Raw genomic sequence first — 55639 nt, forward strand, 5'->3', positions numbered from 1 at the left:
CGGCGCGCGCGCGCGGGGGCGCGCCCCCCCCCCCCCCGCCCCCCGCCGCGGGCGCCCGGCCGCGCGGGCGCGGGGGGCGCGCCCCGCGCCCCCGGGGGGGCGGGGCGGCGGGCGGCGTGCAGGGGACGTCAGGAACCGGCCAGCAGGTCGCGGAGCAGGGCGACGGTGTCGGCGTCGAGGTCACGGCCGGTGCGGCGGCTGAGCGCGTCGAGACGGTTGACGGCGCGCAGGAGTTGGTCGCGGGCGCCGGCCGAGGCGTAGGCGTAGAAGAGGTCCCGGTGCAGGAGTTCGACGTCCGGGGCGACGGCGAGGCCGCGGAAGACGGCGGCCTCGGCGCTGCGGTGGTCGCCGTACTGCAGGCGGCGGGCGGCCAGTTCGTGGGCGGTGTCGACGATCGCCGCGATCATGTCCTGGCGTTCGGCCTCGGCCCAGCCGTAGGAGGCGGGCGGGGCCTCGGCGAACGGGGCGCCGCGCACCAGGGCCAGGGCGTGGGCGAGGGCGGCGTCGGCGGTGGCGCTGGTGCTGCGCATGCCGCGCCGGTAGAGGCTGCGGAACTCGTCCCAGTCGCAGGTGACGACCGGGGTGAAGGAGTAGCCGTCGGTGGTGTCGGTGGGCAGGAAGGCGCGGCCCTCGGGCGAGGTGCCGAACCAGGCGGCCAGGTCGGCGAGTTTGCCGGGGAGCGGGCTCTTGGCGTCGGCCGCGGTGGGGTGCGGGTCGAGGTGGGCGGCGCCGGGGTGGAGGTCGTGGTCGAGGGCGTGGTGGTCGGCACCGGGCCGCAGCGCGAGGTAGACGGCGAGTTCGGTGAGCCGGGACAGCGCGCCGGGTTCGGCGGTACCGAGGGCTCCGGCGACGTCGACCGGGCCGAGCAGGCGGATCCGGGGGGCGTTGCGGGCGGCGTGCGCCTCCGGGGAGCGCAGGATGGCGAGCAGGTCGTCGCTGTCGCTGCGCCCGGGGGTGGTCTGGGCGACCGGAGCGACGGCGGCGGGGCCGGGCTCGGCTCCGGGTTCGACTCCGGACTCGGTGTGGGAATCAGCGTGGGAATCAGCGTGGGAATCGGCTTCGGCCGGGGCCTCGGCTTCGGTGCCGGGCAGGAGGTCGGGCACGAGGTCGGGCGAGGGCTCCGGCCGGGACGGGACGCGCGGGTCGACGCCGGAGGGCGCGGGCGCGGGCTGGTGGACCGGGGCCGGCTCGACGGGCGACTGCGGCACGACCGGCTGGACGGACTGGACGGCAGGCACGGACGGCACGGGCTGGACGGCGAGGACGGCCGCGGGGGCTTGCTGCGGTGCCTCCGCCGCGTCCCCCGCCACCGCATCCGGGCGGCGCAGGTCCCGGGTGGCCTCGTCCGCTGCCTCGTCCGTGGCCTCGTCAACGACCTGCCCGACCGCAAGCTCTTCCTCGGTACCGGTACCGGTACCGGTACCGGTCTCGGCGGAGGCGGCCTGCCGCCCCTGCCCGTTGACCGCGTACCGCCCAGGCCCGGCCGGAGGGGCCGGTACCGGCGTCGCCGGGTCGGTGCCCGCGAACGGGCTGGCGCCGGTGCCGATGACCCGGGCGAGCAGCCGGGGCCCGGCGGCCGTGTCCGTACCGCCCTGCGCGCCGGTCGCGGCGGCGCCGACGGCGGCCAGCACGGGTACGGCGGCGGGCAGTTCGGCCGTGTCGGTGTCGTCGTCGTCCGCGTCGGGGTCGAGGCCGGGACCGTCCAGGGTCCAGGCGGGGGCCGGGTGCTGGGTGAGGTCGTCGGCGGCGCGGAGCAGTTCGGTGACCTGGTCGTACTGCTGGTCGCTGAGCCGCTGGAGTTCGACGGTGAGGTGCAGGCCGGGGATGGCCGCCTGGCCGGTGGCCGGGAGGGTCCAGCGGGCGACGGGGCCGGTGCCGCGTTCGGGGGCGCGGGTGATGACGGCGACGCAGGTGCGCGGCCGGGCGTCGAGCAGGCGGCCGAGTTCGGCGGGGACCTCGCCGCCGGGCTGCTGGGCGCAGAGCACGATCTCGGGGGTCCAGGACTCGTCGGCCTGGCCCCGGCTGCGGGCGTCGCGCGGGCTGGCGGCCTCGGCGGCGACCAGGGTGGCGCGGGCCTTGGCGGTACGCGGGCCGAGGGCGGCGAGCGCGGCCTCCAGGGTGGGGTGGCGGTGGATGCGTTCGGCGGCCGGGCCGCTGATCGGCACCTCCTCGGCGAGGTCGACCAGGTGCAGGTGGAGCCGGTCGGCGAGCGGGCTGTGCGCGAGTTCGACGGCGAGGGTGCGCAGGATGTCGCGGGCGTCGTCGGGGTGGCCGGAGAGGTGGAGCAGCCGGACGGCCTCCAGGTCGGCGAGGACGACCGAGCCGTCGGGCGAGGTGCCGAGGGTGACCAGGGCGGGGTAGGGCGCGGCGGTCTTGCGGGCCTGGGCGGCGCTGAGCAGGTCGCCGGAGTCGAGGCTGCACCACCAGACGTTGGCGGCGTGCGCGGCGCGGAACGGCGCGATCGGGGTGGCCGGGCCGGAGAGGTGCAGTTCGATGGTGTGGCCGGGGGTGATCCGGGCGGCGACGATGGCGGGCAGGCGCTTGCCGCCGCGCACGGTGTTGCGGGCCATGGTGCGCAGGGCGCGGTCGAGCAGGTCGAGGCCGGCGTCGTCCTGACGGGCCCTGAGCTCGTTCTCGAAGGCGGCGGCCTCGGCGTCGGGCATGGTGATGCGGTGCCGGGGGCGGCGGGCGCGCAGTTGGGTGCCGCGCTTGTGGGCGACGGTGCCGACCATGACGGCGGCGAGCAGGACACCGACGGTGGAGGCGGTGAGGGCGATGGAGTAGTCGTCACCGGCGGCCGGTTCGGCGTGCGCGGCGGGGGCGGGCGCATGGGCGGGCGCGTGGGTGGGCGCCGGGGTGACGGGCTGGGACGCGGCCGGGGTCGGCGCGGGGGCGGGAGTGGCGGGCGCCTGGTCGGCCGGCGGCTGGCCGGTCGACGGAGCCGGCTGCGGCGCCGGAGCGGGCGCGGGCTCGGACGGAGGAGCAGGCGAAGGAGCGGGCGCGGGAGCGGCCGTCCCCGGCACCGTGAGCACCATCCCGGGCACCAGCACGTCCGGATCGGTCAGCCGTTCTCCGTCCGGCGCCTGGGCGCCCTTGTTCGCCTCGAAGAGCTTCGGCCACGCCTCGGCGTCCCCCAACTCCCTCTGGGCGATGACGGACAGGCTGTCCCCGCCCTGGACGGTCACCGTCGCATGCCCACCCGCACCCGGCTCCGTCCCGGCCTGCGGCACCTGGGCCGACCCGGCACCGGAAGCAGGGGCGGGCGCGGGCTCGGACGGAGGAGCAGGCGTCGGAGCAGGCGAAGGCGCCGACCCGTCCGCCTTCGCGTCCCCCGGCATCAGCAGCGCCCACCCCGGCTGGATCGGCCGGTCGGCGTCGAAGCGGATGCCGGAATCGTCCATCACCCGGCCGTCGTTGAGCTTGGCGATCTCCACCCACCGTTCACCGGAGCCCAGTTGGCGTTCGGCGATGGACCACAGGCTGTCAGCGGGCCGGCTGTCCCGCACGGTGTACGTGGGGTTCTGCTCGGCGGCGGGCGCCAGCGCGGGCGCGGCCTGGGCGGCGGGCAGGGCGGCGCGCTGCACTCCGGCCGCCAACTCCGCCGGGGCGGTGGCGGTGTGGGCCGGGGTGGCGGCGAAGGCCGAGCCGGCGACCGGCATCAGCGCGAACACCGAGCCGACCAGGCCGGCCGCCATCCGCTGGCTCCAGCCGAAGGCGGGGATGCGGCGGGCGATCCGGCCGCGCAGCTGCGCGGGGATCTCCAGCAGGACGGAGAACGCGAAGCAGCCCCAGGCGAGCCAGCCGACCACGACCAGCAGCCAGAGGAACAGCCGTCCGTCGTCCGGGCCGGTGAGCGCCTGGCCGACGCCGTCCGGCGCGACGTCGCCCATCGCGGCGACCGCACGGGTGCCGTAGAGCAGCAGCGCGGGGACGCCGAGCAGCAGGGCGAGCAGGGTGACCAGCGCGGCGAGCGCGGTGATCAGGGCTGCGCCGCGGCCGCGCCCGCGCGGTGGGCGGGGCGCCGGGGCGGCGGGGCGGCCGGCGGCCCGGTGTCCGGTGTGGGCCCGGCCGTTGGCGCTCCGGGCCTGGTCCTTGGCGCCCGGGCTCCGGCCCTTGGCGGTTCGAGCCCGGCCCGGGGCGGTTCGGGCCTGGTCCTTGGCACGTGGCGCGGCCATCAGTCGGTCTCCGCTTTCTCGACTCCGTGGACGAGGGTCGCACTGCCCTTGCCCGTTACCTTCCGCTCCCCGAGCGCGCCCAGCAGGACGGGCCGGTAGTCGGCCCGCACGGTGACGGTGACGACCTTGCCGTCGCCGGAGAACTCGACCTCGCCCGCCTGGAGGCCGTACAGGGCCAGGTAGGCGTCGGCGGCCTGCCGGACGTAGTCCTGCTGGATTTTGAAGCCCTTCCCCTGGAGGACGGCGGCCTGGTCGAGCTGCTGTCCGCCGACCCGCGCGGCCTCCTGGGCGTAGGCGTCGGTGCGTTCGGCGACCCGCAACCGGCCGCCGGCGTCGATCACCAGGGCGATGACGAGCACGACGTAGGCCGCGCAGATCGCCACGAAGAGGGCGACCGCGCCCCGGTCGGAGCGGCGTCGGCGCCGCGCCCTGACAGGCACTCCCATCCCCCCTGCCCCTCCCGCACCTCGTCCGCCCCACCGGCCCCCACCGGGCGCCGGCCGGTCCCGTCGCGTCATCCCCCGTGCGCTCTCCGCTTGCGTCTCCCCCGCGCGGGCCGTCCCCAATCCCCCGTCGTGGCCCGTGTCCCGCCGGGTGCCGCCCCGGGCCGTCATGTGCCCCGGTAGCGGTCCACCACGGAGGTGAACTCGCCGACGAGGTGCTTCGTCACGGGTACGCCGGACGGTCCGCCGAGCAGGTCCGCCAGTTCGACGTCGCACACCACGGTGACCTTGACGGTCGTGACGGCGCCGCCGGGCAGGTCCAGTCGGCCGGGCACGACCTGGACGTCCCCGTTGCGGCAGGAGACTCCCTGCTGGCGCAGCGTCGCGAGGGCCGAGTCCCGGCCCGGCTGCGTCATCCCGTCGACGCTGCGCTGCAGCGAGGCGGTGCGGGCGCCGGCCCGGGCGGCGGCCTCGACCGTACCGGCCGTGGTCTGCACCCGCCCGGCGGCGATGGCCACCAGGACCAGCCCGACCACCGGGGGCACGACGATCGCCGCCTCGATGGCGACGGCGCCGCCGTCGCTCCGCCGGACCGGCCACCACCGGGGCCGGCGTGCGGAACGGCGCTCGGCCCGGGGCGCGCAACGGCGCTCGGAACCACGCTCGGCGCGCGGCGCCGGCCACCAGTCGGCCCGGGTCCGCTGTCTCACGGCGCCACCGCCACCGGCGGGACGAAGTGCTCGCGCGGCGCCTCGGCGAACTGCGTGAGGGCGGGCGCCGACAGCCCGGGTATCAGCAGCGGCGGGCGCACCGCCACCGTGACCCGGACCACTTCGGGCGTGCTGCCGTCGGTCGTCACCGTGTACGAGTGCACGCCCTGCCGGTCGAGGAAGTCCCTGGCCTGTCGGCGCGCCGCCTCGTTCTTCACCTCGTCCGTCGCGTTGCCCTGGATCCGGCCGGCGTCCACGCCCTCGCGGGCGGCGGTGAGCGCGAGCTGGCGGTCGTACCACAGCAGCGCGGCCTGGACGACGAGCATCAGGAGCACCAGGACGACCGGGAAGACGATGGCGAGGCTCACGCTCATCGACCCCCGGTCGCCGCGGCGGCGAGGTCGGTACGTCACTTGGTGGCGCCTCCCGCGGCCGCGCCCGCACCCGGCATGTTCGGGTCCTGCTGCACCTTCTGCACGACCTTGTCCTTCAGCAGGTACAACGCGGTCGCGACGGCGCCCGCGACGAAGACCAACGCGATGATGGCGAGGGCGAGTTCGATGCTGATCGCGCCGCGGTCGCCGCGCGCGCGGGCGGCCCGCAGCCGGCCGAGCCGCAGGGTGAACAGCAGCAGGGCGAACTGCACGGGCAGCAGGACGGGCCGGATCAGCCGGCCTGCCAGGTGGACGAGTCGGACGGTCATTCGGGTCTCCCGGGGTGGAGTGCGGTGTGGTGCCAGATGCCCTGTGAGGAGGGTCAGTTGAGCATCTGGTGGAGTGCGGGGAAGACGATCAGGACGGTCATCAGCAAGGTGAGGGCGGCTCCGGGTGCGACCATCCGCTCGCTGTCGGCGTTGGCGCGGGCGAGGTCCTCGGCGAGCAGCTCGCCGCGCAGGCCCTTGGCGCGCGCCCGCAGGGTGTCGTACACGGCGGCGCCGTCGGTGCCGGACAGCCGCATGATGTCCGCCACGTCCTGCAGCGGGCTGAGCCCCAACTCCTCGGCCAGCGCGTCGAGTCCGGCCCAGGGCGGGAGCCGGTCGGTGGCGGCGCGGTCGAGGGCGTCGCGGATGCGCCGGAACACGGTGCCGCGCCCGACCGCGGCGGCGCGGCGCAGCGCCTCGGCGGGCCCGCAGTCGGCGGCCCGTTCCAGGGCGACGAGTTCGAGGTAGGCGGCGATGCCGTGCAGGTACTCGCTGCGCGCCTCCTTGGCCTCGCCGCGCACGATGCCGTCGGGGACGAACCAGAGCAGGCCGGCCAGCAGCGGCCCGGCCAGCAGCGGCAGGGCGAAGGGCAGGCCGATGTCCATCAGCGCGGCCATCGCGCCCAGGTAGGCGGGCAGCAGCAGGCCGATCGCGGCGAACAGCAGCTTGTGCACCATGAACCGGGCCGGGGATCGGCCGATCAGGGCGAGTTCGCGGTGCGGCAGGGACACTCCGCGCAGGCCGATCGAGCGCTCGCCGATCCGGTCGTACCAGCGCGGCCGCTCGTCCGGGTCCGCGGCCCGTTCGGCGGGGGTGCGGTGCAGCCGGTCCAGGGCCTGGCGCAGGTCGGGCGGCGCGGGCCGCAGTTCGGCGATCAGCAGGGCGACGCCGCCGGCGGCGACGGCCCCGGCCAGCACGGACCAGGGGGAGATCACCGGACCTCCCCGAGCTGCTGGAGCGCCTCGTCCTCGCGCGCCGGGGCGCGGCGCCCGGCCTTGCCGCGCCGGTCGGGCGCCAGCAGCCGGGGCACCGGCGGGTGCGAGGCGAGGGCGCGCATCCAGGCGATGATCGCGACGAACAGGGCGGCGACGACGGCGAGCACGATCTGGCCGAGCAGCGTGCCGTACGGCCGGGTGTACTCGGTGTTGAAGGAGCCGACCGTGACGACCAGCACGATGATGCCGACCAGCCAGCGGATGGTGGTGCGGTGCTTGGCCCGGTCGGCCTCGATGGCGCGGCGCTGGCGGACCTCCTCGCGCACCGAGTCGGCCATGTCGGCCAGTGCCCGGGCCAGGCCGGGGCCACTGTCACCGGAGCGCAGCACGAGCGCGGCGAGCACCTTGTCGGCGGTGGCGTCGGCGACGCTGTCGGCGAAGGCCTGGAGCGCCTCCTCGGGCCGCCAGCGGGCCTGGAGCCGGGCGGCCAGTTCGCCGATCTCCTCCTCCAGGGCGGCGGGGGCGGTGCGGCGGCTGGTGACGATGGCCTGGTTGAGGCCGACGCCGAGCAGCAGCACGTCGGCGATGCGCTGGGTCCACTCGGACAGCGCCTCCAGGCGTTCGATCCGGCGGTTGTCCGGGCGGGTGGTGTCGAACAGCCAGGGCAGGCCGAACACGGCCAGTGGCACCAGCAGGGCGGCCAGCGGGATGCCGGTGAACAGCCAGGCGAGCGGGGCGCCGGCGAGCGCGAGCGGCAGCTGGATCCGGCGCAGCCGGGCGACCCGGGCCGAGGCGGCGCCGGGGGCGCCGTACCAGAAGACGTGGGCGCGGCCGGCCAGCGGGGTGCTCCGCTCCGGGGTCTCGTCCTCGTCCGCCGGGTCGCTGCCGCGGGCCCAGGCCACCAGGGCGACCAGGCCGCCCGCGACGGCCAGCCCGCACAGGGCGAACAGCAGCATCATCGCGCGCCACCGCCGATCCGCAGTTGCAGCGGGGCGGCCCAGCCGCCGTAGCGGGAGCCGAGCAGGGCGGCGTCGAAGCCGGCCCGGCGCAGGTCGTCCAGGCACTGCGGCGGGGTGTGCGGGACGGCCCGCGGCTCGCCGAGGTCGACCCGGGGGCCGAACACGGTGTTCAGCGCGGGCCGGCCGCTCTCGCCGAGGCCGGCGACCTCCAGGACGTGGGAGACGAAGCGGTGCCGGCGGCCGCCGACGGCGGTCTCGTCGACCATGGCGACATGCACGATGAGGTCCAGGGCGTTGGCGGTGAGCCGGTAGGCGAGCGAGTCGGTCATGTGCGAGCCGTACTCCAGGCAGAGTTCGGCGATGCGGTCGACGACCATGTGCGGGCCGCGGGCGTGCAGGGTGCACATCGAGCCGCCCTCGCCGTTGGTCATGACCCGCAGCATCGGGACGACCTCGCCGGATCGGACCTCGCCGACGATGATCCGGGACAGCGTCATCCGCAGCGCCGCCGGGATGAGGTCGCCGATCGTCAACTCGCCTGCCAGGCGGCCCTCGACGCGTTCGCCGTTGCCCTCGCGGGCCTCCATCGGGACGACCTGGCGCAGGTGGCCGAGGGTGTGCAGCCACAGCTCGAACTCCGACTCCAGGGTGCCGATCCGCTCGTCCGGCGGGATCTCGGCGGCCATCGCGCGCAGCAGGCTGGTCTTGCCGACGCCCTGGGTGCCGGTGATCATCACGTTCTTCCGGGCCCGGATCGCGGCGGCCAGGAACGCGGCCAAGGTGCTGTCCAGGGTGCCGAGTTCGACCATCTCGGGCAGCGTCGCCGAGGCCACCCGGTGGCGCCGGATCGCCACGTACGGGCGGGGCGTCACCTCGGTGAGCGCCTGGAGGCGCATGCCGCCCTCCAGGCGCAGCGCGAGGGTCGGGCTGGCGGTGGACAGGCTGCGCTCGCCGCCGCCGTGCTGGCGGGCCAGGTCCTGGAGCAGTTCGACGAGTTCGGCGTCGCTCTCGGCCACCGGCGGTACCTGGCGCAGGGGTTGGTGCACCCGGGAGACCCAGACGTCGTCGCAGCCGTTGATCAGGATGTTCTCGATCTCCGGGTCGTCCAGGTAGGGCTGGAGCCGCCCGGCCCGGAACAGCAGGTCGAAGACGGCCTCGGCGAGCGCGCGGTCCTGCTCCCGGGTGGGCGGGATGCCGTGGGTCTGCGCGTAGGCGTCGGACCAGCGGGCGACCGCCTCCTCGATCAGCGCGCGGCCGCGCTGGCGGCGGGTGGCGCGGTCCGGTTCGGCGCCCGAGGTGGCGGTCAACCGGGTGATCTGCTGGTGCAGTTCGGCCGCGACCTGGCGCTTCAGCTCGCGGGCGACCTGCGGGTCGACGGCCGGCCGGGTGGCGGCGCCGCGCAGGTCGAGCGAGGGCAGCTGGGAGGGCACGGCGGTGGGCGTGGCCGCGCCGCCCGGCTGGACGTACGGCGGCGGCGCGGGCTGCGGGGCGACGGGGCCCGGCCGGTAGGCCTGGGGCGGGGCGGCCGCCTGCGTCTGGGCCTGTGTCGGGGCCTGGGCCTGGGCCGGGGTGGCCCAGGGCAGCGCGGCCGGGTCGGCCGCGGGGTGCTGGTGCAGGGGGCTACCGCGCACGGAGCACCTCCCCGGGGTTGTACGGCTGCGGACCGTTCGGGTGTGTCTGATCGGGTGTCACGGCGGGCTGCTGGAGCGGGTAGCGGCCGTCGTCCTCGGGCTCCGGGCGGACGTACGCGCCCTGCTGGTCGTACGGGCCGAACCCGGCCTGCTGGTCGTACGCGACGTAGCCGCCCTGCGGCCCGTACGGCGACTGCGGCTGCGACTGCTGCGGTTGCTGGACGTGCCCCGGGAACGGGGCCGGAGCGGCCGGCTGGGGGGCCAGCCCGGCCAGCGGCGCCACCGGGCCGGTGGTGATCACCGGCCCGACCGGCTGCGGCGGGGAGTACGAGGGCTGCTCCCCCTCCACCGGCCGGTACGCCGTCGGCGCGGCCGCCTGCGGGGTCGGCACCGGGGGCTGGACGTGCACCGCGGTCGGGGGCTGGGGCTGGGGCTCGGTCCGGGCCGCGGCGGTGAGCTGGGCCGGGACGGGCGCGGCGGTCGGCGCGAGCCGCTGGCGACGGCGGCGGACCAGCAGCTGCACCTCATCCGCCGCCGAACGCGCCGTCCGCATCAGCTCCGAGCGGATGAACCGCCGGTCGGTGATGTCACCGCCGTCGGAGAGCACCCGGGCCGTGCGGGTGGCGTGCGGCAGCAGCCCCAGCACCGGCAGGCCGAACTCGCGCGACACCTCCGGTCCCGAGTACGGCCCCTCGGCGACCAGCAGCAGTCCGAGCGCGTCCACCCCGGTGCCGGCCGTGGCGAGGTCCTCGGCGAGCGCGGACAGCCGGGGCCGGGCCGAGCTCAGGCCGCGCAGCGTGGTGCGGACGGTCACCGCGACCACGTCCGCCCGGCGGGCCAGCACGGCGCTCACGCCGGTGGCGCCGGAGCGGCCGAGGTCCACGATGACGTCGTAGCCCTGCGGTTCGAGGCCGTGCAGCAGGTCGACGAGCGGCTCCCAGGTGTAGGCGAGACCCGGGGCCTGGGTGGGGTCGGTCAGCCCGGGCAGCAGCAGCCGCTCGGCGGTGCCCTCGGGCGAGAGGTCGATCAGCTGCTCCCAGATGGTCGCGGCGAGCAGTCCGCGCCGGTCGGCGACGGCCAGGTTGCGCAGCCCGTACACCGCGTCGACCCGGCCCTCCAGGGCGCCCGCGAGCACCGCGCCGCCGTCCGGGTCGGCCTCCACCAGCAGGACCCGCCGTCCGGGTTCCAGCGGCCAGGCCAGCAGCAGGGCCAGGGCAGCCGTGGTCGCGCCGGGCGCGCCCGGGCCGCCGGCCACCGCGATCACCGCCATCAGGCGCCACCCGCCCCGGTCGGGGGCACGGGGGCCGTGGCAGCGCCGGAGGCGGTTCCGGTCGCCGGGGCCGTCGGCGCGGCGCTGCCGCCGGTACCCGCACCGGCGGTCCCGGTCGCGCCGCCCGCCGCGGCGGCGCGCGGGGCCAGCAGGACCTGGATCCGGCCGCCGGCCACCCACTGCGCCAGCCGGGGGCCGTCCGCCGCGCCGACGGCCACGTCGATCACCTGGCTGCCGTCGGTGTCCACCCGGCCGACCGTGATGACCGTCGCGGGCATCGAGTCGGCCTTGGTGTTGTCCGGGGTGTAGACCACGACGATCTGCAGCCCCGGCTGGAGCCGGGTGGCGGGCAGTTGGCTGTGCTTGGCCGAGACGCCGACCACGATCTGGCCGGGCTGCACCGCCAGGGTCTGCGCGACGTCGCCCCTGGTGAGCATCGCGCCGCGCTTGAGGTCGGTGGCGGCCCGCATGCCGACCGCCTTGTCCCGTTCGGTGGCCGCCAGCGGCCGCAGCGCCGGATCGCCGGCGATCCGGGCCACCACCAGGTCGTCGTCGGTGATCACCTGCCCCCACGGGATGTCCCGGGCCAGCGCCAGCACGGCGACCCGCTGGCCGGTGCTGTTGTAGAGCACCGCGCCGCCCAGGCCGCCGGCGGCGATCAGCGCGACGGCCATCGCCAGCACCGCCGGGCGCCGCCGCCGGGCCCGCAGCGTCCGGCCGGGGACGTGCGGGGCGGCGCGCCCCTTGCCCTTGCCCGCACCGCTGCCCGGGGCCTCGCCCGGCCCCTGCCCCTGGTCCGGGACCGCCACGGACACCGCGGCCCCTGCGGGTGTGCCGGATCCCGGCGTCGCGAACGTACGGTTCTCCACCGGGTTCCGCCCTTCCCTCGTGCTCGTTCCGGATCGTCGGTACTGGGTTCTCGGTGCTCGGGTCGTCACCGCTCGGGCCGCCGGTGCCCGGGCTTCAGTGCCCGGGCTTCGGTGCCGTGGTCGCGTGCGGCCGGCCGCCGGCGCCCCGCGGCCGGGCCGCGGGGCATCGGACGTCCGCCGCCGCCGGGTCAGTTGAGGACCTGCACCTCGGCGACCTTGAGCGTGAAGTTCGAGGACTGCGGCATCTTGACGTCGAAGGTCTTCGCGTTCGGCCCCGTGACCACGACCTCGCCCACCCAGTTCGCCGTCACCGTGCCGTCGAAGACGCCGCTCTTCCTGGTGCCCGAGCCCACGGCGAACTCGTAGCCGCAGTCCGGGGACTTGGCGGCGCCGTACTTGGGGTCGTACGGCGTCCCGGCCTTGTCGCAGGTCACGGAGACGCCGCTGTCGAAGACCCAGGTCACGCCCCTCAGCACCGGTGTGACGGTGACCGAGGCGCCCGGGACGGACAGCGTCTTGGGCGCGGGCGCCGCCACGCCGTCCAGCCAGAGCCAGACCGGCGCCTTCACCACCGCCGTGCCCTTGGGCGCGACGCCCGCCGTCGGCTTCGGGAAGCGCATCTCGTGGGCGAAGCCGAAGCCGACGTCCACCAGGTTCAGCGCCGGCGGCCCGGCCGGCGAGGTGGCCTCGAACACGATCTCGGCGCCGTCCTGGCCGCCGCCCGTCTGCGGGCAGACCTTCGAGTAGAGCGCGCCCTCGGACGGCTTGTGGCCCTGCCACGCCGGGTCGCCCTCGGGGAGCGGGTTGTCCAGCGGGCGGAAGTAGCACCCGACGCCGCTGTTGAACCAGCCGCGCTCCGGGTCGTGGCAGGGCCACTGCTGGTCGTGGTAGCTGCACAGCAGCGGCCCGTCGCTCGTACCGCCCCCGCCGCCACCGCCGGGCTGCGACGGTCCGGGTTTCGGTTTCGTGCCACCGGTGTTGACCCCGGAGCAGATCACATCCGGGTAACACTGTTCGGCACCTCCGCCCGGCGGTTCGTCCGCCGCCGCCGACACCGCCGAGGCCAACAGCAACCCGGCGGACAACGGCGCGAGGATCGCGAATCGCCGGGCCGGTTTACGCGTGTTCAGCATGCCCGGTCCACCTCCCGCTTGAAGTCGTAGATCAGCCAACGTGCTTGGAACCAGCGCAGGGACGCGGTCGCGACGTAGCGGTTCAGTCGGTCACCCGGATCCTTTGCCACCTGGGTGACGGCGTCGACGCGGTGCCATCCCGACACGTCGACGCAGTCCTCGATCACGGCGGTCTGCGGATCGGCTTTCAGGTCAATGGCCTTGACCACCGCCGAATTGCGCGGCGTTCCGGTCATCACCAGTTTGGCGTCGCGAAGTTGGCGGAGACTGACCAGGGTGTCGGTAAGGGCCCGCCCGGAAGAGTACGTCTCCAGAGCGAATCCGTCCGAATCCGACCGCCCGAATGCCTCGGCCTGGGCCTGCCACCAGTCCTGATACGTCTTCAGGGCCAGCCGCCCCATGGCACCTTCCGGCCCGTCCGTCGGCGCGATCGAGGTGTTTACCGAACCACCCGAAGGAGGTACCGGATCCACTCCCGCGACACTGGGCGCAGCCGTTCCGAGCCGATCGACGGAACCACCGGCACCGCCGCTCGCACAGGCTCCGAGGAGCAACACCAGAACCACCCCACCGACCCCAACCGCCCCAGGGCGCAACACATTTCCGCGCTGCCGCATCGCCCCACCTCGTCGCGACCGACCGATTCGTGATCCGTGGCCGCCGGAAGAATTCTGTCGTCCCGCAGGTGTTTCCGCTGGGGATCGATTCTTCGCCAACCCACCCCATCACGGCAACACCTCAGGCCACCTGACCTTACGCGGAAGGCGGTTCCGTCGGGGCACTTTCCCGCCACAGAACGGCCAACAGTTCTTCGGAAAGCGACAATCCGGCCAATGCGCCCCGAACCGCGGCCCGATTGCGCATCAACAGGCGCCCGCCCTGCGGCGGAACGAGCAGGCGCGCGCCCGGCGCACCCGAACCACCCGGCGCTTCGCCCCCGTCGAGCAGCGCGGCGACGGACGGCTGGAGATCCAGCGGGGCGACGGCGGCCGGGGCACCCGGGACACCCTGCCGCAGCACGGTGGTCAGGGCATGGCTGAACGAGCCCTCACCACCCGGCAGTACGGCGTCCCGGCCGCGTCTGCCCGGGGTGTACCGGCCGACCCGGCCCCACAGCGGGACACGCGGGTAGGCCAGCAGTTCGCCCGCGCCGTCCTCGCCGCCGCCGCGCTCCAACGCCGCCCAGGTGTCCCGGTCGGCCACCGCGTCGACCAGCAGCAGGGCCTCCTCGTGGCCACCGTGCACCATCGCGCTGACCACCCAGTCCCAGGCCAGGCCGCGCCGGTAGGCGTTGTCGGCGGTGCTGCCGCCGGTCACCAGGGCGAGCCGCCGCCCGCGCGGATCGACCGCCAACTGGCCGACCAGGCAGACCACCAGCCACCGGCCCGGGTGCTGGGCGGCCTCCCGGACGGCGGTGAGCATCGCGTTGGCGTCCGCGTCCGGCGCCACCTCGGTGACCCGGCAGCCGGCCGCGCCGACGTCGAAGCACATCCCGGGCAGCACCCGCGCGAGCAGCCGGGCGCCGTCCGGCGCCAGTGCCGAGCCCCCGAAGCCCCGATCGGGCCCGCCGTTCGCCCCGATCACCACCAGGTCGACCCCGCCCGCCATCCGCACGCCCCCTCCCATGCCGGCCCCGGCGCACCCGGGGCCGCCCGCCGCGCCCGCCGCTGCCGTGGTGCGCAGGGGCGCGTACCGTACCGCCGCCGGGCAGGCTACCGCCCCGGGCGGCCGCCGACGGGGCTCCCGGCCCGTCCGCTCAGGGACCATGGGCCCTATCGGCGCGCGCGCCGACCGGAGGACGATCGGACGCATGGAGCGTGAGGACCGTGTGGAGACCCTGAGCGAGGCCGAGTGCCTGCGGCTGCTCAGCACCGTGCCCGTCGGGCGCGTGGTGTACACCGAGCACGCGCTGCCGGCCGTGCTACCGGTCTCCTTCGAGGTCCTGGACGGGCGGTTGGTGCTCGCCGTGCGCCGGGGAAGTGCCACCGCGCGCGGGCTTGACGGCACCGTGGTGGCCTTCCAGGCGGACCTGCTGGACCCGGTCACCCGGACGGGCTGGAGCGTGCTGGTCCACGGCCGGGCGGACGTGGTGCGCGAGCCCGAGCAGGTGCGGCGGGTGCTGCGGTCCGGCCTGCGGCCGTGGGTGGGGGACCCGGAGCCGCTGTTCGTCGCGCTGGTGCCGGAACTGGTCAGCGGCCGGCGGCTGTTCCCGACCGGGCAGGACGCGCTGGGGCGCGGGGCGCTGCGGTCCTGAAACACCCACAGGGCCGCCGCGCCCTCGGGTTCCCGGGTTCCTGTGTTCCCGGGTTCCGGTGTTCCCGGGTTCCCGCGTTCCCGGTTCCGCACCGCTGACAGATACCGGCGGGTACGCATACGCTTCCGGCGTCCTGACCCCTCCCCCAGGAGCGCACCGTGACGAGCTTCGCCTCCCTCGCCGATCTGACCGCCGCCGTCGGCACCGAACTGGGCACCAGCGAGTGGCACACCATCGGGCAGCGGCAGATCGACCTGTTCGCCGAGGCGACCGGCGACCACCAGTGGATCCACGTGGACCCGGAGCGGGCCAAGGAGAGCCAGTTCGGCTCGACCATCGCGCACGGCTACCTGACCCAGTCGATGATCCCGGTGCTGGCGAAGGAGTGCTACGGCGTCGAGGGCGTGCGCATGGCGCTGAACTACGGCTCGGAGAAGGTGCGCTTCCCGGCGCCGGTGCCGGTGGGCACCGCGATCCGGGCCACCGCCGAACTGGTCTCGGCCACCGAGGTGCCGGGCGGGGTCCAGGCGGTGGTGCGGTTCACGATCACCAGCGCGGAGAGCGCCAAGCCGCACTGCGTCGCGGAGACGATCACCCGCTTCTACGCGTAGCGGCACCGGGCGGCTCCACGCGGAGCGGCACCGGGCGGTGGCCCCGGGCGCGCGACCGGGGCGGGGTACGCCGATTGGCCCGCGCGGGGCCGCTCACCAGGTCCGGACGGCCCATGACGAGTAGTCTCCGACGAGATGGTTGTCGTATCGCAGCGGCCCCACCAGTCGCCCGGATACCCGCCCCGGCATGCCCGGTAGCCGTGACCGTCCTTGGAGGAGCCTTGCCCCGCCCCGCCCCCTGGTTCTCCCGCCTCGCCGGTCTGTCCTCGCAGTTCATCACCCCGCCGACCAACAGCCCGACCACCAGCCCGGCCCTCGGCCCGACCGCGAACCGCACCGGGTCGGGCCTGGCCCGACTGCCCCGCGCGGCCTGGCACCTGGTCCGGGCCGAGGCCTTCGGTGCCGAACCCCGGGGCGAACGGCTGGCCCGGATCCACCGCTCCCCGCAGTTCGCCGACGGCGCCTTCCGCAACCCGCTGCCCACCCGCCGCCTGGTCTACGAGCGCAGCCCGCTGGAGATCACCCGCGCCCAACTGACCGGGGACAAGACCCGCCGGGCACCGACCGCCGCCGTACCCGTGCACCGGCTGCTCCCGGTCGACCTCGCCCTGCCGCCGGACTCCGGACTGCGACTCACCTGGCTCGGCCACGCCACCGTGCTCGCCGAGATCGGCGGGCGGCGGGTCCTGATCGACCCGGTGTGGGGCGAGCGCTGCTCGCCGTTCGCCTGGACGGGGCCCAAACGGCTGCACCCGATGCCGCTGCCGCTGTCCGAACTCGGGCCGGTGGACGTGGTGGTGATCTCCCACGACCACTACGACCACCTCGACATGGCCACCATCCGCGCGCTGATCGGGACGGACGCGGTGTTCGCCGTCCCGCTCGGCGTCGGCGCGCACCTGGAGCGCTGGGGAGTACCGACCCGGCGGATCGCCGAACTCGACTGGTGGGAGTCGGCCGAGATCGCCGGGCTCACCCTCACCGCCACCCCGGCCCGGCATTACTGCAGCCGCGGCCCGCGCACCAGCGCGCTGTTCCTCTGGGCGTCCTGGGTGGTGGCCGGCGGCGGGCACCGGATCTTCCACAGCGGGGACACCGGCTACTTCCCGGGCTTCGCCGAGATCGGCCGCCGGCTCGGGCCGTTCGACGCGACGCTGATGCAGGTCGGCGCGTACAGCGACTTCTGGCCCGAGGTGCACATGACGCCCGAGGAGGGCGTCCGGGCCCACCTGGACCTCGGCGGCGATCTGCTGCTGCCGATCCACTGGTGCACCTTCAACCTGGCGACGCACCCCTGGGAGGAGCCCGCCGAACGGGTGGTCGCGGCTGCCCAGGCGCTGGGCGCCCGGCTGGCGGTGCCCCGGCCCGGCAAGCCCTTCGAACCGGTCGACCCGCCCGCGCTGCGGCTGTGGTGGCGCGCGGTCGCGGCCACGCCTCGCGGCATCGAGCCGCTGGTCCGGGACCGCAGCGCGGTGCCGGTCCGGGAGCGGGCGACGGATTTCAGCGAACAGATTTCAAAATCTGTTCGCTGAAATCTGTTATCTGTTATCTGTCTGCTGTTATCTGTTTGCTGTTATCTGTTCGCCCACTTGCCCGCAGCCACACCGCCTGGGCCCAGGACCAACCGCGGCGTCACCCCGCCAGGACGTCCCGCAGTGCGCGGGCCTCCTTGACCAGCCGGCTCGATCCGCCCTGCTCCGCCACCGCCGTCACCTCGGCCACCGGCCCCCGGGCGCTGGTGCGCCGGGCGCAGTCCGCCGCGAGGGCGAGCAGGTCGCCGAGGCCCCGGGCGGGCGTGCCCTCGCCGCCCAGCAGGGCCGGCAGCGCGGGCCCGAGCACCGACCAGACCGTGCCGTAGGCGCCCGTCCCGGCGGCCAGGGTGAGCGCCGCCGCGAGCCGGTTGGGCTTCACCGCGCCGCAGTCGACCAGCGCGCCGAGTTCGCGGCCGAGCTGCGCGCCGTCCAGCTCGCCGCGGGCAGCGAGCACCAGCAGGGCGTCGACGGCCGCCGTCCGGTCCTCGGTGCGCCGGGCGCCCAGGCCGTAGGCCAGCGCCAGGTGCAGGGCGAGCCCGGCCGGGCCGCCGGCCTCGGCGAGAGCGGGCAGCAGCCGGCCCGCGCCGCGCTCGTCCCGGTCGGCGCCGGCGGCGAAGTGGTCGAGCCACCGGGCCGCCAGTTCCTCCCGGTGCCAGGGGAGCATCGCGGCCCAGTGCGCCGTGGGCCGCCACGTCCAGTCGCCCACCTTGCGGGCCCGGGCCACGCTCGGCTCGGTGCCCTCCAGCAGCGCCCGGAACTCGGGGGCGAGCCGCTCGCCGTCCGGGCCCTTCGGGCCGGCTCCGATGCCGGGTTGGGCGACGGCCACCCGCCGGACGTCCTCCCACCAGCGGTCCGCGTACTGGTGGCCGTGCTTCGAGCCCCGGCCGGGGGCGAACAGCACCCGCTCGGACGGCTGGTCGGGCAGGCCGCCGGTGCGCAGCCACTGGGCGGCCCACCGCCCGGACGGCGAGGTGAGCGCCTCGGCGGCGCGCAGCACCCCGGCGTCGGCGCGGGGGCCGACCCGCAGCAGGGCCGCACACAGGTCGGCCCGACCGGGGGTGACGCCCGCCGCCTGGTACCCGGCGAGGCGTTCGACCAGCGTGCCGGGGTCGATCGCGCCGGTGGTGTCGGTCGGGATGGCCAGCAGGTAGGGCGGCCGGTTCGCGGTCACCTGCCAGGCGGCCTCCTCCAGCCGGGCGGCGAGGGCGGTGCCCTGCGCGGTGTTGTTCTGGCCGCGCAGCGGGGACCGGCCCTTGCCCCCGAGGAAGTCCCAGGCCCGGTGCGGCGGCGTCTCGCCCGCCACCGCGGCCACGACGTAGAGGACGTCCCGGGGCGAGCAGTCGCGCCAGCGGTCGACGCCGCTCCACGGGTGGACCCGCCGGACCGGCTCCAGCGCCTCGGCGAGCGCCGCCCGGTCCTGGTGGGCCTGGCGGACCAGGCCGTCCAGCACGCGCTCGAAGACCGTCGGCTCCGGCTCGTCGGCGGCGAGCAGGGCGGACAGCTCCTGCGCGAGTTCGGCCGCCGAGGCGATCGGCGGGCCGAGCGGGAGGGGCTGGGGGGCGGGCGGGAGGAACTCGTTCCACCCGGTGTCCGGGTCGCCGTCGCCGTCGCCACCGACCGGTGCGCCGAACAGTTCGCCGGCGCGCTGGTGGTGGGCGGGGTTCAACACCTCGGCGGCGAGCCGCAGTTCGGGCAGGACGGCCTCCCCGGCCGCGCGCAGGTGCCGGGCCACCACGTTCAACGCCCGCTCCTGGACGGCCTGGTCCGGGTGCCCGAACGCCTCGGCGGCCGCGAGCACCACCGGCCCGGACCGCCCGGGCTCGCGCCGGGCCGCCCGCTCCAGCCAGCCCAGTTGGGCGCGGACGAGCTTCTTCTCGGCCCGGAACAGCACCACCGCGGAGGACTCGACCAGCACCTCGGGTTCGACCAGCCCGGCCTCGTCCAGCCCGGCGAGCACCTCCTGGGCGTGCCCGGCGACCACCGACAGCCCGTCCAGCAGCGGCAGCACGTCCCGTACCCGGGCGGCGTACTCCTGCGGCGTCGGGGCGAGGGCCCGCAACACGTCGAGGAAGAAGCGCTGGTCGGCCGGCTTGCCGCCGCGCAGCAGCCGGGCCAGGCAGCGGTCGATCAGGTCGGCCCGGTCCAGGTCGCCGGCGGCGGCGAGTTCGGCGATCGCCTCCGCAAAGGCGTCCCCGGGGCGGGGGCTGAACCGCAAGGACACCGCGCCACCGATGTCGGCGAGTTCGAACACCCGGGGCAGCAGCAGCGGGGTGAACGCGTCGGCCCGCAGCAGCTCGACCAGGGTGGGCCGTGGGCCGCTGCCCCGGCGCTGGCGTTCCATCCACTCGCGGACGAAGGGCTCGCTCTGCGGCACCGCGCAGCCGGTGCGGCGCACCACGGCCTCGATCACCGGGTACAGCGCCCAGCCCCAGCTCGGCGCCGGCCGAGCGGCGAGCCGGGTGGCCACCTCGATCTGCCACTCCACCGGCTGCGCCGCGACGAGTTGGCCCACCGCCGGGTGGCGGGCCCAGCCGAGCGAGGTGAAGTCGCGGGCGCCGAGCCAGGTGGCGGCCCCGGCCGGGCCGGGGTGGCAGCCGGCGCCGGCCAGCAGCAGGGCGCCCCTGGTGGCGAGCGCCTCCTTCGACCACTCGTCGCGCAGTTCCTTGCGCAGCGCCTTCAACGCGAGCAGGCAGTCCCGGCGCTGTGCCTGGTCCAGCGCGGCGACCAGCGCCGGTATCTGCGGCATCCGTCCGCCCCGGACGGCGGCGAGCAGGTCCTCGACCGCCGCCTCGCCCCGCACCGCCTCCGGTATCGGCGCCACCGCCGTCGCGCCCCGCACCGCTTCCGACCCCCCTGCCGCCGCGCTCATGCCTGGACCCCCTTATCCGCCGTCGGAACCGTCGAGACCGTCGGGACCGCCGGAACCTGTTCCCCGACCGCCCGTTGGGCCGCCTCCCGCACCATCGCGACCGCCAGCGCGTGCTTGCACGGACCGCGCCCGCCACGGTACTTGGCCCACCAGAGGCAGGTGCAGCCGAGGCGCCCCGCCTCGTCCGTACGCACCCGCTGGATGTGGTCGTCCACCGTGACGACGGCCGTCGTGCCGCCCGGCTCCAGCCGCACCGCGCCCGCCGCGACCAGGGCCTGGGCGGCACGCAGCCGCGGGTTGGCGGCCTCGGCCCGCCCGGCGTCGTACGGGAGCTGCCGGTGGAAGTAGGCGGCCTCGGCGGTGTCGTAGCCGATCTGCCCGGCGGTGCCGAGCCGGGTGAGCGCGGCGCGGACCCGCTCGTGGCTGAGCCCGGACTGCTCGGCGAGGTCGGCGACCTCGATCCGCGGCTCCCAGGCGAGCAGCACCGCGACGAGGTCGGCGTCCTGCTCGGCGGTGCCGGTGGCGAGCGCGCCGAGCACCCCGCCCTCGCCGGAGAAGCCCCGGGAGGCGTCGGGCGAGAGGGTCAGGGTGAGCCGCATGCCGGGCAGGACCACCTCCCAGGCCGAGGCGGCCGGGCCGGTGGCGGCGACCGGGCCGTACACCCGCAGGGCGAGCGCGTGCCGCAGCACCCGCTGGAGCGCCACCAGCCGGTCGGGCCCGGGCAGGCAGACGGCGCCGGGCACCGGCCGGGTGGTGGGCCGCAGCGTCCGCCCGGCCGGGACGACCCAGGCGGTGCTGGAGCGGCCGCCGCGCGGCAGCGAGCGCAGGAAGCGGACCGCCTCGGCGGCGGACAATTCGGCGCGCAGGTCGAAGCCGGCGGCGACGACCTGGGTCTCGGCGAAGCCGCGCAGCCAGCGCTGCGGCAGCGGCACCTTCTTCTCGACCAGCGGCCCGTCGAAGCTGGTGACCTCCAGCGCGTCCGGCCCGACCGCGAGGTGCAGCGGGTCGCTCGGGCCGATCCTGGTCAGGGCCTCCCGCAGCGGGTTGTTGACGTCCACGTTGGTGGTGCCGTGGCCGATCTCGTCGCCGTCGAGGCCGGCCTGGAGCACGTCGAGCCGGGCGTAGACGCCGCAGCAGCCGGAGAACGACTCGAAGCGCAGCCGGTCCCCGTTGGCGGTGACCACCGGGTCGAGCGAGGAGCGCAGCTGCGGCTGGTAGTACCGCGCGGCGGCGACGTCCGCGACGGCGAGCAGCGCGGCGGCGGCCGGCGCCGGGTCGGCCAGGAAGCCCGCGAAGAAGCGCGGGTTGGCCGTTTCCCCGAGCGGGGTGGCGCCGCCGGAGGTGGCCAGGTCGAGGTGCCGGCCGTCGGCGCCGTCGAGGACGGCGGACGGGCGCAGATAGGCGTACGCGTGTGCGGATTGCGTCATGTCGAACACGCTAGGTGAGGACACTGACAATCCGTCGGGCCGCGACCGCACTGGAACAGGTTCTACCAGGCGCCGGAGCCCCGGGGCGTTACCCAGGTCACACCGCGGCGCGGCGGGATTCTGCCACTATGGGCCCGTGACCGACCTGACAGAACAGGAAATCCGGGCCGACCGCCCGGCCGGCTCGTTCGCCGGACTGCTGGAGCTGGAACGACTGGACGAGAACACGTTCCGGGGCCGCTGCCACGCCGGGGCGCCGATGCGCGCGTTCGGCGGGCAGGTCGCCGCGCAGGCGCTCACCGCCGCCGGCCGCACCTGCGAGGGCCCGCGCGCGGTGCACTCGCTGCACGGCTACTTCCTGCTGCCCGGCGACCCGTCCCAGCCGATCCGCTACGAGGTCGAACGGGTCCGCGAGGGCGTCTCCTACACCACCCGCCGGGTGACGGCGGTGCAGAACCAGAACGCGATCTTCACCCTCTCCGCCTCCTTCAAGCGCCCCGAGACCGCCACCGACCGCCACCGCACGATGCCGCCGCTGCCCGGGCCGGAGGCCCTGCCGGACGCCTTCTCGCTCTGGGATCCGGCCCTGCGCGCGGCGATCACCGGCACCGGCGGCTTCCGCGACCTCGAACTGCGCTTCGTCCCGCCGGACGCGCCGGGCGTGCCGGCGTCCGTGCCGGGGATGCCGCAGCAGTTCGTCTGGCTGCGCATCGCCTCCCCGCTGCCCGAGGGCGACCCGCTCCTGCACGTCTGCGCGCTCACCTACCTGTCCGACCTCACGCTGGCCTCCACCGCCGGCCTGCACGAGCAGCCGAACTTCTTCCAGCGCACCGAGCCGCCCCGGCTGCTGATCGCCTCGCTCGACCACGCGATGTGGTTCCACCGCCCGTTCCGGGCCGACGAGTGGCTGCTGTTCGCCCAGCGCAGCCCGTCCTCCTCGGACGGCCGGGGGCTGTCGCTCGGCGAGTTCTACGACCGGGACGGGCGGCTGGTCGCCTCCGCCGTGCAGGAGTCGCTGATCCGCCGGCTGCGCTGATCCACCGACTGCGCTGACCCGGGACAGAACGGGACGGCGCGGGACGGGCCCGGCGACGTGACCGCACGGCGAACGCAAGGGGGCCGGTCGGCGTCATACTCCTGAGCGGCCCCGGCCCGTATCATGGTGCGGGTGACCAAGGTTGACCTGTCACCACGGCCGGTGGAGGCGATGTCTCCGCGTCAGCTCGAACGCCGCGGAAGCCTGATCGCGGCCGCGCTCGCCCTGGTGAACGAGATCGGCGTCGAACGGCTGCAGATGAAACAGGTCTGCGAGCGGTCCGGAGTCGCCCTGGGGACGGCGTACCGCTACTTCTCCTCCAAGGACCATCTCCTGGCGGCGGCGATCGCCGAGTGGCACCGCCTGCTGCTGGCCGACCTGGTGGCGGAACTGCGCGGTCCGCGCGCCGGGCTGGGGGCCACCGACCGGGCGGTCCGCTTCGTCCGCGGCGGGATGCGGGCCTACCAGCGCCAGCCCGAGCTGGCCCGGCTGCGCGTGTCCGTCGCCGCCTCCACCGATCCGTTCGCCAGCGAGACCCTGCAGGGCATGGCCCGGGCCGACAGCACCGCCCTCCAGGCGGTGACGACCGAGGTGCCGGCCGCCGCCAGCGACCTGGTCCGGCACATCGTCGCCCACGCCTGGCAGGGCGAGCTGACCGCCTGGGTGACCGGCCGCACCACCCTCGGCGATGCCCGACGGCGGCTGGAGGACGTGGTGCGGCTGGTGCTGAACCCGTACGAGACGCCGTACCCGGCGCCGTACGAGGTCCCGTCCGGCACCCACCGGCCCTGACCCCGTCCGACGCGACAGCCCGCCCAACTCCCCGGCGCCGGACGGCTTCCGCCCGTGGTTCCGGCTCGCCGCGCACGCCCCGGCCCGTGAGCACCCGGCCTGACGGGACGTAAGTCCCCACCCGCCGCCTCCCCGGCGCGCCCTCCCGCCCCTCGCGGCACGAACTGGACATAGTGCGACATGCAGCTTTAATCCGCCGATGTCGCCGAAGCCCACGTCCGCCCCCGAGGTAGGAGAGTCCACCCGATGAGCAGCCAGCCGCCGCAGCCCGACCAACGCGCGGAGGAGCCCGACGAACCCGCCGCGACCCTGCCCGCCGACCGGGCGGTGTTCGGGATCAGCGCCGCCCTGGTGCTGGCCGTGGTCGCCTGGGGCGTGTTCGCCGAGGACTCGCTCGGCCGGACCTCCAGCAGCGCGCTCGGCTGGGTCCTGCACAACTTCGGCTGGCTGTTCGTGGTGGCCGCCGACGTCTTCCTCGTCCTCACCGTGCTGCTCGCCTTCAGCCGCTTCGGTCGCATCCGGCTCGGCCGCGACGACGACGAACCCGAGTTCTCCACCCTCGCCTGGGTCGCCATGATGTTCAGCGCCGGCATGGGCATCGGCCTGATGTTCTACGGCGTCGGCGAGCCGCTCCAACTGTTCGCCACCCCGCAACCCGGCTCCGGCCTGGAACCGCAGAGCGCGGCCGCCGCCCAGCAGGCCCTGGAGTTCTCGCTGTTCCACTGGACCCTGCACCCGTGGGCGATCTACGCCGTCGGCGGCCTCGCCCTCGCCTACACCACCTTCCGCAAGGGCCGCGGCAACCGCATCTCCGCCGCCTTCGTCCCGCTCATCGGCCAGCGCGGCGCCGACGGCTGGCCCGGGCGCGCGATCGACCTGCTGGCCGTCTTCGCCACCGTCTTCGGTTCCGCCACCAGCCTGGGCCTCGGCGCGCTCCAGGTCGCCGACGGCCTCGGCTACATCACCTCCGTGCGCAACACCCAGAACGCCCAGCTGATCATCATCGGCTCGCTGACCGCCGCCTTCGTGCTCTCCGCCTTCTCCGGCGTCCACAAGGGCGTCAAGTGGCTCTCCACCGCGAACGTCGTCCTGGCCTCGCTGATCATGCTCTTCGTCTTCGTGTTCGGCCCGACGGTGTTCACGCTGGACGCGATCCCCTCCACCGTCGGCGGCTACCTCTCCGACCTGCTCGGCATGTCCACCCAGACCGGGGCCTTCACCGACGAGAGCTGGCTCGGCTCCTGGACGATCTTCTACTGGGCCTGGTGGCTCTCCTGGGCCCCCTTCGTCGGCACCTTCATCGCCCGCATCTCCCGCGGCCGCACCATCCGGCAGTTCCTGATCGGCGTCCTGCTGGTCCCCAGCGGGGCCACCGTGATCTGGTTCTGCGTGATGGGCGGCACCGCGATCCGGCTGGTCTCCACCGGCGCGGCCGACCTGGTCGCGACCATCCCGAAGGGCGCGGAGGCCTCGCTGTTCGAGATGCTGCGCGCGCTGCCGCTCGGCTCCGCCACCAGCGTCGTCGCCGTGCTGCTGGTGATGACCTTCTTCATCACCAGCGCCGACTCCGCCTCCCTCGTCCTCGGCTCGCTCTCCAGCCGCGGCTCGCTGCACCCGCGCACCTGGCTCGTGGTCGTCTGGGGCGTGCTGATGGGCGGGGTCGCCGCCGCCCTGCTGCTGGCCGGCGGGCTCACCGCGCTGCAGAACGCGACGATCCTGGTCGCGCTGCCGTTCGTGGTCGTGATGCTGCTGCTCTGCGTGTCCCTGGTGAAGGAGCTCCGCGAGGACCCGGCGGCCGGCCCGTCCCGCCTGCACCCCGTGCACGGCCTGCGCGACGCCGTCCGGGTCGCCGTCGGCGAGGCCCTCGCCGAACGCACACCACGCCGCTGACCAGCGCGTACGCCCCACCCGTGCAGGTGGGGCGTACGCGGCCAACCGACGCCCAACCCCCGCCCGGACTTCACCCGCGCGTACCGACCGTTCACACCACCCTGGGACCCTCCCTGTCATGAACGCCAGCCCTCAGGCGCCCTACCAGGAACCGCGCTTCCCGCTCCCCCGGCGCCACCGCCGCCTCCTCGCCGCCACCGCCGTCCTCGCCTCCATCGCCCTCGGCACCTTCGGCGTCGGCGCCACCGTCGAGACCGTCCAGCACGACACCATCGCCGCCACCACGGCCACCGCGAGGAAGTGACCCGCGAGAAAGCGACCGGCGAGAAGGAAACCGACAGGCCGTCCGATCCACCCCCTCAGCACCGCCGTCCGCCCCCGGACGCGGTGCTTCCGCCTTTCCGGCGACGGCGCAGCGGGGCAGCGGAGCGCGACGGCGCAGCGGGGCGGCGGACCGGCCTCAGGCGCGCCGCTGCTCCCGGGCCCCGGCCGGCGCGGGGCGGGAGTGGCGGCCGGTGCCGGGGACGGGGTGGAGGTCCGGGGCGGGGGCGTAGCGGGCGGCGGGCGGGCGCAGGAGCCAGCCCGGGGGGCGGCTGCCGCGGGGGGTGGGGGTGATCAGGCCGAGGTTGTGGAGCAGGTCGAGGGCGTCGCGGCGCAGCGCGGTGCGGTCGGCGAGGTAGTCGCGGCGCCAGCGGGCCGGGAGGCCGTACTCGTCGGCGATGTCGCCGAGGAGGCCGTCTATCAGCGCGTCGGGGATCGGGACGTCGCCGCCGGCGGTGGTCTCGCCGGGCAGCGGGCGGACTTCCTCGACCAGGCCTTCGAGCAGCAGCAGGGCGGCCTGCGACAGGGGGCCGGCGCCGGGGAAGACGAGGTCGGTGAGCTCGTCGGCCGGGTCGAGCAGGGCGACGCCCTCGGTCCGCAGCTCGGCCTCCAGGCCGAGGAAGTCGGCGAGCGCGGCCGGGCCGCTCAGCCGGTGCTCGCGCAGCCAGGCGCGCCGGTCCTCGGGGAGGTCGGCGTCGAGGACGGCGGGGGTCTCGGCGAGCAGGCGGCGCACCGCGGTGGCGGGTTCGGCGTCCGCGGCACGGCGGATCAGGTCGGCGGCGTCGTCGGCGAGGGCGGGCGGGCCGGCCGGGACGGCACGGGCGAGTTCGCGGTCGACGGTCAGTACGGCGGCCCGGGCGGCGGGGTCGGCCGGGTCGGCCCCGCCGGCCGGCAGGTCGCCGAGGACCTGCCAGTCGGCGAGCGCGGCGAGGGCCATCGCGCGGTCGGCCGGGCCGGCGGCGAGGCCCGGCGCCGCGGCGCGCATGGCGTCGAGCAGCCGCCCGTACGGCAGTTGCTCGGGTGCGTCGACCAACAGGGCAAGGGCGAGGGCGAGTTGGGCGTAACCGGCGGGGGTGAACGGGGCGCCGGTCGCGGGGTGTTCGAGGCGGCGGGCGGCGCCGGGGCCGAGGCCGGCCTTGCAGAGCCGGGCGTGCCAGGGGCCGACGACGAGCCGGTAGCCGAGCAGGGCGTCGAAGCGTTCGACGAGCCAGTCGCGGTGACGGCGGATCAGCGGGAAGCCGTCGGCGTGCGGGCCGGACGCGGTGACCAGCGGGTGGGCGAGCAGCAGCCGGGCAGCGATCCGGCGCTCGGCGGCGGGCAGATCGACGGCGGGCAGGGCCGGGGCCGAGACGTCCGCGGCGGGCAGGGCCGGGGCGGGGGCCGGTATCGGAAGGTCCTGGCCGGAGCGATCCTGCGCGCCCGGCACCGGGCGGGTGCGCTCGGGCTTGCGGTGCCTTCCGGGCCTACCCGGCTTGGCGCCTGACCGGACGACGGGCAGTGCGGAGGCGTCCCGCCGGGCACGGCGCAGACCGCCGACGGGGCGGGGCTCCCGGGAGCGCGGGGTGGCGGTGGCGTGCGCGGTGGGGCCGTGCCACCAGCTGACGTCGGCGTCGGGCGCCGCTTCGGCGGGGGCGCCGAGATGGCGGGCCGGGTAGAGGCCGAAGGAGGCGGCGCACAGGTCGTCGGCGGTGCCGGGGGTGGCGGCGGCGAACCAGTGGGCGAGCCGGAGCAGGCCCGGGTCGGACGAGAGCGCGGAAGCGGCGCCCGGCTCGGGGGCGGGCCTGGTCGGCGCGGCGTCAGCACGGGGGCCGGACACGGCTTCGGGCGCCGCCCCGGCTGCGGGTTCGCGTACGGCGAGGAGGGCGTCGGTGGCCCTCCGCCCCGTCCCGCCCGTGCGCCCGTCCGGCCTGCCGGTGGCCACCCGGGTGGCGCCGACCGCGTACTCCTGCTGCTCCATGTCGGGGACCAGACTAGACGGTGGCCGGGTCACCCGGTGGCAGCAACCGGCCGCGCGCCGAAGTGACCGGCGGCCCTCCGCTACGCCACCCACCGGCCCGCACCCGGCGCCACGCCGTCACCCGCCCCACACCGCCCGGGTTACGCACCGGTAACCCGCTCTTCCGCCGCACCGACGGGTCGCCTAGGGTTCGTCCCACTCCCCCACCGCCCGACCCCGGAGGTCAGCAGCCGCATGAGCATCCGTACGACCACCCGTGCCGTCCTCGGCGGCCGCCTGCGCTCGGCCGCCGGCCTGCTCGGCGGCTTCGCGGCCGCCTCGGCGACCCACCTGGGCGCGATCGCCTCCGGCGCGTCCGTGCTGCAGAACGCCACCAAGCCGGCCCTGATGCCGCTGCTGGCCGCGCACAGCGTCGCCGCGGCCGCCGGCGCCGGGCGGCGGGCACCGAAGCCGCTGGCCCCGGCGCTGCTGCTGAGCGCGGGCGGGGACGTGCTGCTCCAGCTGAAGAACGACACCGCGTTCCTGGCCGGGATGGGCTCGTTCGCGGCGGCGCACATCTGCTACGTGACGATGTTCGTCCGGCGCGGGGCGCTGACCGACCGTCGGCGGGCCCTGGTGGTGGCGGCCGCGTACGCAACCGCCTGGGTGGCCATGGTCGGGCAGCTCTGGCCGGACCTCGGGGACCTGCGGATCCCGGTGGCCGGCTACAGCCTGCTGCTCGCCTCCACGGCCGTCACCTCGGCCGGGCTGGGCTGGCGGACCGGGCTGGGCGGGGCGCTGTTCCTGCTGTCCGACACGCTGATCGCCACCCAGCTGGCGAAGTGGCGGGAGCTGCCGGGGCACCAGTTCTGGATCATGGCGACGTACGTCCTGGCCCAGTACCTGCTGGCCAGCGGCACCCTCCGGCACGAACACGAACTCGGGCACGAGCACAAGCACGAGCACGAACTCGGGCACGGGCCTCAGCAGCAGCGCAAGCCCGCGCCGCAGGCCGGCTGACACGCCTGTGCGCCGCCGGCCCGGTCAGGGTCCGACGGCGCGCGGGAAAGACAAAAAGGCGCGGTGCCCATCAGGCACCGCGCCGCCGCAGCAGCCAGAAGCCTCCGACGCCGCCCGCCACCAGGGCCAGGCCCCCGGCCAGCTCCGCCGGATCGGCCGCGACCGAACCGCCGAGGCCGGTGTTGACGGCACCGTGCGGGGCGACCTGCTGGCCGCCGGCTCCGGACTGGCCGAGCGAACCCGCCCACTCGCCGGCCGCCTTGCCCCAGTCGCCGAGGCCTTTCTCGGGACCCTTCTCAGGGCCCTTCTCGGGGCCTTTCTCGGAGCCCTTGTCGGAGCCCTTGTCAGAGCCGGCGACCGGGACGCCTGCGACCGCGACCTTGGTGGAGAACGCCCCGCCGTCCGGGCAGGTGCCGTCGATCTTGTTGTCCCCGGAGTGCTGGCCGGCCAGCCGGGCCGAGCCGCTGTGCTTGCCGTCGGAGCCCAGGGTGAGAGTGGCCGGACCGCCCTCGAACGCGGCGGAGTGGGCGGTGATGGTCTTGGCGTCGGGCTTGTCCGACTTCTCACAGGAGACCGTGAGCTTCACGGTCTGGCCCGGTGCGGCCTGGGACGGGCTGACCGAGGCCGAGCCGTCCCTGGCGGATGCAAGGGGGGCCGTCAGGCCGGTCAGCACCGTCGCGCCGATCAGGGCGGCGGCGGCCGTACGCATGGGGCGCATGCCGGAACCTCCGGGATTCTCGGGCGCAGCCGGGGGGACTCCGATGTCCACGTGGTCGAACAACTGCACCCGGTTATGCCCGACAGTAGGCAGCCCGCCCGGACCCGGCCACCGGTCGGGACCGTTCGGGTTACCGCCCCTCACCCAGGGTGATTCACAGGTCGAGGTCCACCACGACCGGCGCGTGGTCCGAGGTGCCCTTGCCCTTGCGGGCCTCGCGGTCCACATAGCTGTCGGTGACGGCGTCCACGAAGGGCTTGTTGGCGTAGGTGAGGTCGATCCGCATGCCCCGGTTCTTGGGGAAGGCCAGCTGGCGGTAGTCCCAGTAGGTGTAGGGGCGGTCGTACTTGAGCGGGCGCGGCACCACGTCGTGCAGGCCCACCTCGCCGAGGGCCTCCAGCGCCGCCCGCTCGGCGGGGGTGACGTGGGTGAGGCCCTCGAAGGCGGCGACGTCGTAGACGTCCTCGTCGGCGGGAGCGATGTTGAAGTCCCCGAGGACGGCGAACGGGCGGGGCCCGGCGGCGTCCTCGGTGGCGGCCGTGCGCAGCGCCTGCAGCCACTCCAGCTTGTAGCGGTAGTGGGCGTGGTCGACCTCGCGGCCGTTGGGCACGTAGACCGACCAGACCCGGACCGGGCCGCAGGTGGCGGCGACGGCGCGCGGCTCGACGTCGGGCAGCAGGGCGCCGTCGGCGAGGTAGCCGGGCTGGCCGGGCAGGTCGCGCACGACGTCGTCCAGGCCGAGCCGGGAGACGATCGCGACGCCGTTCCACCGGCCGGTGCCGTGGGCCGCCGTCTCGTACCCGAGGGCGCGCACCTCCTCGTACGGGAAGGCGTCGGCCGCGCACTTGAGCTCCTGGAGGCAGAGCACGTCGGGCTTGGCGCTCTCCAGCCACTCCAGGAGCTTGGGCAGCCGCGCGGTGACGGAGTTGATGTTCCAGGTGGCGATGCGGACGGTCACGGCGGGCGGCCTTCCCGGTGGTTCGGTACGGACGGGCGGTTCGGTACGGACGGGCGGTCCGGTCAAGACGAGGGGCGGGCACCCCCCCGAGGGGACGCCCACCCCGAACATACCGCCCGGCACCGACAGCGCGGTCCGGCCGGCCTGCGGCCCGGTCAGCCCGTGGGCCGGACCACCGCCGCGGAGCCGCCTCCGCGCCGGACCGGTTCGGCCGCGGCCACCCACCGCCCGTCCGGCAGCCGTTCGACGCCGGTCGCGGCGCCGATCTCGGCGACGGACGTGAAGCTGTGCCCGAGCGCCTCCAGGGCGGCCCGTTCGGGCAGCGCCAGGAAGCCGGGCTCGGCCTGGGTGGCGACGGTGTTGCGCTGGCTGGCGCGCGGTGCGGCGATGGCCTGTTCCAGGCTCAGGCCCCGGTCGAGCCGCCCGAGCAGCACCTGGAGGGTGGTGGTGATGATGGTCGCGCCGCCGGGGCTGCCGGTGGCCAGCAGCGGTTCGCCGTCGCGCAGCACGATGGTCGGGGAGATCGAGGAGCGCGGCCGCTTGCCCGGACCGGGCAGGTTGGGGTCGGGGACGCCCGGGGTGAGCGGGGTGAAGTCGAAGTCGGTGAGCTCGTTGTTGAGCAGGAAGCCGCGGCCCGGGACGGTGATGCCGCTGCCGCCGGTCTGCTCGATGGTGAGGGTGTAGGAGACGACGTTGCCCCAGCGGTCGGCCACGCTGAGGTGGGTGGTGTTGGGGCCCTCGTAGGGCTCGGCGACGGCGGGGCCGGCCTCGGCGCAGTCGGCGGGGTGGCGCGGGTCGCCGGGGGCGAGCGGGCTGGTGAGGGCGCGGTCGGGGCTGATCAGGCAGGCCCGGGAGGCGGCGTAGCGCGCGGAGAGCAGTTCCTTGGTGGGGACGTCGCCGAAGGCCGGGTCGCCGACCCAGCGGTTGCGGTCGGCGAAGGCGATCCGGGAGGCGTCCAGGAAGTGGTGGTAGTACTGCGTGTCGCTGTACGCGCCGAGGTCGCCGTCCTCCAGGATGCCGAGCGCCTCGCCGACGGTGGTGCCGCCGGAGCTGGAGGGGGCGATGGAGTAGACGTCGTAGTCCCGGTACGGGACGTGGGTGGGCGCCTGGCGGCGGACCTGGTAGGCGGCGAGGTCGGCGGTGTCGATCTTGCCGGGGCGGGCCTTGCGGCCGGAGGCCGGGTCGACCGGCGGGTGCTGGACGGTGTCGGCCACGTCCTTGCCGAGGTCGCCCTGGTAGAAGGCCTTGACGCCGTCCTTGGCGAGCAGCCGGTAGGTGGCGGCGAGGTCGGGGTTGCGCAGGACGGTGCCGACCTCGGGGGGCTTGCCGCCGGGCAGGTAGAGCTTGGCGGTGTCCGGGAAGTCCTTGAACCGGTCGTAGTTGTCGGCGGTCTGGCCGTGGAAGGTCTGGTCGACGACGAAGCCGTTGTCGGCGATCCGCTCGGCGGGCTTGAGGGCGTCGGCGAGCGTGCGGGTGCCCCACTGGCGCAGGGCGGTGTCCCAGGTGGCGGCGGTGCCGGGGACGCCGACGGACAGGCCGCTGGTGACGGCGTCGGCGAAGGCCAGCGGCTTGCCGTCCTCCAGGAACAGCCCGCTGTCGGCGGTGCGGCCGGCCACCTCGCGGCCGTCGATGGTGTGCACCCGGCCGGTGGCGTGGTCGTAGTAGACGAAGTACCCGCCGCCGCCGATGCCGGAGGAGTAGGGCTCGGTGACGCCGAGGGCGGCCGCGGTCGCGACCGCCGCGTCGACCGCGTTGCCGCCCTTGCGCAGCACCTCGATGCCGGCCGCGGTGGCGTCGGCGTCGACGCTGGCCACCGCTCCGCCCCGGCCCACCGCCTCGGGGGCCTTCGGCGGCGGGGCCGCCCCGGCCGCCCCGGCCGGCCCGGCGCAGGACCAGACCAGGGCGGTGGCGAGCAGCAGCGGTGGTGCGATCCGGGCCAGAGCCCTCATCCGAGTCCTCCTGAGTCGACGTCAACTCCGTTGTCTCACAGGAGGCATGATCCCGACAATCACACCGCACCGCTACCAACCGGTAGTTGACGCGGTCGACGCGATCGGGGAGGGGACGGTCAGACGCCGCTGCGCTCGACCCGGCGCCGCTTGATGGTGCGGAACCGGCGGGCGACCTGCCGGGCGAGGTCGGCGGCGCCGACCAGGCCGGCCTCGTTGCCGAGTGCGGCGTGCACGATGCTGGCCTCGGGCCGGAAGCCGCGCCCGGTGAGGGTGCGGCGGAAGGTGTCCCGGGCCGGGCCGAGCAGCAGGTCGCCGGCCTCGGAGACGCCGCCGCCGATGACGAAGCGGCCCGGGTCGAGCGCGGCGGCCAGGTTGGCGATGCCGACGCCGAGCCAGGTGCCGACCTCGTAGAGCAGTTCGGTGGCGGTCGGGTCGCCGGCCCGGGCGGCCTCGGTGACCAGCGGTCCGGTGATGCCCTCGACGGTGCCGCCGGCCCGGGCGAGCAGCGGCTGCACCACCGGGGACTCCTCGGCGACGAGTTCGCGGGCGTCGCGCACCAGCGCGTTGCCGGAGGAGTACTGCTCCCAGCAGCCGCGGTTGCCGCACGGGCAGCGGTGGCCGCCGGGCAGCACCTGCATGTGGCCGAACTCGCCCGCCAGGCCGTACTTGCCGCGGTCGACGTAGCCGTCGCGGACGACGGCGCCGCCGATGCCGGTGCCCAGGGTGAGCATCACCATGTGGTCCTCGCCGCGCCCGGCGCCGAAGCGCCATTCGGCCCAGGCGGCGGCGTTGGCGTCGTTCTCGACGATCACCGGGAAGCGCAGCCGCTCGCTGAGCGCCTGCTGGAGCGGCTCGCCCCGCCAGTTCAGGTGCGGGGCGAACAGCACCGTGGAGCGGTCGGCGTCGACCCAGCCGGCCGCGCCGATGCCGACGGCGTGGACGTCGTGCCGGTCGGCGAGCTCCAGCACCAGGTCGACGATGACGTTCTCGACGACCTTGGCGCTCTTGCTCTTGTCGGGGGTGTCGGTGCGCAGCTTCTCCAGCACCGTGCCCTCGCCGTCGACCACTCCGGCGACCACCTTGGTGCCGCCGATGTCGACGCCGATGGTGGGCAGTCGCAGTATCCCGGCGGGCAGGGCGCGGCGGCGGCGCTCGGCGCGGGGGCCGAGGCCGAGCAGGGTGGGCAGGACGGCCGGCCGGGTGCTGCCTTGGGGGCTGGTCACGGCTACGGACGCTCCTCACGGGGCTCGGGGTCAGGACGGGGCTCGGGGTCGGTGCGGGGCCGGGGTTCGGTGCGGGGCTGGGGTTCGGTGCGGGGCTGGGGTTCGGTGCGGGGCTCAGGCTCGGTGGGCCGGGCCAGCTCGTGCGAGAGTTCGGCGAGGTCGGAGCCGCCGGCCATCTCGGTGGTGAGCTGTTCGAGGCCGATCTCGGTGCGCGGGTGGCTGCCGGCCATCCGGCCCCGCTTGAGCAGGGTGAAGTGGTCGCCGACCAGGTACGCGTGGTGCGGGTTGTGGGTGATCAGGACGACCCCGAGCCCGGCGTCGCGGGCGGCGGTGACGTACTTGAGCACCACTCCGGACTGCTTGACGCCGAGCGCCGCGGTCGGCTCGTCCAGGATGAGCACCTTGGCGCCGAAGTGCACGGCCCGGGCGATCGCGACGCACTGGCGCTGGCCGCCGGAGAGGGTGCCGATCGGGCGGTCCACGTCGTGCAGGTCGATGCCCATCCGGGCGAGCGCCTCGCGGGTGGTGGCGCGCATCGCCTCGGCGTCCAGGCGCAGGCCGCCCCAGCGGCGGTGGCCCTGCTCGGAGCCGAGGAAGAAGTTGCGCCAGACCGGCATCAGCGGGACGACGGCGAGGTCCTGGTAGACGGTGGCGATGCCGCGGTCCAGGGCCTGGCGCGGGGAGTCGAGCCGGACCTCCTCGCCGCCGACGGTGTAGGTGCCCTCGTCGTGCTGGTGCAGCCCGGAGATGATCTTGATCAGGGTGGACTTGCCGGCGCCGTTGTCGCCGAGCACGCAGCTGATCTCGCCGGCGTGCAGGGTGAGCGAGACGTCCTGGAGGGCGCGGACGGTGCCGTAGCTCTTGCCGACGCCCTCCAGGGCGAGCAGTTCGGTCTTCATCGGGGCCCCCGTTCGGCCTGGCGCTTGACGTACGCGTTCAGCAGGGCGGCGAGCAGCAGCATCGCGCCGAGGAAGAACTTGAACCAGTCCGGGTTCCACTGGGCGTAGATGATCCCCTTGCTGGCCATGCCGAAGATCAGCGCGCCGAGCGCGGAGCCGACCACCGAGCCGTAGCCGCCGGTGATCAGGCAGCCGCCGATGACGGCCGCGACGATGTAGATCAGCTCGTTGCCGACGCCCTCGCCGGACTGCACGGTGTCGAAGGAGAACAGCAGGTGCTGGCCGAGCACCCAGGCGCCGAAGCCGACGCCGAGGTAGAGCAGGGTCTTGGTGCGGGCGACCGGCACACCGACCGCGCGGGCGGCGTCCGCGTCGCCGCCGACGGCGAAGATCCAGTTGCCGAAGCGGGTGCGCAGCAGCACCCAGCTGCCGACCGCGAGCAGGCCGAGCCACCACCAGACGGTGGCCTTGATCGTCAGTCCGCCGACGGTGACCTCGGAGGCGAACAGCCAGCGGCAGGCGGCGAAGCCCTCCATGTCGGAGATCGGCTTGGTGGAGACGGTGCCGGAGACCAGCTTGGTGACGCCGAGGTTGGCACCGGTCAGCATCAGGAAGGTGCCGAGGGTGACGATGAAGCTGGGCAGCCGGGTGCGGCCGAGCATCCAGCCGTTGAAGGCGCCGACGGCCAGGGTGACGGCGAGCGAGACCAGCACGCCGACCCAGGTCACCGCGGTGAACTGGTAGGAGACCATCGAGGAGGTCAGCGCGGCGGTGGTGACCAGCACGCCCGCCGACAGGTCGAACTCGCCGCCGATCATCAGCAGCGAGACCGGGACGGCCATGATCCCGATGGTGGACGCCGCGTAGAGCACGGTGCCCAGCGAGGAGACCCGCAGGAAGGGTTCGGCGGCCACCGCGAAGACGGTGAACACCGCGACGGCGGCGATCAGCGAGCCGAGCTCGGGGCGGGCGAGGAGGCGGCGCAGCGCGGCCGGGCGGTCCTGGGCGAGGACGTCGGTGGTGCTCACCTGGTCCCCCTCGCGACGTACTCGGCGAGCGCGTCGGCGTCGTCCTTGGTCAGGATCTGCGGGCCGGTCGCGACGGGCTTGCCGCCGCCGAGCATGTCCAGGTTGGACTTGTACAGCCAGAGCAGGTCGACGCCCTCGTAGCCCTGGAGGTAGGGCTGCTGGTCGACGGCGAAGCCGACGGAGCCGGACTTGAGGCCGGCCACCACCTGCGGCCCCAGGTCGAAGGTGTCGAGCTCGACGGCGCGGTGGACGTCCTGGACGGCCTGGAGGCCGGTGGCGGCCATCGGGCCGGAGAGGGTGAGCACGGTGTCGATGGCCGGGTCGGCCTGGAGCTTGGCGGAGATCGCGGCGCGGGCGTCGGGCATGTTGACGCCGTCCACGTACAGCACCTGGAAGGCGCCGCCGGCCTTGGACTGGGCGCCTGAGCAGCGCTGCTCCTGGCCGATGTTGCCCTGCTCGTGGATGACGCAGAGCACGTTCTTGCGGCCGCGGCCGGCCAGCTCGGTGCCGGCCGCCTGGCCGGCGGTGGACTCGTCCTGGCCGATGTGGGTGAGCGCGCCGAACTTGGCGGAGTACTCCTGGCCGGAGTTGACGGTGATCACGGGGATGCCGGCGGCCTTGGCCTTGCCGAGGACGTCGGCCATGGCGTCGCCCTTGGCGAGGGTGACCAGCAGGCCGTCGACCTTCTGGTCGATGGCGGCCTGGACGAGCTGGACCTGGTTCTGGGTCTGCGCGTCGTTGGAGTACAGGAAGGTGATGTTGTCCTTGGCGGCGGCCTGCTCGGCACCCTTGCGCACGCTGTCCCAGAAAGCGTCGCCGGCCCCGGCGTGGGTCACCATGGCGACCTTCCAGCGCGGGGTGGTGACGGCGCTGCCGCCGGCGGCCGACGCCTTGGCGCGGGCCTCCTCGGCACGGCGGCCTCCGGTACTGCTGCAACCGGCCGCTGTGACCGCGAGTGCCAGGAGGGCGCAGACGGGCCAGAAGCGGCGGGACGGGCGAAAGCGGGTTGTGCTCATCCCCCTAGTCTCTCTGGCCGGGCGGCACGTGGATGACACCGCCTCGCCCGGCGGCGCCCGCGACGCGGGAGGTAAGGTGCCCCGGGGGACCTTCCTGGAAGTTCGCTGGACATCTCGTCCGGACGACGGCCGTCCGGGTGGCAGACTTAGCGCCGACCCGAAACAGGAACATCACAGGAAACGTGATGTTCCTCTCAGGTTCCGCACAGATTCGGATGGCAACCGATCATCGGTTCAGCGCCGTCCAATGCCATTGGAGTGCGTTCGGGCGAGTGGGGCTCGGGCGGCCAGCAACCCGGATACGAGAACTTGATGCAACTGACAGGTACGCCATTCTTCATCCTCACCGTCATCCTGGTGCCGGTGTCCATCGCGGTGGCGCTCCTGTACTGGGGCAAGGTCCGCGGGCCGAACCCGGTGCGGATCCTGTCCAGGCTCGTCATGATCATGTTCTGCCAGATCACGGCCGTGCTGATGGTCTTCGTGATGGTCAACAACGCCAACCTGATCTACGGCAACTGGGACGACCTGCTCGGCACCGGCGACCACGTCCGGGCCGTGCCGCAGGTGGCGCCGGCCGACCAGGGCGCCGCCGCGGGCAAGGACGGCGCCGGCCAGGGCACTGGCGACGCGGCCAAGCAGCCGCCGAAGGCGCTCCAGAAGTTCGCCGGCGTGGGCGACCCGGCGGTGCCCGGCGACGTCCAGAAGACCGAGCTCAAGGGCCAGGTGTCCGGGGTCGACGGCGAGGTCCTGGTCTGGCTGCCGCCGCAGTACAACGACCCGGCGTTCAAGGACAAGAAGTTCCCGGTGGTCGAGCTGATCCCGGGCTACCCGGGCTCCTCCTCCACCTGGTACGGCACCCTCAAGGTCTCCGAGCAGCTCAAGCCGCTGATGCAGCAGGGCAAGGTCTCCCCGTTCATCCTGGTCTCGCCGCGCACCCTGCTCCTCGGCAACCACCAGGACGCCGGCTGCACCGACATCCCCGGCAAGATCAACGCCGACGCCTGGCTCACCCGGGACGTCCCGCAGATGATCATGGACAACTTCCGCGCCGACCCGTCCCCGGACCGCTGGGGCATCGCCGGCTACTCGGCCGGCGCCCACTGCGCGGCCAAGCTGTCCCTGGCGCACCCCAACCGGTACCGGGCCGCGATCTCGATGTCCGGCTACAACGACCCGGCGTCCGAGAACGACTCCCTGGTCGGCAAGGACCCGAAGCTGCGCGAGGCCAACAACCCGGTCAACATCCTCAAGAGCGCCCAGCAGCCGCCGAAGGTCAGCCTCTACATCAGCGGCAAGAAGGGCGACGGCCTGGAGGACGGCCAGGCGATCGCGGCGGCGGCCAAGGAGCCGACCAAGGTGCAGGTCCAGGAGAGCAACGGCCCGCACACCACCGAGCTGTGGAAGACCATGGTGCCGAGCATCTTCGAGTGGATGACCTCGGTCATCCCGCCGCAGTAGTCCCACGCAGTAGTCCCACGCAGTAACGATCATGCAGGAGGGCCCGCCGCAAGCACTCGCGGCGGGCCCCTCCTGCATGCGGCACGGCTCTCAGGCCCGGCCGTCAGACCCAGCCCTCGGACCCGGCCGTCCCGACCCGTCAGGCCAGTTCGAGCGCCAGGTAGAAGTCCACCCGGTCCTCCAGCCGGGAGAGGTCACGGCCGGTCAGCTCCTCGATCCGGCCGATCCGGTAGCGCAGGGTGTTGACGTGGACGTGCAGCTGCGCGGCGCAGCGCGTCCAGGAGCCGTCCGAGCGCAGGAACGCCTCCAGGGTGCGGACCAGGTCCGCCTGGTGCTCGATGTCGTACGCGATCACCTTGTCCAGCAGCCGGCTGCGGAAGGCGCGGCGGACCTCGTCCGGGACGGCCGCCAGCAGCAGCACGTGCGAGGCCAGCTCCTCGGGGCCCGCCACGCAGACCCGGCCGACCCGGGCGGCGGCGATCCGGCGGGCGTGCCGGGCCTCCTCCAGGGCGCCGCGCAGGCCGCCGGCCTCGGAGGCGGGGGCGGAGACGCCGAGGGTGATCCGGCCCTCCGAGCCGAGGCCCGCCTCCAGCGGGGCGAGCAGGTCGCGCAGGGTCTCGGCGGGCACCGGGCCGTCCAGGGCGGGCAGCACCACGACGGCGCCGGAGCCGGCCCCGGCGACCAGCGCGCGGTCGGTGGTGCCGCCCAGCGCCTCCTCCAGGACGGCGCGCACCACGCCCTCGGGCAGGCCGGTGCCCTCGGCGCTGAGCACCAGCCAGGACCCGTCCTGGGCCTGGGGTTTGGGCTCGACGCTCTCGTAGCGGGCGGCCATCGCCGTGGAGGCGTACAGGGTGCGGCTGATCTCGGCCGGGTCGGCGTCGCGCTGGAGCAGGGCCAGCACCTCGTCGGCGAGGCGGCGGCGCAGCCGGCGGCCCTCGTCGCGGCGGTGGCGCTCGGCGGCGACCAGCCGGGCCAGGTTCTCGGCGAGCTGCTGGCGCTTGGCGGTCCACTCGGTGACGTCGCCGGCCACCGCGAGCACCCAGTCGGCCAGCGGCGCCTGGTGGTCGGCCGAGGCCGGGGCGGGCAGCAGCGAGTAGGAGCCGCCGGCCAGGCGGGCCCGGTGCGGGGGGCGGCGGCGCTGGCGCTGGGCGCCGAGGTGGGCGCGGACCAGCTGGTCGCGGTCCTCGGCCGGGAGGCGGTCGGCGGGGCCGGCGATCACCGCGCCGGTGGGGGTGAGCACCCAGCAGTCGAGGTCGAGGTCGCCGCCGAGCAGGTCCAGCACCGCGTCCAGCCCGCCGCCGCCGGCCGCCGAGACCAGCAGGCGGTGCCGGTCGACGAGGGCGGCGAGGTCGGCGGCGCGGTCGGCGGAGACCTGGCGGCCGATGAACTCGGTGACGGTGCCGAAGGCGATGTCGTCGGGGACGGCCAGCAGCGGCATCCGGTGCCGCCGGCAGGCCTCCACCAGGTCCTCGGGCACCGGGCCGACCTCGGCCTCGCCGGCCGCCAGGGCGACCGCGCCGCCGGCCACGATGGTCCGCACGAACCGCTCGGAGTCGGCCGGGGCGGTGCGCCACAGCATGCCGGTGAGCACCAGCTCGCCGCCGTGCAGGTAGCGGCCGGGGTCGTGCAGGTCCGTGGTCATGACGCCGCTGACCTGCCGGTCCAGCTCGTCCTCGGCCGCGAGCAGGCGCAGTCGCGGGGCGCCGGGGGCGAGCAGGTCACGGACACGCATCCGCGGACTCCTAACGGGGCTGAGGGTGGGATGGGGCTGAGGGGGTGGGCCGAACGGGGGAGGCCCGAGCGTTCGGTCGGGGGTCACAGTGTGCCCGAACATCCGTACTTGTCGTCACGTCCGGGCGGGCGACCGGATCACGGGCCCGTCGCTTGCGAATCACGGCCGGATTACGGTCGTAGGTAGCACCTGGTGAACACCTGGGCTGCGCATTCCTCTCCTTAGAGGAACGTACAGGATGCCGGGCGGGAGCACAGCCGGGGCTTCATGCCATCGGTGACTGCCTGTGGGCCCCGTCGCGGCGGTTCACTGGGCGACACGCCGCCGGACGCAGCCCGGTGACCGGGGCCCGACGCGGAGGCGACGAAGCGGTTGGTTGAGAGGTCCGAACACCGAGTTCCGGGCACTGTGCCCACCCGTCCGGCAGGCGACGACTTGAGGAGACACCCGCATGGAGTTCCTTCGGCCCGCTACCTGGGACGAGGCACTCGCGGCGAAGGCCGAGCACCCGACCGCACTGCCCATCGCGGGCGGTACGGACGTCATGGTCGAGCTGAACTTCGACGTGCACCGGCCATCCGCGATTCTCGATCTGAACCGCATCACCGAGCTCACCCAGTGGTCGAACGACGGCGGCGTCGTCAGGCTCGGCGCCTCCGTCCCCTACTCCCGGATCATCGACGAGCTGTCCGGGCCGCTGCCCGGGCTTGCGCTGGCGGCCCACACCGTCGGCTCGCCACAGATCCGCAACCGCGGCGGCGTCGGCGGCAACCTCGGCGCAGCCTCCCCGGCCGGCGACTCCCACCCGGCGCTGCTGGCGGCCGGCCGGGACGTCCTGGTCGAGGCCGCCTCCGTGCGCGGCACCCGGCTGATCCCGATCGACGACTTCTACGTCGGCGTGAAGCGCAACAGCCTGGAGGCCGACGAGCTGATCCGGGCCGTGCACATCCCGGTGGCGGACGGCCCGCAGCAGTTCTCGAAGATCGGCACCCGCAACGCCATGGTGATCGCGGTCTGCGCCTTCGGTTTCGCCCTCCACCCGAAGAACGGCACCGTCGGCACCGGCATCGGCTCGGCCGCCCCCACGCCGCGCCGCGCCGTCGAGGCCGAGGAGTACCTGGGGGGCGTGCTCGCCGAGCGCGGCCTCTGGGAGTCCGGCGACCTGCTGGGCGCCGAGGTGGTCCAGCGCTTCGGCGAGCTGGTCAAGGCGGCCGCCTCGCCGATCGACGACGTCCGGGGCACCGCCGACTACCGCCGGCACGCACTGGCCGTGATGGCCCGCCGCACCCTCACCTGGACCTGGAACGACTACAGCAAGCAGATCAGGAGCGCGGCATGAGGGTGACTTTCACCGCCAACGGCAAGCCGGTCGAGGCGGACGACGTCTGGGAGGGCGAGAGCCTCCTGTACGTGCTGCGCGAGCGGGTCGGCCTGCCGGGCTCCAAGAACGCCTGCGAGCAGGGCGAGTGCGGCTCCTGCACGGTCTACCTGGACGGCGTGCCGGTCTGCAGCTGCCTGGTCGCGGCCGGCCAGGTGCAGGACCGCGAGGTGCGCACGGTCGAGGGGCTGACCGACGAGAACGGCGAACTCGGCCTCGTCCAGCAGGCGTTCATCGACGCCGGCGCCGTCCAGTGCGGCTTCTGCACCCCCGGCCTGCTGGTGCAGACCGACGCGCTGCTGGAGCGGGACGCCCAGCCGAGCGACAACGACATCCGCGAGGCGCTGTCGGGCAACCTCTGCCGCTGCACCGGCTACGAGAAGATCATGGACGCGGTGCGGCTGGCGTCCGCCCGCACGTGCGCCGGAAAGGCCGTTTCGCAATGACCACCCGCACCATCCAGGGGCAGAAGAACCTCCAGGACATCCGGCAGGCCAGCAAGGACGGCATCGGCGGCTCACCGCTGCGCCCGGACGGCCACCTCAAGGTCAAGGGCGAGTTCGCGTACTCCTCCGACATGTGGCACGAGGACATGCTCTGGGGCACGGCGCTGCGCTCGCCGCACCCGCGCGCCACCATCCTGTCGGTGGACATCTCCGAGGCGCTCAAGGTGCCCGGCGTCTACGCCGTCCTCACCCACCAGGACATCCCCGGCGCGAAGTACTACGGCCTGGAGATCCAGGACCAGCCGGCCCTGGCCATCGACAAGGTCCGCTACCACGGCGAGGCGATCGCCCTGGTCGCGGCCGACCACCCGGAGACCGCCCGCCGCGCGGTGAAGAAGATCAAGGTCGAGTACGAGGTGCTCACCCCGATCGTCACCGAGGAGCAGTGCCTCGACCCCGCCACCCACGGCTACGTGCACGAGCCGCACGAGTACAAGTCGCACGGGTACGGCAACATCTGCCACGAGCAGCGGCTGGTCTCCGGCCTCGGCGTCACCAACGAGGTCCGCGCGCTCGCGGACGTCGTCGTCAGCGGCGACTACGAGGTCGGCATGCAGGACCAGGCCTTCCTCGGCCCCGAGTCCGGCCTCGCGGTGCCCGCCGAGGACGGCGGCATCGACCTCTACATCGCCACCCAGTGGCTGCACGTCGACCGCCAGCAGATGGCCCCGGTGCTCGACCTGCCCGAGGAGAAGGTCCGGCTCACCCTGGCCGGCGTCGGCGGCGCCTTCGGCGGCCGCGAGGACCTGTCGATGCAGATCCACGCCTGCCTGCTGGCCCAGCACACCGGCAAGCCCGTCAAGATCGTCTACGCCCGCGACGAGTCCTTCTTCGGCCACGTGCACCGCCACCCCGCCAGGATGCACTACGAGCACGGCGCCACCCGCGACGGCAAGCTGGTCTTCGCCGACTGCCGGATCGTGCTGGACGGCGGCGCGTACGCCTCCGCCTCGCCCGCCGTGGTCGGCAACGCGGCCTCGCTCGGGCACGGCCCGTACGTGATCCCGAACGTACGGATGCACGCCATCGCGCTCTACAGCAACAACCCGTCCTGCGGCGCCATGCGCGGCTTCGGCGCCGTCCAGGCCGCGTTCGGCTACGAGTCGCAGATGGACAAGCTGGCCGCCGAACTCGGCATGGACCCGGTCGAGTTGAGGCAGCTCAACGCCATGTCGGAGGGCGACCGCATGCCCACCGGCCAGCAGATCGACTCGCCCGCCCCGGTCGCCGAACTGCTGCGGCGCGCCAAGGAGATGCCGCTGCCGCCGCCGCTGGACACCGAGCACCCGGACGTGCGCCAGCTCCCCGGGGCGCTGTCCAACACCTCGCACGGCGAGGGCATCGTGCGCGGCGTCGGCTACTCGGTCGGCATCAAGAACGTCGGCTTCTCCGAAGGCTTCGACGACTACTCCACCGCCCGGGTGCGCCTGGAGGTGATCGGCGGCGAGCCCGTCGCCATGGTGCACACCGCGATGGCGGAGGTCGGCCAGGGCGGCGTCACCGTGCACGCCCAGATCGCCCGCACCGAGCTGGGCGTCGAACTGGTCACCATCCACCCGGCCAACACCGAGGTCGGATCGGCCGGATCGACCTCCGCCTCGCGCCAGACGTACATGACCGGCGGGGCCGTGAAGCTGGCCGCCGAGGCGGTCAGGCGGGCGCTGATCGAGAAGGGCCGCCGCCGCTACGGCTGGACCCACGGCGACATCACGCTGATCGCCGGGAAGGTCGTCTCGGAGAGCGCCGGCGTGCTGGTCCCCATGGTCGACCTGCTCGGCGAGGAGGCCATCGACCTCACCCGCGAACACCACCACCGTCCGACCGTCCCCTTCGACAAGGAGACCGGGCAGGGCTTCGGCCACGTCCAGTACACCTTCTGCGCCAACCGCGCGGTGGTCGACGTGGACGTCGAACTGGGCCTGGTCAAGGTCGTCGAGCTCACCGCCGTCCAGGACGTCGGCAAGGCGCTCAACCCGCTCTCCGTCGTCGGCCAGATCCAGGGCGGCTGCACCCAGGCGCTCGGCCTCGCCGTGATGGAGGAGATCATCGTGCGGGACGGGAAGGTGCGCAACGCCTCCTTCACCGACTACCTGATCCCCACCATCCTCGACACCCCGCCGATCCCGGTGGAGATCCTCGAACTGCCCGACCCGCACGCCCCGTACGGGCTGCGCGGCGTCGGCGAGGCCCCGACCGTGTCGGCGACGCCGTCGATCGTGGCAGCCATCCGCAACGCCACCGGCCTGGCCCTCAACCGGATCCCGGTCCGGCCCGAGCACCTGACCACGGAGGCCCCCGGGGCCTGACGCCCCCGGAGCCCGCAAGCTCCCCCGGGCTTCGGCCCCGGGGAGCACGGCCGGGGTGCAGGAGAACCTCCCCGGGGCGGCGACCGTCTTCCCCGCCGCCCCGGGGCCGCTCCACCGCGCCACCCCCACTCGCGTGCACCACCCACCGGCACGCGACCGCACCATCCCGCTGCCTCTCCCACGCCGGGGTTCTGCAGCGGTGCGCACCACCCACGCACCGCAGGCACCGCCACAGTGCGCCCAGTGAGTCGAGCAGTCCCCCTGCGCCAACCTCGTTGACTGGCAGTCAGGTCGGCTCGCCCACCCCAACCCCCTTTGACACTTGGGAGTGGACATGACCCAGATCCCCACGGAACACAGCCCCACGGAAGAGAGACCCACCGAGGACGACACCGCCGCGCCCGCCCCCGCCCCGGCCCCCGCGCCGAAGAACGCACTGGACGCGTACTTCAAGATCACGGCCCGGGGATCGACCTTCGGCAACGAGATCCGCGGCGGCCTCACCACCTTCATGGCGATGGCCTACATCGTGCTGCTCAACCCGATCATCCTGAGCGGCGCCGACGTCAACGGCCTCAAGCTGGACCACGCGCAGCTCACCACCGCGACCGCGCTCGCCGCAGCCGTCACCACGATCCTGATGGGCGTGGTCGGCAACGTCCCCCTGGCGGTCGCCGCCGGACTCTCGGTCTCCGGCGTGATATCCGCGCTGGTGGTGCCGCACACCACCTGGCCCCAGGCCATGGGCCTGTGCGTGATCTACGGCCTGCTGATCGTCCTGCTGGTCGTGTCCGGGCTCCGCGAGAAGATCATGAACGGCATCCCGCTGCCGCTCAAGCACGCCATCACCATCGGCATCGGCCTCTTCGTCTCGCTGATCGGCCTGGTCAAGGCCGGCTTCGTGCACACCGGCGGCCCCACGCCGCTCGCGCTCGGCCCCTTCGGCGAGCTGGCCGGCTGGCCCGTCCTGGTCTTCTGCCTCACCGTGCTGACGATCTTCGTCCTGCTGGCCCGCAACGTCCGCGGCGCGATCCTGATCGGCATCGCCGGCGGCACCGTGGCGGCCTTCGTCATCAACGCGGTCGCCGACCTCCCCGCGAAGACCTGGGTCAGCTCCGCCCCGGTGTGGCCGGGCAGCCCGGTCTCCGCGCCCGACTTCGGCCTCTTCGGCCACGTCGACCTCTTCGGTGCCTTCGGCAGCCACGGCCTGGGCGCCATCAGCGCCTCGGTCGCCGTCTTCACCCTGGTGCTGGCCGGCTTCTTCGACGCGATGGCCACCATCATCGGCGTCGGCACCGAGGCCGGGCTGGCCGACAAGCAGGGCCGGATGCCCGGCCTCTCCAAGGCCCTGTTCATCGACGGGGCCGGCGGCGCCATCGGCGGCCTGTCCGGCGCCTCCGGCCAGACCGTGTTCGTCGAGTCCGCCACCGGTGTCGGCGACGGCGCCCGCACCGGCCTCGCCTCGACCGTCACCGGCGGCGTGTTCGCGCTGATGCTGTTCTTCTCGCCGCTCGCCGCGATCGTCCCGACCGAGGTGGCCTCCGCCGCCCTCGTCGTGATCGGCTCGATGATGATGAGCCAGGCCCGGCACATCGACTGGTCCGACCGCGAGGTCGCCATCCCGGCCTTCCTCACCTGCACCCTGATGCCGTTCACCTACAGCATCACCGCCGGTGTCGCCGCGGGCGTCATCTCGTACACGGTCATCAAGGCGGGCACCGGCAGGTGGCGCGAGCCCGGCCCACTGATGTGGATCCTCACCGGGGTCTTCGTGGTCTACTTCGCGCTCACCCCGATCAAGTCCTGGCTGGGCGTGCACTAGGCCTTCTCGGCCGGACAGGGCCTGGCCGCACCGCCGCCGTGCGGGAATCGTTTCCCGTACGGCGGCACCTCCCGTCTACCCTCGCTTGTGTAAGGAGCTCCCCGACATGCAGGACATCGCCGAGCAGTTGCAGGCCTGGCACGCGGCCGGGCGCTCCTTCGCCGTGGCCACCGTCGTCGGCGTCTCCGGCAGCGCGCCCCGCGACCCAGGGGCGGCCCTGGCCGTCGACGCGGCCGGCGAGGCGATCGGCAGCGTCTCCGGGGGCTGCGTCGAGGGCGCCGTATACGAGCTGTGCCAGGCCGCCATCGAGTCCGGCGAACCCGTGCTGGAGCGGTTCGGCTACAGCGACGAGGACGCCTTCGCCGTCGGCCTGACCTGCGGCGGCGTCCTCGACGTGTTCGTCCAGCCGATCCGGCCCGGGGCCGACGACGGGCTCGACGCCGGCATCGCCTACATCGCCTCCGGCACCCCGGTCGCGCTCGCCCGGGTGATCGCCGGGCCCGGCGGACTCGTCGGCGCCACCGTCGCCGTCACCGCCGACACCCACCACGGCGCCCTCTCCCCCCCCCGCCCCCCCGCCCCCCCCCCCCCCCCCGCCCCCCCCCCCCCCCCCCCCGGGGCGGCGCCCCCCCCCCCCCCCCACCGGCCCCCGCGGGGACACGCGCCCCGCACGACACCTCCTGACCGCGCTGGAACAGGCGATCGTCACCGAGGCCCGGGCCATGCTCGACGCCGGACGCACCGGCCGGATCGTGCTCGGCCTCGACGGACGCCCCTGCGACGACCGCGACCAGGGCACCGTCACCTGCTTCGTCGAGTCCTATGTGCCCGCACCGCGGATGCTCGTCTTCGGCGCCATCGACTTCGCCGCCGCCGTCGTCCGGATCGGCCGCTTCCTCGGCTACCGCGTCACCGTCTGCGACGCCCGGCCCGTCTTCGCCACGAAGCAGCGTTTCCCCGAGGCCGACGAGGTCGTCGTCGACTGGCCGCACCGCTACCTCGACTCCCAGCTCGACCGGATCGACGGGCGCACCGTGCTCTGCGTGCTCACCCATGACGCCAAGTTCGACATCCCGCTGCTGGAACGCGCCCTGCGGCTGCCGGTCGGCTACGTCGGCGCGATGGGCTCGCGCCGCACCCACCGCGACCGCGAGGCGCGGCTGCGCGAGGTCGGGCTCACCGAGGCCGAGATCGGCCGGCTGCGCTCCCCCATCGGCCTCGACCTCGGCGCCCGCACCCCCGAGGAGACGGCCGTGTCCGTCGCCGCCGAGATCATCGCCCACCGGCGCGGCGGCAGCTGCCTGCCGCTCAACGCCGGGGACGGCCCGATCCACCACGAGGCGCCGGCCACCCCCGAGGAGCCCCGGGCACGACGCACGCACCGGACGCACGCCGCCTGAGGCCGGCGGTCAGTCGCTCAGCGCCAGCTTCACGCCGAAGCCCACCACCACCGCGCCGGTCACCCGGTCCATCAGCCTCCGGGCGGCCGGGCGACGCAACCAGCCGCGCAGCGCCTGGGCGAAGCCGACCAGGACGGCCGACCACAGCACGCCCTCCACCACGTGGACGCAGGTGAGCGCCACCCCGGCGGCGAAGTGCGGGGCCCCGGCGGGGATGAACTGCGGCAGCACGGCCACGTAGAACACCCCGACCTTGGGGTTCAGCAGATTGGTCAGCGTGCCGCGCCGCCAGCCGTACCCGAAGCCGCCCTCGACCGGCTCCTCCTCGGCCGCCGTCTCCCCGCCCCGGCTGCGCAGCATGCCGACGCCCATCCACACCAGGTACGCGGCCCCGCCCCAGCGCAGCACCTCGTACGCCACCTGCGAGGCGGTCAGCAGCGCCGTCACCCCGGCCGAGGTCAGCGTCCCCCAGACCAGCGTCCCGGTCTGGATCCCCAGCACCACCCCCCACGCCTGACGCCGCCGCCCGAGCGCGGACGTGCGCAGCACCAGCGCGGTGTCGAGCCCGGGTGTGAGCGTGAGCAGCCCCACGACGAGGGCGAAGGACCACAGAGCCGTTGTCATCTCCATGGGCCTCGATGCTCTCACAGGCCCGATGGGGCCCTCGGGTCAACCTCCCGGAGCGAAGCGGGCCTGCGATATACGGGAGCAAGTCTGGCCGATACCGCAGGCCCGCAGGGGCCGCTCAGGTGACGTTGAGGCGGGCTGCCAGGCGCAGGAGGCCGGGGCTGAGGCGGGAGAGGAAGCGGGCGGCCTTGGCCTCGGGGGTGACGGGGACGACCGGCTTGCCGGTGCGGACGGCGGTGAGGATGGCGGTGGCGACCTTCTCCGGGGGGAAGCCGCGGCGGGCGTAGAGCCTGGCGGCGCGGGCCTGCTTGGCGGCCTGCTGGTCGGCGGTGGTCGCGGAGAAGGTGGAGGTGCGGGTGATGTTGGTGTTGACGATGCCCGGGCAGATGGTGGAGACGCCGATGCCGTGCCCGGCGAGTTCGGCGCGCAGGCAGTCCGAGAGCATGAACACCGCGGCCTTGCTGGTCGCGTACGCGGTGAGCGCCTTGGACGGCAGGTAGGCCGCGGCCGAGGAGACGTTGACCAGGTGGCCGCCGCGGCCGCGGTCGGCCATCAGCGTGCCGAAGGCGCGGCAGCCGTGGATGACGCCCCAGAGGTTGACGTCCAGGACGCGCTGCCACTCCTTCTCGGTGGTCTGCAGGAACGTCCCGGAGTGGCCGATGCCGGCGTTGTTGACCACCACGTCGGGCACCCCGTGCTCCTCCGCGACCGCCTGGGCGAAGGCGTCCACCGCCGCGCCGTCGGCGACGTCCACCCGGTAGGCGTGTGCCTGCGGGCCGAGCAGCGAGGCGAGTTCGGCGGTGCGCTCGGCGGCGGCGAGGTCGAGGTCGCAGACCACGACGCGGGCGCCGTCCTCGGCGAAGGCGAGCGCGGTGGCCCGGCCGATGCCGCTGCCGCCGCCGGTGACGACGACCAGCCGGCCGTCGCCCTGCTCCCGGGCCGGCTCGGCGGCCCCGGTCTCGATGCGGGTGGTGAACTCGCGGACCATCTCGGCCACGGTGGCTCCCTTCTCCAGCAGCGCCGACCAGTGGCCGGCGTGCAGCGTCCGTCGGGTCAGCTCGGGCACCCAGCGCTCCAGCCCCTCGGAGAGGAACGGGGCGACGTAGCGGTCCCGGGTGAGGGTGATCAGCTGGACCGGCACCTGCGTCGGCCGCTCGCGCGGACTGCGCAGCGTGGGGCGGAAGTTGGCCCGGTACAGCTCGATGCCGCGGACGGCGTCGCGGCGCAGGCCGGGCTGCGGGTGGTCGGGCCGCGGGGTGACCTGCTCCAGGTCGCGCAGCACCCGCGGCCAGGCCCGGGCCAGGCCCAGGCGCCACACGCCGGGGGCGAGGAAGGGCAGGTGGAAGGCCGTGATGTACCAGGAGTGCAGGCCCTGGTGGAGGAGTTGGCGCAGGTGGCGCGGGGTGGGCCGGCGCATCCGGTGGCGCAGCCAGTAGCCCATGTGGTCCAGGCAGGGGCCGGACATGGTGGTGTACGAGGCGATCCGCCGCTCGGAGCCGGGCTCGGTGACGGCCTCCCAGGACTGCAGCGAGCCCCAGTCGTGGGCGACCACGTGCACCGGGCGGTCGGGGCTGACGGCGTCGGCGACCGCGAACAGGTCGGCGGCCAGGTGCTGCAGCCGGTAGCCGTCCCGGGTGGCGGGTACTCCGGACTCGCCGGCGCCGCGCACGTCGTAGCGGACCACGTGGTGGTCGCGGGCGAGGTCGGCGGCGACGTCGTCCCAGACCGCGTGGGTGTCCGGGTAGCCGTGCACCAGGAGGACGGTGGGGGCGGCCGGGTCGCCCTCTTCGAAGACGGCGAGCGGGAGGCCGTCGGAGCGCACGGTGCGGCGGCGCACGGGCGGGGCGGCCGGCGCCTTCGGGGCAGCTGCGGCCTTCGGGGCGTCTGCGGCGGGGGTGGTCATCGGGCGGCCTCCAGGGCAACGTCGTGGGCGGCGCCCGCCGTCCAGCGGCGGACGTGCGGCAGGTCGTCGTCGAGCCAGTGGGCGTCGTCCTCGGTGACCACCAGCAGTTCCTCGAACTTGATGCCCACGCCGCGGAAGCCGATGTGCGGCTCGACCGCCCACAGGCCCGGGGTGGGCGCGTGCCGGGACGACCGGCCGTCCGCCCAGAGCGGTGAACGGCCTTGCAGGCGCTCGGAGATGAGCTCGCGCCCGAGGGTCTGCAGGGTGCGCACGCCGAAGCCGAAGACGTTGACCCCGGCCGGGCCGCGCACGGTGGTGCGGGTGACCTGATGGCCGATCACCCGGCCCGGGTAGACCTGGTGGCGGTTGTCGTAGCCGTGCGCGGCGATCTGCGCGTCCACGGCCGCGTACACCTCGTCGAGCGGACGGCGGGCGCGCACCTCGGCGAGGATCAGCTCGCGGTACACCTGGAGGTCGGCGGCCAGGCGGTCCCAGACCCGGTTCTCACCGACCTTGCCGCCGTAGCCGATGTCGGCGGTGTAGCCGTCGACGATGGGCGCGCAGTCCAGGACGTACGGCATGCCCTCCTCCAGGCGGCGGTTGCCGGCGAAGAACTGGAGCGGGGTGTGGAAGTGCCGGAAGGCCGTGCGGTCGCCGAACCAGGCGAACGGGACGTGGAAGAAGTCCTGCACCCCGGCGGCGACCAGGCGGCGTCGCAGTTCGGAGGTGGCCTGGCGCTCGGTGACGCCCGGCTCGATCCAGGCGGCGACCTGTTCGGCGCAGTCGTAGGCGAGTTGCTGGGTCTCGCGGAAGCGGGCGAGGTCGCGCTCGTCGTAGGGGAAGGTCGGGGGGTTCGCCATCGGGGCTCCTTCTACAGGTCGAGCACGCTACAGGTCGAGCACCAGGGTCTCGCCCTCGGCGGCCCGGGAGACGCAGGGCAGCACGGCGCCGGCGGCACGCTGCTCGGGGGTGAGCCGGCGGTCCCGGTGCTCGGGCGCACCGGCCAGCAGGCGGACCTCGCAGGTGCCGCAGAAGCCCTGGTGGCAGGAGTACGGGAGGTCGGGGCGGGCTTCGCGCAGCACGTCCAGGGCGGAGCGGTCGGCGGGGACCTCCAGCGCCGGGCCGTCGACGCCCAGCCGCAGGGCGAAGGGCTCGCCGCCGATGATCGGGGCGGCGCCGAAGCGCTCGAAGTGCAGGGCGGTGGAGGGGGATTCGTCCAGGGCGCGCTGCACGGCGGTGAGCATCGGGGCCGGGCCGCAGCAGTAGACGGCGGCGCCGTGCGGGGCGTGGGCGAGCAGGTCGGCGCCGGTCGGCACGCCGTGCTCGTCGTCGGTGCGCAGCACCACCCGGCGCGGGTCGAGGGCGCGCAGCTCGTCCGCGTACGGGAGGGTGTCGGCGCTGCGGCCGACGTGCACCAGGCGCCAGTCCAGGCCGTGCCGCTGCGCCTCGCGGGCCATCGGGAGCAGCGGGGTGATGCCGATGCCGCCGGCGAGCAGCAGGACGGCGGGCTCGGCGCAGAAGGCGAAGCCGTTGCGCGGGCGGCGGGCGGTGAGGCGGCTGCCGGGGTGCAGGGTGTCGTGGATCTCGACGGAGCCGCCGCCGCCCTCGGGCAGTCGCCGTATGGCGATCCGGTAGGCGGCGCGGTCGGCGGGGTCGCCGCAGAGCGAGTAGTGGCGTTCGCGGCCGGAGGGCAGGACGAGGCGCAGGTGGGCGCCGGGCTGCCAGTCGGGGAGCGGGCCGCCGGAGGGGTCGGCGAGTCGCAATTCGACGACGTCGGAGGCGAGTTGGCGGCGGGCGGCGACGACCAGCTGGAGCGGCGGGGTGGGGCGGCTGAGCGGGCGGCGGGGGTTGCGGCGCAGCAGGGGGCTGCCGAGGGCTGGGGTGTAGCGGTCGCCGAAGGCGGTGAGCCGGCGCATGAACGCGTCGGCGCGGGGGCGGCCGTAGAGGTCGGGGGGCGGGTTGAGCAGGTCCATCCGGCGGTCCTTGGCGTCTGGGAGGGGGCGCGGGCGGCGGGTGACAGGTTTCAGAGTTCAGATTTCAGATAACAGATAACGTTTTCTGTTATCTGTTATCTGAAATCTGTCGCCTGAACTCTGTCAGTGGCCCCCTGCCGCCGCGCGGGCGGCCGGGGAGGCGGCGAGGTAGCCGAGGGCCTGGCTGGAGGAGCCCTCCTGGGTGGGGTGGTAGCCGGGCCGCAGGTAGCGCAGGCCGGAGCGGATCGACCGGAGCGGATCGGGCAGCAGGCCGCGCTTGGCGATCTTGCCGGCCTCGCGCCAGGTGGGCTTGAGCCGTCCGCCGAGGGTGGGGTCGGCGGCGAGCAGGAAGCGGGCGCCGCGCACCCAGAGGTGGACGAGCAGCGGCCCGGAGACCGCCATGCCGCGGACCCGGCGCAGGTAGCCGGGGTCGAGGTGGACCATCAGGTCGAAGGCGACACTGCGGTGTTCGACCTCCTCGGCGCCGTGCCAGCGCAGCAGGTCGAGCATCGTCGGGTCGGCCTTGGCGCGGTCCAGGCCAGGGGAGTTGAGCGCCCAGTTGCCGAGGAAGGCGGTGAAGTGCTCGATCGCCGCCACGAAGGCGACCCGCTCGATGAGGTTCTCGCGTCGCCGCGCGGGGCTGAGCCCGGGCTTGTCACCGAGGACGCGCTGGAACAGCCAGGCGATCTGCCGGACGTACGGACGCGGGTCGAGCCCCTGGCCGAGCAGGTGGTCGAGGACCTCCTGGTGCGCCTCGGCGTGGATGGCCTCCTGGCCGATGAACCCGAGGACCTCCTCGCGCAGTTGCTCGTCGCGGATGAGCGGCAGCGCCTCCTTGAAGACCTTGACGAACCAGCGCTCGCCCTCGGGCAGCAGCAGGTGCAGCACGTTGATGACGTGGGTGGCCATCGGCTCGTCAGGAATCCAGTGCAGCGGCAGCCGGTCCCAGTCGAAGCGGACGTCCCGGGGTTCGAGGACGAGGCTGTCGTGGACGCGCGCGGCGGGGACGGCAAGGGCGGGTACGGGGGTTGAGCGGGGCACGGCAGGCCCTCCTGACCTCGGGGCGGCGGCTCGACTCAGGGAAACGTACTCGCGGGTAGCGGCCGGGACAAGGGGTTCGGCGACTCCTATCGACATCGAGTCTAATAAGTGACGCACTCCGGGGCCGTCACCGGAAACGCTTGCGAACGGACGCGCCCGTGAACGAACACGCCTACGAACCGTCATGTCTGTGAACCAACACGCCCGCGGACAAACACGCGAGCCCCGCCCGGTCACACGGATGCCGCGGGGGCCACCGGGGGGGCCCGCCCGCAGCCCGCCCACCCCCGCCGCAGCCGCGCCCCCCCGGGCCCCCGCCGGTGGGTTGTAGTGCCGCGGTCCGGGCCCTGCGCCCCACCGCGCGCTGCGGTACCTGATACGGCCGTAGTCGGAGATTCAAGGAGTCATCCATGCCGCGTCCCACCAAGGGTGCCCGCCTCGGCGGCGGCCCGCACCACGAGCCGCTGCTGCTCGCCGGTCTGTGCCGGGAGCTGTTCCAGTACGGCCGCATCACCACGACCGAGGCCAAGGCCCGTCGGATGCGCCCGCTGGCGGAGAAGCTGATCACCAAGGCGAAGAAGGGCGACATCCACAACCGTCGCCTGGTGCGCAAGACGATCACCGACATCGCCGTGCTGCACACCCTCTTCACCGAGATCGCGCCGCGCTACGAGAACCGCCCGGGTGGTTACACCCGTATCACCAAGATCGGTCCCCGTCGTGGCGACAACGCCCCGATGGCCGTGATCGAGCTGGTCGAGGCGCTGACCGTCGCGCAGACCGCCGTCGGCGAGGCCGAGGGCGCCACCAAGCGCGCCGTCAAGGAGGCCGACGCCAAGGTCGAGGCCAAGGCCGACGAGGCCGTCGAGGCCGAGCAGGCCTGACACCGCTAGGTGTGGTCGCGGGGGGGGGGGGCCCCCCCGGCCCATGAGGCGTACCGACGATATGACGGGCTGGCCCTTGTGGAGCGGGGTCAGGCGGAGAGCGGTTCGGGCTGCTCACCGCGGCGGACGGGGGCGGAGTGGGCCGAGTGCGCCCGGCCGAGCGGGACGGGGAGGCCCTGCTCGGTATGGTCGAGGTGCTCGTACTCGCCCCACTGCGGGGCGCGCAACTGGTCGGAGCCGCCGTACGGCTCCAGGTAGGGGCGCCAGCGCGGGTCCTTGATGCCGGTGCCGATGATCCGCCAGGCGAGGCCGCTGGGCGGGGCCGGTGGGCGCTTCATCCGCCAGCCGAGTTCGGTGAGGTGGCGGTCGGCCTTGGTGTGGTTGCAGCGGCGGCAGGCCGCCACCACGTTGTCCCACCGGTGCTGGCCGCCCCGGCTGCGCGGGATGACGTGGTCGACGCTGGTGGCGGCGGCCCCGCAGTAGACGCAGCGGCCGTGGTCACGGGCGAACAGCGCCCGGCGGGTGAGCGGGACGGGCCCGCAGAACGGGACCCGGACGAAGCGGGTCAGGCGGACGACGGACGGCGCCGGAAGGGCGCTGGTGGCGCTGTGCAGAGTGACTTCCGAGTCCTCCAGGCTGACCGCCTTGTGGTTGAGGACCAGGATGAGTGCGCGGCGCATCGATACGACGCCGAGTGGCTCGTAGGACGCGTTGAGGACCAGGACATGCGGCACGGATGCCTCCTTGGACGCCTGCGGCGCGTGGCTCGCGCCGGGACGAGCGGTTGGATCGCACAACTGGTGCGCGATCTCCCCCAGTGTCGCCTTACGCCTTTGTACGGCGCCACCACTCCTGTGTAACGGACCTGGTGTGAACTTCGGGTGTGGCTTCTGTCATAGCCGGTATGCCCTGGGGAAGGTCGGGTTGCACCCGGGTGCCCTCGGGGTGCCGCCCGTGGCCCTCCCGGGGGAGCGCTCGGCCGGTCGGAGCAGCGGCCGACCCCGTCGTCCGGGGGAGCGCACCGGTGCGCTGACGGGGCGTTCGCGTTGCTCCGTACGCCCTTCGGCGTGTCCGGTCGGGTGTTCGGCGCCGGTTAGGCTGAGGCGGACGGTCCGCGGGCCGCGTGCCGCGGCGCGGGCCCGCCACGCCCCCTTGCAGGAAGGCCCGCACGTGTTCCGCTCCGGCGCCACCGGTATCGCCGACGCGTCCTCGACGCTCTCCACTCCGACACCGGCGCCCAGCCCGACCGCGCCGCAGCTGCCGCAGCTGGACCTGAGAATCCCGACCAGCGCGCAGGAGGTCAGCGACACCACCAAGCAGGCCGCCAGCTGGTTCGACACGCACTGGCAGGGCTGGCTGGCCGGCGGGGTGCGGATCGTCTTCATCGTGCTGCTGGCACTGGTGCTGCGCGCCGTGGTGCGCAAGCTGATCACCCAGCTGATCACACGGATGGCGCGCTCGCACGACCACCACGAGGAGAGCCGGCTCGGCGGGCTGCTGGCCAACACCGGGGTGGTGAACCCGGAGCGGCGCCAGCAGCGGTCGGAGGCGATCGGCTCGGTGCTGCGCAGCGTGGCGTCGTTCTCCATCCTGGGCACGGCCGCGCTGATGGTGCTGTCCGCACTGGGCGTGAACCTGGCGCCGCTGCTGGCCAGCGCCGGTGTGGCCGGTGTGGCGATCGGTTTCGGCGCCCGCAACCTGGTGACGGACTTCCTCTCCGGGGTCTTCATGATCATGGAGGACCAGTACGGCGTCGGCGACGAGATCGACACCGGGGTGGCCGCCGGCACGGTGCTGGAGGTCGGCCTGCGGGTGACCAAGCTGCGCGGGGCCAACGGCGAGATCTGGTACATCCGCAACGGCGAGGTGAAGCGGATCGCCAACATGAGCCAGGGCTGGTCGACCGCCTCGGTGGACGTGCAGGTCGGGTACAAGGAGGACCTGCTGCGGGTCGAGGACCTGATCCAGGAGACGGCCGAGGCGCTGTCCAAGGAGTCGCCGTACGACGAGCTGGTCTGGGCACCGGTGTCGATCCTGGGCGTGGAGTCGGTCGCGGCGGACTCGGTGATGGTGCGGATCGAGGCGCGGACCGCGCCGGGCAAGGCGCCGGCGGTGTCCCGGGCGCTGCGCCAGCGCCTGAAGACGGCCTTCGACCAGGCCGGGATCAAGGTCAAGGAGGAGGCCGCGCCGGTGGCCACCACGGCGACGGCGGCCCCGGCCACCGGGGTGGTGATCTCCCCCGCGACCGAGTCGGCGCCGCCGTCCGCGCTGTCCGACCCGACCTCGCCCCGGTACCGGG

General features: G+C 74.5%; 45 protein-coding genes and 1 pseudogene. 16 read left to right on the plus strand and 30 right to left on the minus strand.

Annotation, left to right across the window (positions count from 1 at the left end):
* Positions 1 to 128: 128 nt before the first annotated feature.
* The 13 genes from ACFV6I_RS04890 to ACFV6I_RS04950 all read right to left on the minus strand — a co-directional run bounded on the left by ACFV6I_RS04890 (position 129) and on the right by ACFV6I_RS04950 (position 14433).
* Positions 129 to 4175, minus strand: coding sequence for a BTAD domain-containing putative transcriptional regulator (locus ACFV6I_RS04890; protein ID WP_380423598.1), 4047 nt, complete (start codon positions 4173 to 4175; stop codon positions 129 to 131).
* On the minus strand, positions 4175 to 4621 hold the full coding sequence (locus ACFV6I_RS04895; RefSeq protein ID WP_063350047.1) for a hypothetical protein: 447 nt from the start codon (positions 4619 to 4621) through the stop codon (positions 4175 to 4177). The genes ACFV6I_RS04890 and ACFV6I_RS04895 overlap by 1 nt, the downstream gene beginning before the upstream one ends.
* A gap of 164 nt (positions 4622 to 4785) precedes the next feature.
* Entirely contained in the window at positions 4786 to 5328 is a 543-nt protein-coding gene (locus tag ACFV6I_RS04900; RefSeq protein ID WP_079136025.1) for a TadE/TadG family type IV pilus assembly protein, read from the minus strand.
* A complete protein-coding gene (locus ACFV6I_RS04905) occupies positions 5325 to 5702 on the minus strand; it encodes a TadE/TadG family type IV pilus assembly protein (RefSeq protein ID WP_063350046.1) in 378 nt (125 codons plus the stop codon). The genes ACFV6I_RS04900 and ACFV6I_RS04905 overlap by 4 nt, the downstream gene beginning before the upstream one ends.
* A gap of 35 nt (positions 5703 to 5737) precedes the next feature.
* Positions 5738 to 6031, minus strand: coding sequence for a hypothetical protein (locus tag ACFV6I_RS04910; RefSeq protein ID WP_363367209.1), 294 nt, complete (start codon positions 6029 to 6031; stop codon positions 5738 to 5740).
* Positions 6032 to 6084: 53 nt separating this feature from the next.
* Positions 6085 to 6963: a hypothetical protein gene (locus ACFV6I_RS04915; protein WP_380423599.1), complete on the minus strand. Its 879-nt coding sequence runs from the start codon at positions 6961 to 6963 to the stop codon at positions 6085 to 6087.
* Positions 6960 to 7922, minus strand: a complete 963-nt coding sequence (locus ACFV6I_RS04920) for a type II secretion system F family protein (protein WP_380341782.1) — start codon at positions 7920 to 7922, stop codon at positions 6960 to 6962. The genes ACFV6I_RS04915 and ACFV6I_RS04920 overlap by 4 nt, the downstream gene beginning before the upstream one ends.
* The gene (locus tag ACFV6I_RS04925; RefSeq protein ID WP_380423600.1) at positions 7919 to 9553 is read right to left on the minus strand and encodes a CpaF family protein; all 1635 of its coding nucleotides are present in this window, start codon (positions 9551 to 9553) and stop codon (positions 7919 to 7921) included. Before ACFV6I_RS04925 ends, ACFV6I_RS04920 begins: the two co-directional genes overlap by 4 nt.
* Positions 9543 to 10823: a hypothetical protein gene (locus ACFV6I_RS04930; protein ID WP_380423601.1), complete on the minus strand. Its 1281-nt coding sequence runs from the start codon at positions 10821 to 10823 to the stop codon at positions 9543 to 9545. Before ACFV6I_RS04930 ends, ACFV6I_RS04925 begins: the two co-directional genes overlap by 11 nt.
* Positions 10823 to 11638 carry an SAF domain-containing protein gene (locus ACFV6I_RS04935; RefSeq protein ID WP_363367200.1) on the minus strand — a complete coding sequence of 272 codons (816 nt, stop codon included), beginning with the start codon at positions 11636 to 11638 and terminating at the stop codon, positions 10823 to 10825. The genes ACFV6I_RS04930 and ACFV6I_RS04935 overlap by 1 nt, the downstream gene beginning before the upstream one ends.
* Positions 11639 to 11880: 242 nt before the next feature.
* Positions 11881 to 12825 (minus strand): hypothetical protein, encoded by a 945-nt coding sequence (locus ACFV6I_RS04940; RefSeq protein WP_380341793.1) that lies wholly within the window; start codon positions 12823 to 12825, stop codon positions 11881 to 11883.
* The gene (locus ACFV6I_RS04945; RefSeq protein ID WP_363579187.1) at positions 12819 to 13298 is read right to left on the minus strand and encodes a hypothetical protein; all 480 of its coding nucleotides are present in this window, start codon (positions 13296 to 13298) and stop codon (positions 12819 to 12821) included. The genes ACFV6I_RS04940 and ACFV6I_RS04945 overlap by 7 nt, the downstream gene beginning before the upstream one ends.
* Before the next feature lie 280 nt (positions 13299 to 13578).
* Entirely contained in the window at positions 13579 to 14433 is an 855-nt protein-coding gene (locus ACFV6I_RS04950) for a hypothetical protein (RefSeq protein ID WP_063350037.1), read from the minus strand.
* 202 nt (positions 14434 to 14635) lie between these two features.
* Between ACFV6I_RS04950 and ACFV6I_RS04955 the strand changes: the two genes are divergently transcribed.
* The 3 genes from ACFV6I_RS04955 to ACFV6I_RS04965 all read left to right on the plus strand — a co-directional run bounded on the left by ACFV6I_RS04955 (position 14636) and on the right by ACFV6I_RS04965 (position 17222).
* Positions 14636 to 15079, plus strand: a complete 444-nt coding sequence (locus tag ACFV6I_RS04955) for a pyridoxamine 5'-phosphate oxidase family protein (protein WP_063350036.1) — start codon at positions 14636 to 14638, stop codon at positions 15077 to 15079.
* Positions 15080 to 15237: 158 nt separating this feature from the next.
* A complete protein-coding gene (locus ACFV6I_RS04960; RefSeq protein WP_063350035.1) occupies positions 15238 to 15690 on the plus strand; it encodes a MaoC family dehydratase in 453 nt (150 codons plus the stop codon).
* A 347-nt stretch (positions 15691 to 16037) separates the two neighbouring features.
* Positions 16038 to 17222, plus strand: coding sequence for an MBL fold metallo-hydrolase (locus ACFV6I_RS04965; RefSeq protein WP_244293710.1), 1185 nt, complete (start codon positions 16038 to 16040; stop codon positions 17220 to 17222).
* 100 nt (positions 17223 to 17322) lie between these two features.
* Here the strand turns inward: ACFV6I_RS04965 and ACFV6I_RS04970 are convergent, their stop codons facing one another.
* Positions 17323 to 20091 (minus strand): DUF6493 family protein, encoded by a 2769-nt coding sequence (locus ACFV6I_RS04970; protein ID WP_380423602.1) that lies wholly within the window; start codon positions 20089 to 20091, stop codon positions 17323 to 17325.
* The gene (locus ACFV6I_RS04975) at positions 20088 to 21518 is read right to left on the minus strand and encodes an SWIM zinc finger family protein (protein ID WP_380423603.1); all 1431 of its coding nucleotides are present in this window, start codon (positions 21516 to 21518) and stop codon (positions 20088 to 20090) included. Before ACFV6I_RS04975 ends, ACFV6I_RS04970 begins: the two co-directional genes overlap by 4 nt.
* A gap of 136 nt (positions 21519 to 21654) precedes the next feature.
* On the opposite strand from ACFV6I_RS04975, the gene ACFV6I_RS04980 reads away from it, so the two are divergent.
* The 4 genes from ACFV6I_RS04980 (at position 21655) to ACFV6I_RS04995 (ending at position 25540) form a co-directional block, all read left to right on the plus strand.
* Entirely contained in the window at positions 21655 to 22554 is a 900-nt protein-coding gene (locus ACFV6I_RS04980) for an acyl-CoA thioesterase (protein ID WP_380423604.1), read from the plus strand.
* A gap of 132 nt (positions 22555 to 22686) precedes the next feature.
* On the plus strand, positions 22687 to 23346 hold the full coding sequence (locus ACFV6I_RS04985; protein WP_363367188.1) for a TetR/AcrR family transcriptional regulator: 660 nt from the start codon (positions 22687 to 22689) through the stop codon (positions 23344 to 23346).
* Between the two features lie 246 nt (positions 23347 to 23592).
* Entirely contained in the window at positions 23593 to 25236 is a 1644-nt protein-coding gene (locus ACFV6I_RS04990; protein ID WP_363367186.1) for a BCCT family transporter, read from the plus strand.
* 118 nt (positions 25237 to 25354) lie between these two features.
* Positions 25355 to 25540, plus strand: a complete 186-nt coding sequence (locus ACFV6I_RS04995) for a hypothetical protein (protein WP_063350032.1) — start codon at positions 25355 to 25357, stop codon at positions 25538 to 25540.
* Between the two features lie 156 nt (positions 25541 to 25696).
* Here ACFV6I_RS04995 and ACFV6I_RS05000 read toward each other — a convergent pair whose 3' ends face one another.
* Positions 25697 to 27514, minus strand: a complete 1818-nt coding sequence (locus tag ACFV6I_RS05000; protein ID WP_380423605.1) for a DUF2398 family protein — start codon at positions 27512 to 27514, stop codon at positions 25697 to 25699.
* Positions 27515 to 27748: 234 nt separating this feature from the next.
* Here ACFV6I_RS05000 and ACFV6I_RS05005 point away from each other — a divergent pair, with 234 nt between their 5' ends.
* On the plus strand, positions 27749 to 28513 hold the full coding sequence (locus ACFV6I_RS05005; protein WP_380423606.1) for a lysoplasmalogenase: 765 nt from the start codon (positions 27749 to 27751) through the stop codon (positions 28511 to 28513).
* Between the two features lie 70 nt (positions 28514 to 28583).
* Here the strand turns inward: ACFV6I_RS05005 and ACFV6I_RS05010 are convergent, their stop codons facing one another.
* The 7 genes from ACFV6I_RS05010 to ACFV6I_RS05040 all read right to left on the minus strand — a co-directional run bounded on the left by ACFV6I_RS05010 (position 28584) and on the right by ACFV6I_RS05040 (position 36307).
* Positions 28584 to 29231 carry a hypothetical protein gene (locus tag ACFV6I_RS05010; protein WP_380423607.1) on the minus strand — a complete coding sequence of 216 codons (648 nt, stop codon included), beginning with the start codon at positions 29229 to 29231 and terminating at the stop codon, positions 28584 to 28586.
* 154 nt (positions 29232 to 29385) lie between these two features.
* Entirely contained in the window at positions 29386 to 30189 is an 804-nt protein-coding gene (locus ACFV6I_RS05015; protein ID WP_063350028.1) for an exodeoxyribonuclease III, read from the minus strand.
* 155 nt (positions 30190 to 30344) lie between these two features.
* The gene (ggt, locus tag ACFV6I_RS05020) at positions 30345 to 32138 is read right to left on the minus strand and encodes a gamma-glutamyltransferase (RefSeq protein ID WP_380423608.1); all 1794 of its coding nucleotides are present in this window, start codon (positions 32136 to 32138) and stop codon (positions 30345 to 30347) included.
* Between the two features lie 119 nt (positions 32139 to 32257).
* Complete coding sequence (locus tag ACFV6I_RS05025) at positions 32258 to 33364, minus strand: ROK family glucokinase (RefSeq protein WP_063350026.1); 1107 nt, start codon at positions 33362 to 33364, stop codon at positions 32258 to 32260.
* 2 nt (positions 33365 to 33366) lie between these two features.
* Complete coding sequence (locus tag ACFV6I_RS05030) at positions 33367 to 34263, minus strand: ATP-binding cassette domain-containing protein (protein ID WP_380423609.1); 897 nt, start codon at positions 34261 to 34263, stop codon at positions 33367 to 33369.
* On the minus strand, positions 34260 to 35291 hold the full coding sequence (locus ACFV6I_RS05035; RefSeq protein WP_063350025.1) for an ABC transporter permease: 1032 nt from the start codon (positions 35289 to 35291) through the stop codon (positions 34260 to 34262). Before ACFV6I_RS05035 ends, ACFV6I_RS05030 begins: the two co-directional genes overlap by 4 nt.
* Positions 35288 to 36307, minus strand: coding sequence for a sugar ABC transporter substrate-binding protein (locus ACFV6I_RS05040; RefSeq protein WP_063350024.1), 1020 nt, complete (start codon positions 36305 to 36307; stop codon positions 35288 to 35290). Before ACFV6I_RS05040 ends, ACFV6I_RS05035 begins: the two co-directional genes overlap by 4 nt.
* A gap of 312 nt (positions 36308 to 36619) precedes the next feature.
* Here ACFV6I_RS05040 and ACFV6I_RS05045 point away from each other — a divergent pair, with 312 nt between their 5' ends.
* Positions 36620 to 37768, plus strand: coding sequence for an alpha/beta hydrolase (locus tag ACFV6I_RS05045; RefSeq protein WP_380423610.1), 1149 nt, complete (start codon positions 36620 to 36622; stop codon positions 37766 to 37768).
* A gap of 139 nt (positions 37769 to 37907) precedes the next feature.
* Here the strand turns inward: ACFV6I_RS05045 and ACFV6I_RS05050 are convergent, their stop codons facing one another.
* Positions 37908 to 39500: a PucR family transcriptional regulator gene (locus ACFV6I_RS05050; protein WP_380340180.1), complete on the minus strand. Its 1593-nt coding sequence runs from the start codon at positions 39498 to 39500 to the stop codon at positions 37908 to 37910.
* A 451-nt stretch (positions 39501 to 39951) separates the two neighbouring features.
* Between ACFV6I_RS05050 and ACFV6I_RS05055 the strand changes: the two genes are divergently transcribed.
* From ACFV6I_RS05055 to ACFV6I_RS05075, 5 genes and pseudogenes are all read left to right on the plus strand, one after another.
* Positions 39952 to 40839, plus strand: a complete 888-nt coding sequence (locus ACFV6I_RS05055; protein ID WP_380423611.1) for an FAD binding domain-containing protein — start codon at positions 39952 to 39954, stop codon at positions 40837 to 40839.
* On the plus strand, positions 40836 to 41324 hold the full coding sequence (locus ACFV6I_RS05060) for a (2Fe-2S)-binding protein (RefSeq protein WP_063350020.1): 489 nt from the start codon (positions 40836 to 40838) through the stop codon (positions 41322 to 41324). The genes ACFV6I_RS05055 and ACFV6I_RS05060 overlap by 4 nt, the downstream gene beginning before the upstream one ends.
* Positions 41321 to 43690, plus strand: coding sequence for a xanthine dehydrogenase subunit D (gene pucD / locus ACFV6I_RS05065; RefSeq protein ID WP_380423612.1), 2370 nt, complete (start codon positions 41321 to 41323; stop codon positions 43688 to 43690). Before ACFV6I_RS05060 ends, pucD begins: the two co-directional genes overlap by 4 nt.
* 334 nt (positions 43691 to 44024) lie before the next feature.
* Positions 44025 to 45512: an NCS2 family permease gene (locus ACFV6I_RS05070; protein WP_380340184.1), complete on the plus strand. Its 1488-nt coding sequence runs from the start codon at positions 44025 to 44027 to the stop codon at positions 45510 to 45512.
* A gap of 106 nt (positions 45513 to 45618) precedes the next feature.
* Positions 45619 to 46912: pseudogene (locus ACFV6I_RS05075) on the plus strand (XdhC family protein).
* A gap of 9 nt (positions 46913 to 46921) precedes the next feature.
* Here the strand turns inward: ACFV6I_RS05075 and ACFV6I_RS05080 are convergent.
* The 5 genes from ACFV6I_RS05080 to ACFV6I_RS05100 all read right to left on the minus strand — a co-directional run bounded on the left by ACFV6I_RS05080 (position 46922) and on the right by ACFV6I_RS05100 (position 52456).
* Positions 46922 to 47542: a LysE family translocator gene (locus tag ACFV6I_RS05080; protein WP_380423613.1), complete on the minus strand. Its 621-nt coding sequence runs from the start codon at positions 47540 to 47542 to the stop codon at positions 46922 to 46924.
* Positions 47543 to 47657: 115 nt separating this feature from the next.
* The gene (locus tag ACFV6I_RS05085; protein ID WP_380423614.1) at positions 47658 to 49442 is read right to left on the minus strand and encodes an SDR family oxidoreductase; all 1785 of its coding nucleotides are present in this window, start codon (positions 49440 to 49442) and stop codon (positions 47658 to 47660) included.
* Positions 49439 to 50302, minus strand: a complete 864-nt coding sequence (locus ACFV6I_RS05090; protein WP_380423615.1) for a M24 family metallopeptidase — start codon at positions 50300 to 50302, stop codon at positions 49439 to 49441. Before ACFV6I_RS05090 ends, ACFV6I_RS05085 begins: the two co-directional genes overlap by 4 nt.
* A 27-nt stretch (positions 50303 to 50329) precedes the next feature.
* Positions 50330 to 51415, minus strand: coding sequence for a PDR/VanB family oxidoreductase (locus tag ACFV6I_RS05095; RefSeq protein WP_380423616.1), 1086 nt, complete (start codon positions 51413 to 51415; stop codon positions 50330 to 50332).
* 123 nt (positions 51416 to 51538) lie between these two features.
* Entirely contained in the window at positions 51539 to 52456 is a 918-nt protein-coding gene (locus ACFV6I_RS05100; protein WP_063350014.1) for a metal-dependent hydrolase, read from the minus strand.
* 410 nt (positions 52457 to 52866) lie between these two features.
* Between ACFV6I_RS05100 and rplQ the strand changes: the two genes are divergently transcribed.
* Positions 52867 to 53340, plus strand: a complete 474-nt coding sequence (gene rplQ, locus ACFV6I_RS05105; protein WP_063348978.1) for a 50S ribosomal protein L17 — start codon at positions 52867 to 52869, stop codon at positions 53338 to 53340.
* Between the two features lie 89 nt (positions 53341 to 53429).
* Here the strand turns inward: rplQ and ACFV6I_RS05110 are convergent, their stop codons facing one another.
* Positions 53430 to 54074 (minus strand): HNH endonuclease, encoded by a 645-nt coding sequence (locus ACFV6I_RS05110; protein ID WP_063349454.1) that lies wholly within the window; start codon positions 54072 to 54074, stop codon positions 53430 to 53432.
* Between the two features lie 436 nt (positions 54075 to 54510).
* On the opposite strand from ACFV6I_RS05110, the gene ACFV6I_RS05115 reads away from it, so the two are divergent.
* The coding region (locus ACFV6I_RS05115; protein ID WP_380423617.1) for a mechanosensitive ion channel family protein at positions 54511 to 55639 on the plus strand (1129 nt) is incomplete at its 3' end.

Origin of the sequence: Kitasatospora sp. NPDC059803, from assembly GCF_042732255.1 — a bacterium.
Taxonomy (GTDB): Bacteria; Actinomycetota; Actinomycetes; order Streptomycetales; family Streptomycetaceae; genus Kitasatospora.

Bases quoted from the DNA above. Each gene is read 5' to 3' on its own strand.
- ACFV6I_RS05090 (WP_380423615.1), bottom strand. From the start codon at position 50,302: ATGGCGAACCCCCCGACCTTCCCCTACGACGAGCGCGACCTCGCCCGC.
- ACFV6I_RS05010 (WP_380423607.1), bottom strand. From the start codon at position 29,231: ATGCGCCCCATGCGTACGGCCGCCGCCGCCCTGATCGGCGCGACGGTG.
- ACFV6I_RS04990 (WP_363367186.1), top strand. From the start codon at position 23,593: ATGAGCAGCCAGCCGCCGCAGCCCGACCAACGCGCGGAGGAGCCCGAC.
- ACFV6I_RS05055 (WP_380423611.1), top strand. From the start codon at position 39,952: ATGGAGTTCCTTCGGCCCGCTACCTGGGACGAGGCACTCGCGGCGAAG.
- ACFV6I_RS05095 (WP_380423616.1), bottom strand. From the start codon at position 51,415: ATGGACCTGCTCAACCCGCCCCCCGACCTCTACGGCCGCCCCCGCGCC.
- ACFV6I_RS04950 (WP_063350037.1), bottom strand. From the start codon at position 14,433: ATGGCGGGCGGGGTCGACCTGGTGGTGATCGGGGCGAACGGCGGGCCC.
- ACFV6I_RS04940 (WP_380341793.1), bottom strand. From the start codon at position 12,825: ATGCTGAACACGCGTAAACCGGCCCGGCGATTCGCGATCCTCGCGCCG.
- ACFV6I_RS04975 (WP_380423603.1), bottom strand. From the start codon at position 21,518: ATGACGCAATCCGCACACGCGTACGCCTATCTGCGCCCGTCCGCCGTC.
- ACFV6I_RS04890 (WP_380423598.1), bottom strand. From the start codon at position 4,175: ATGGCCGCGCCACGTGCCAAGGACCAGGCCCGAACCGCCCCGGGCCGG.
- ACFV6I_RS05040 (WP_063350024.1), bottom strand. From the start codon at position 36,307: ATGAGCACAACCCGCTTTCGCCCGTCCCGCCGCTTCTGGCCCGTCTGC.
- ACFV6I_RS05045 (WP_380423610.1), top strand. From the start codon at position 36,620: ATGCAACTGACAGGTACGCCATTCTTCATCCTCACCGTCATCCTGGTG.
- ACFV6I_RS04905 (WP_063350046.1), bottom strand. From the start codon at position 5,702: ATGAGCGTGAGCCTCGCCATCGTCTTCCCGGTCGTCCTGGTGCTCCTG.
- ACFV6I_RS05030 (WP_380423609.1), bottom strand. From the start codon at position 34,263: ATGAAGACCGAACTGCTCGCCCTGGAGGGCGTCGGCAAGAGCTACGGC.
- ACFV6I_RS05060 (WP_063350020.1), top strand. From the start codon at position 40,836: ATGAGGGTGACTTTCACCGCCAACGGCAAGCCGGTCGAGGCGGACGAC.
- ACFV6I_RS04955 (WP_063350036.1), top strand. From the start codon at position 14,636: ATGGAGCGTGAGGACCGTGTGGAGACCCTGAGCGAGGCCGAGTGCCTG.
- ACFV6I_RS04895 (WP_063350047.1), bottom strand. From the start codon at position 4,621: ATGGGAGTGCCTGTCAGGGCGCGGCGCCGACGCCGCTCCGACCGGGGC.
- ACFV6I_RS04910 (WP_363367209.1), bottom strand. From the start codon at position 6,031: ATGACCGTCCGACTCGTCCACCTGGCAGGCCGGCTGATCCGGCCCGTC.
- ACFV6I_RS05005 (WP_380423606.1), top strand. From the start codon at position 27,749: ATGAGCATCCGTACGACCACCCGTGCCGTCCTCGGCGGCCGCCTGCGC.
- ACFV6I_RS05050 (WP_380340180.1), bottom strand. From the start codon at position 39,500: ATGCGTGTCCGTGACCTGCTCGCCCCCGGCGCCCCGCGACTGCGCCTG.
- ACFV6I_RS04995 (WP_063350032.1), top strand. From the start codon at position 25,355: ATGAACGCCAGCCCTCAGGCGCCCTACCAGGAACCGCGCTTCCCGCTC.
- rplQ (WP_063348978.1), top strand. From the start codon at position 52,867: ATGCCGCGTCCCACCAAGGGTGCCCGCCTCGGCGGCGGCCCGCACCAC.
- ACFV6I_RS05000 (WP_380423605.1), bottom strand. From the start codon at position 27,514: ATGGAGCAGCAGGAGTACGCGGTCGGCGCCACCCGGGTGGCCACCGGC.
- pucD (WP_380423612.1), top strand. From the start codon at position 41,321: ATGACCACCCGCACCATCCAGGGGCAGAAGAACCTCCAGGACATCCGG.
- ACFV6I_RS04970 (WP_380423602.1), bottom strand. From the start codon at position 20,091: ATGAGCGCGGCGGCAGGGGGGTCGGAAGCGGTGCGGGGCGCGACGGCG.
- ACFV6I_RS05070 (WP_380340184.1), top strand. From the start codon at position 44,025: ATGACCCAGATCCCCACGGAACACAGCCCCACGGAAGAGAGACCCACC.
- ggt (WP_380423608.1), bottom strand. From the start codon at position 32,138: ATGAGGGCTCTGGCCCGGATCGCACCACCGCTGCTGCTCGCCACCGCC.
- ACFV6I_RS04920 (WP_380341782.1), bottom strand. From the start codon at position 7,922: ATGATGCTGCTGTTCGCCCTGTGCGGGCTGGCCGTCGCGGGCGGCCTG.
- ACFV6I_RS05085 (WP_380423614.1), bottom strand. From the start codon at position 49,442: ATGACCACCCCCGCCGCAGACGCCCCGAAGGCCGCAGCTGCCCCGAAG.
- ACFV6I_RS04930 (WP_380423601.1), bottom strand. From the start codon at position 10,823: ATGGCGGTGATCGCGGTGGCCGGCGGCCCGGGCGCGCCCGGCGCGACC.
- ACFV6I_RS05080 (WP_380423613.1), bottom strand. From the start codon at position 47,542: ATGGAGATGACAACGGCTCTGTGGTCCTTCGCCCTCGTCGTGGGGCTG.